The sequence below is a fragment of the Plantibacter sp. genome, assembly GCF_059073635.1.
The window spans coordinates 286,015-343,039 of the sequence record NZ_JCACOF010000009.1; the positions used below are offsets into that span (position 1 = coordinate 286,015).

At 68.8% G+C, this 57,025-nt stretch carries 52 protein-coding genes and 4 pseudogenes (2 of these 56 running past the window's edge); 21 read left to right on the forward strand and 35 right to left on the reverse strand.

Going from position 1 to position 57,025, the window contains the following annotated elements:
* The 3 genes from AC5JOC_RS11335 to mshC all read left to right on the forward strand — a co-directional run.
* Positions 1-1,196, forward strand: the 3' portion of a protein-coding gene (locus tag AC5JOC_RS11335) for a M20/M25/M40 family metallo-hydrolase (protein WP_085510930.1). Its footprint begins 124 nt before the window's first position; only the last 1,196 of its 1,320 coding nucleotides appear in the window; its start codon lies off the left edge, out of view; the stop codon is at positions 1,194-1,196.
* Between the two features lie 114 nt (positions 1,197-1,310).
* Positions 1,311-2,135 (forward strand): undecaprenyl-diphosphate phosphatase, encoded by an 825-nt coding sequence (locus AC5JOC_RS11340; RefSeq protein ID WP_079705981.1) that lies wholly within the window; start codon positions 1,311-1,313, stop codon positions 2,133-2,135.
* Entirely contained in the window at positions 2,132-3,370 is a 1,239-nt protein-coding gene (gene mshC, locus AC5JOC_RS11345) for a cysteine--1-D-myo-inosityl 2-amino-2-deoxy-alpha-D-glucopyranoside ligase (RefSeq protein ID WP_124769378.1), read from the forward strand. The genes AC5JOC_RS11340 and mshC overlap by 4 nt, the downstream gene beginning before the upstream one ends.
* Before the next feature lie 46 nt (positions 3,371-3,416).
* Here mshC and AC5JOC_RS11350 read toward each other — a convergent pair whose 3' ends face one another.
* On the reverse strand, positions 3,417-4,343 hold the full coding sequence (locus AC5JOC_RS11350; protein ID WP_064296958.1) for a PAC2 family protein: 927 nt from the start codon (positions 4,341-4,343) through the stop codon (positions 3,417-3,419).
* Between the two features lie 81 nt (positions 4,344-4,424).
* On the opposite strand from AC5JOC_RS11350, the gene AC5JOC_RS11355 reads away from it, so the two are divergent.
* The 9 genes and pseudogenes from AC5JOC_RS11355 (at position 4,425) to lnt (ending at position 14,589) form a co-directional block, all read left to right on the forward strand.
* The gene (locus tag AC5JOC_RS11355) at positions 4,425-5,129 is read left to right on the forward strand and encodes an HAD family hydrolase (protein WP_494246446.1); all 705 of its coding nucleotides are present in this window, start codon (positions 4,425-4,427) and stop codon (positions 5,127-5,129) included.
* The gene (locus AC5JOC_RS11360; RefSeq protein WP_274499964.1) at positions 5,126-6,190 is read left to right on the forward strand and encodes a tRNA (adenine-N1)-methyltransferase; all 1,065 of its coding nucleotides are present in this window, start codon (positions 5,126-5,128) and stop codon (positions 6,188-6,190) included. The genes AC5JOC_RS11355 and AC5JOC_RS11360 overlap by 4 nt, the downstream gene beginning before the upstream one ends.
* A gap of 71 nt (positions 6,191-6,261) precedes the next feature.
* The gene (locus AC5JOC_RS11365) at positions 6,262-7,218 is read left to right on the forward strand and encodes an FKBP-type peptidyl-prolyl cis-trans isomerase (RefSeq protein ID WP_124769380.1); all 957 of its coding nucleotides are present in this window, start codon (positions 6,262-6,264) and stop codon (positions 7,216-7,218) included.
* A 78-nt stretch (positions 7,219-7,296) separates the two neighbouring features.
* The gene (locus AC5JOC_RS11370) at positions 7,297-8,337 is read left to right on the forward strand and encodes a helix-turn-helix transcriptional regulator (protein ID WP_079705985.1); all 1,041 of its coding nucleotides are present in this window, start codon (positions 7,297-7,299) and stop codon (positions 8,335-8,337) included.
* Entirely contained in the window at positions 8,330-9,340 is a 1,011-nt protein-coding gene (locus AC5JOC_RS11375) for a helix-turn-helix transcriptional regulator (protein WP_079705986.1), read from the forward strand. The genes AC5JOC_RS11370 and AC5JOC_RS11375 overlap by 8 nt, the downstream gene beginning before the upstream one ends.
* Before the next feature lie 81 nt (positions 9,341-9,421).
* The gene (gene tatA, locus AC5JOC_RS11380; RefSeq protein WP_079705987.1) at positions 9,422-9,691 is read left to right on the forward strand and encodes a Sec-independent protein translocase subunit TatA; all 270 of its coding nucleotides are present in this window, start codon (positions 9,422-9,424) and stop codon (positions 9,689-9,691) included.
* Between the two features lie 138 nt (positions 9,692-9,829).
* A complete protein-coding gene (tatC, locus tag AC5JOC_RS11385) occupies positions 9,830-10,591 on the forward strand; it encodes a twin-arginine translocase subunit TatC (protein ID WP_071260381.1) in 762 nt (253 codons plus the stop codon).
* Positions 10,588-13,009: pseudogene (locus AC5JOC_RS11390) on the forward strand (DEAD/DEAH box helicase). The gene tatC and the pseudogene AC5JOC_RS11390 overlap by 4 nt, the downstream one beginning before the upstream one ends.
* Positions 13,006-14,589: an apolipoprotein N-acyltransferase gene (gene lnt, locus AC5JOC_RS11395; protein ID WP_494246447.1), complete on the forward strand. Its 1,584-nt coding sequence runs from the start codon at positions 13,006-13,008 to the stop codon at positions 14,587-14,589. Before AC5JOC_RS11390 ends, lnt begins: the two are co-directional and overlap by 4 nt.
* Before the next feature lie 60 nt (positions 14,590-14,649).
* On the opposite strand, the gene AC5JOC_RS11400 is transcribed toward lnt, so the two are convergent.
* The 4 genes from AC5JOC_RS11400 to AC5JOC_RS11415 form a co-directional block, all read right to left on the reverse strand.
* The gene (locus tag AC5JOC_RS11400; protein ID WP_064296965.1) at positions 14,650-15,012 is read right to left on the reverse strand and encodes an RNA polymerase-binding protein RbpA; all 363 of its coding nucleotides are present in this window, start codon (positions 15,010-15,012) and stop codon (positions 14,650-14,652) included.
* 128 nt (positions 15,013-15,140) lie between these two features.
* Positions 15,141-15,920, reverse strand: a complete 780-nt coding sequence (locus tag AC5JOC_RS11405; protein WP_494246448.1) for a glycerophosphodiester phosphodiesterase family protein — start codon at positions 15,918-15,920, stop codon at positions 15,141-15,143.
* A gap of 7 nt (positions 15,921-15,927) precedes the next feature.
* Positions 15,928-16,947, reverse strand: a complete 1,020-nt coding sequence (locus AC5JOC_RS11410; RefSeq protein WP_085510939.1) for an SPFH domain-containing protein — start codon at positions 16,945-16,947, stop codon at positions 15,928-15,930.
* A gap of 2 nt (positions 16,948-16,949) precedes the next feature.
* Positions 16,950-17,441, reverse strand: a complete 492-nt coding sequence (locus AC5JOC_RS11415; protein ID WP_064296968.1) for an NfeD family protein — start codon at positions 17,439-17,441, stop codon at positions 16,950-16,952.
* A 194-nt stretch (positions 17,442-17,635) separates the two neighbouring features.
* On the opposite strand from AC5JOC_RS11415, the gene AC5JOC_RS11420 reads away from it, so the two are divergent.
* Positions 17,636-18,400: an SDR family oxidoreductase gene (locus AC5JOC_RS11420; protein WP_079705991.1), complete on the forward strand. Its 765-nt coding sequence runs from the start codon at positions 17,636-17,638 to the stop codon at positions 18,398-18,400.
* Positions 18,401-18,473: 73 nt separating this feature from the next.
* Here the strand turns inward: AC5JOC_RS11420 and AC5JOC_RS11425 are convergent, their stop codons facing one another.
* Positions 18,474-19,067, reverse strand: coding sequence for an HdeD family acid-resistance protein (locus AC5JOC_RS11425; protein ID WP_164486949.1), 594 nt, complete (start codon positions 19,065-19,067; stop codon positions 18,474-18,476).
* Between the two features lie 166 nt (positions 19,068-19,233).
* Here AC5JOC_RS11425 and AC5JOC_RS11430 point away from each other — a divergent pair, with 166 nt between their 5' ends.
* Positions 19,234-21,606 carry an ATP-binding cassette domain-containing protein gene (locus tag AC5JOC_RS11430; protein WP_494246449.1) on the forward strand — a complete coding sequence of 791 codons (2,373 nt, stop codon included), beginning with the start codon at positions 19,234-19,236 and terminating at the stop codon, positions 21,604-21,606.
* Positions 21,607-21,717: 111 nt separating this feature from the next.
* On the opposite strand, the gene AC5JOC_RS11435 is transcribed toward AC5JOC_RS11430, so the two are convergent.
* The 4 genes from AC5JOC_RS11435 to AC5JOC_RS11450 all read right to left on the reverse strand — a co-directional run bounded on the left by AC5JOC_RS11435 (position 21,718) and on the right by AC5JOC_RS11450 (position 25,447).
* Positions 21,718-22,422 carry a response regulator transcription factor gene (locus tag AC5JOC_RS11435; protein WP_494246450.1) on the reverse strand — a complete coding sequence of 235 codons (705 nt, stop codon included), beginning with the start codon at positions 22,420-22,422 and terminating at the stop codon, positions 21,718-21,720.
* A complete protein-coding gene (locus AC5JOC_RS11440; RefSeq protein WP_494246451.1) occupies positions 22,419-23,630 on the reverse strand; it encodes a sensor histidine kinase in 1,212 nt (403 codons plus the stop codon). The genes AC5JOC_RS11435 and AC5JOC_RS11440 overlap by 4 nt, the downstream gene beginning before the upstream one ends.
* A gap of 63 nt (positions 23,631-23,693) precedes the next feature.
* Positions 23,694-24,515, reverse strand: coding sequence for an ABC transporter permease (locus AC5JOC_RS11445; protein WP_494246452.1), 822 nt, complete (start codon positions 24,513-24,515; stop codon positions 23,694-23,696).
* Between the two features lie 29 nt (positions 24,516-24,544).
* Positions 24,545-25,447, reverse strand: coding sequence for an ATP-binding cassette domain-containing protein (locus AC5JOC_RS11450; protein WP_494246453.1), 903 nt, complete (start codon positions 25,445-25,447; stop codon positions 24,545-24,547).
* Between the two features lie 264 nt (positions 25,448-25,711).
* Between AC5JOC_RS11450 and AC5JOC_RS11455 the strand changes: the two are divergent.
* Both AC5JOC_RS11455 and AC5JOC_RS11460 read left to right on the forward strand, forming a co-directional pair.
* Positions 25,712-25,879, forward strand: a pseudogene (locus AC5JOC_RS11455) (TetR/AcrR family transcriptional regulator); the annotation flags it as partial.
* 190 nt (positions 25,880-26,069) lie between these two features.
* Complete coding sequence (locus tag AC5JOC_RS11460; RefSeq protein ID WP_494246492.1) at positions 26,070-26,291, forward strand: hypothetical protein; 222 nt, start codon at positions 26,070-26,072, stop codon at positions 26,289-26,291.
* 21 nt (positions 26,292-26,312) lie between these two features.
* On the opposite strand, the gene AC5JOC_RS11465 is transcribed toward AC5JOC_RS11460, so the two are convergent.
* The 5 genes and pseudogenes from AC5JOC_RS11465 to trpD all read right to left on the reverse strand — a co-directional run bounded on the left by AC5JOC_RS11465 (position 26,313) and on the right by trpD (position 30,158).
* On the reverse strand, positions 26,313-26,537 hold the full coding sequence (locus AC5JOC_RS11465) for a hypothetical protein (protein WP_124769389.1): 225 nt from the start codon (positions 26,535-26,537) through the stop codon (positions 26,313-26,315).
* A gap of 84 nt (positions 26,538-26,621) precedes the next feature.
* Positions 26,622-27,332, reverse strand: a complete 711-nt coding sequence (gene dhaM, locus AC5JOC_RS11470; RefSeq protein ID WP_494246454.1) for a dihydroxyacetone kinase phosphoryl donor subunit DhaM — start codon at positions 27,330-27,332, stop codon at positions 26,622-26,624.
* Positions 27,329-27,973, reverse strand: coding sequence for a dihydroxyacetone kinase subunit DhaL (dhaL, locus tag AC5JOC_RS11475; protein WP_137241634.1), 645 nt, complete (start codon positions 27,971-27,973; stop codon positions 27,329-27,331). The genes dhaM and dhaL overlap by 4 nt, the downstream gene beginning before the upstream one ends.
* A 4-nt stretch (positions 27,974-27,977) precedes the next feature.
* Positions 27,978-28,980 (reverse strand): annotated as a pseudogene (gene dhaK / locus AC5JOC_RS11480) (dihydroxyacetone kinase subunit DhaK).
* 116 nt (positions 28,981-29,096) lie between these two features.
* Positions 29,097-30,158 (reverse strand): anthranilate phosphoribosyltransferase, encoded by a 1,062-nt coding sequence (gene trpD, locus AC5JOC_RS11485; protein ID WP_124769392.1) that lies wholly within the window; start codon positions 30,156-30,158, stop codon positions 29,097-29,099.
* A 183-nt stretch (positions 30,159-30,341) separates the two neighbouring features.
* Between trpD and ctaE the strand changes: the two genes are divergently transcribed.
* From ctaE to qcrB, 4 genes are read left to right on the forward strand one after another with little or no spacing between them, the layout of a single operon-like run.
* Positions 30,342-30,971: an aa3-type cytochrome oxidase subunit III gene (ctaE, locus tag AC5JOC_RS11490; RefSeq protein ID WP_428844491.1), complete on the forward strand. Its 630-nt coding sequence runs from the start codon at positions 30,342-30,344 to the stop codon at positions 30,969-30,971.
* An 18-nt stretch (positions 30,972-30,989) separates the two neighbouring features.
* Positions 30,990-31,835, forward strand: a complete 846-nt coding sequence (qcrC, locus tag AC5JOC_RS11495) for a cytochrome bc1 complex diheme cytochrome c subunit (RefSeq protein ID WP_064296976.1) — start codon at positions 30,990-30,992, stop codon at positions 31,833-31,835.
* A gap of 35 nt (positions 31,836-31,870) precedes the next feature.
* Positions 31,871-32,956 carry a cytochrome bc1 complex Rieske iron-sulfur subunit gene (qcrA, locus tag AC5JOC_RS11500; protein ID WP_085510950.1) on the forward strand — a complete coding sequence of 362 codons (1,086 nt, stop codon included), beginning with the start codon at positions 31,871-31,873 and terminating at the stop codon, positions 32,954-32,956.
* On the forward strand, positions 32,953-34,587 hold the full coding sequence (gene qcrB, locus AC5JOC_RS11505; RefSeq protein WP_064296978.1) for a cytochrome bc1 complex cytochrome b subunit: 1,635 nt from the start codon (positions 32,953-32,955) through the stop codon (positions 34,585-34,587). The genes qcrA and qcrB overlap by 4 nt, the downstream gene beginning before the upstream one ends.
* 727 nt (positions 34,588-35,314) lie before the next feature.
* On the opposite strand, the gene AC5JOC_RS11510 is transcribed toward qcrB, so the two are convergent.
* The 6 genes from AC5JOC_RS11510 to AC5JOC_RS11535 all read right to left on the reverse strand — a co-directional run bounded on the left by AC5JOC_RS11510 (position 35,315) and on the right by AC5JOC_RS11535 (position 40,901).
* Positions 35,315-35,767, reverse strand: a complete 453-nt coding sequence (locus tag AC5JOC_RS11510; RefSeq protein ID WP_494246455.1) for a GNAT family N-acetyltransferase — start codon at positions 35,765-35,767, stop codon at positions 35,315-35,317.
* Positions 35,767-36,189: a cytochrome c oxidase subunit 4 gene (locus AC5JOC_RS11515; protein ID WP_064296980.1), complete on the reverse strand. Its 423-nt coding sequence runs from the start codon at positions 36,187-36,189 to the stop codon at positions 35,767-35,769. The genes AC5JOC_RS11510 and AC5JOC_RS11515 overlap by 1 nt, the downstream gene beginning before the upstream one ends.
* A gap of 5 nt (positions 36,190-36,194) precedes the next feature.
* Entirely contained in the window at positions 36,195-37,922 is a 1,728-nt protein-coding gene (ctaD, locus tag AC5JOC_RS11520) for an aa3-type cytochrome oxidase subunit I (RefSeq protein ID WP_064296981.1), read from the reverse strand.
* Complete coding sequence (gene ctaC, locus AC5JOC_RS11525; RefSeq protein WP_079706003.1) at positions 37,919-38,821, reverse strand: aa3-type cytochrome oxidase subunit II; 903 nt, start codon at positions 38,819-38,821, stop codon at positions 37,919-37,921. The genes ctaD and ctaC overlap by 4 nt, the downstream gene beginning before the upstream one ends.
* A gap of 162 nt (positions 38,822-38,983) precedes the next feature.
* Positions 38,984-39,349, reverse strand: coding sequence for an iron-sulfur cluster insertion protein ErpA (erpA, locus tag AC5JOC_RS11530; RefSeq protein ID WP_064296983.1), 366 nt, complete (start codon positions 39,347-39,349; stop codon positions 38,984-38,986).
* Positions 39,350-39,455: 106 nt separating this feature from the next.
* Positions 39,456-40,901, reverse strand: coding sequence for a dipeptidase (locus AC5JOC_RS11535; RefSeq protein ID WP_191941132.1), 1,446 nt, complete (start codon positions 40,899-40,901; stop codon positions 39,456-39,458).
* 43 nt (positions 40,902-40,944) lie between these two features.
* Here AC5JOC_RS11535 and AC5JOC_RS11540 point away from each other — a divergent pair, with 43 nt between their 5' ends.
* Complete coding sequence (locus tag AC5JOC_RS11540; RefSeq protein WP_064296985.1) at positions 40,945-41,544, forward strand: DUF3043 domain-containing protein; 600 nt, start codon at positions 40,945-40,947, stop codon at positions 41,542-41,544.
* A 70-nt stretch (positions 41,545-41,614) separates the two neighbouring features.
* On the opposite strand, the pseudogene AC5JOC_RS11545 reads toward AC5JOC_RS11540, so the two are convergent.
* From AC5JOC_RS11545 to AC5JOC_RS11610, 14 genes and pseudogenes are all read right to left on the reverse strand, one after another.
* Positions 41,615-42,653 (reverse strand): annotated as a pseudogene (locus AC5JOC_RS11545) (quinone-dependent dihydroorotate dehydrogenase).
* 3 nt (positions 42,654-42,656) lie between these two features.
* On the reverse strand, positions 42,657-43,139 hold the full coding sequence (gene nrdR, locus AC5JOC_RS11550) for a transcriptional regulator NrdR (RefSeq protein WP_064296987.1): 483 nt from the start codon (positions 43,137-43,139) through the stop codon (positions 42,657-42,659).
* A complete protein-coding gene (gene hisD / locus AC5JOC_RS11555; RefSeq protein WP_494246456.1) occupies positions 43,139-44,509 on the reverse strand; it encodes a histidinol dehydrogenase in 1,371 nt (456 codons plus the stop codon). Before hisD ends, nrdR begins: the two co-directional genes overlap by 1 nt.
* Positions 44,510-44,570: 61 nt before the next feature.
* Positions 44,571-48,035: a DNA polymerase III subunit alpha gene (dnaE, locus tag AC5JOC_RS11560; protein WP_194718966.1), complete on the reverse strand. Its 3,465-nt coding sequence runs from the start codon at positions 48,033-48,035 to the stop codon at positions 44,571-44,573.
* 191 nt (positions 48,036-48,226) lie between these two features.
* Positions 48,227-49,150, reverse strand: a complete 924-nt coding sequence (locus AC5JOC_RS11565; RefSeq protein ID WP_079706009.1) for an RluA family pseudouridine synthase — start codon at positions 49,148-49,150, stop codon at positions 48,227-48,229.
* Complete coding sequence (lspA, locus tag AC5JOC_RS11570; protein WP_079706010.1) at positions 49,147-49,827, reverse strand: signal peptidase II; 681 nt, start codon at positions 49,825-49,827, stop codon at positions 49,147-49,149. The genes AC5JOC_RS11565 and lspA overlap by 4 nt, the downstream gene beginning before the upstream one ends.
* Positions 49,787-50,428 carry a DivIVA domain-containing protein gene (locus tag AC5JOC_RS11575; RefSeq protein ID WP_079706011.1) on the reverse strand — a complete coding sequence of 214 codons (642 nt, stop codon included), beginning with the start codon at positions 50,426-50,428 and terminating at the stop codon, positions 49,787-49,789. Before AC5JOC_RS11575 ends, lspA begins: the two co-directional genes overlap by 41 nt.
* A gap of 174 nt (positions 50,429-50,602) precedes the next feature.
* Entirely contained in the window at positions 50,603-50,899 is a 297-nt protein-coding gene (locus AC5JOC_RS11580; protein ID WP_064296991.1) for a YggT family protein, read from the reverse strand.
* 7 nt (positions 50,900-50,906) lie between these two features.
* Positions 50,907-51,422, reverse strand: coding sequence for a cell division protein SepF (locus AC5JOC_RS11585; RefSeq protein ID WP_064296992.1), 516 nt, complete (start codon positions 51,420-51,422; stop codon positions 50,907-50,909).
* Positions 51,423-51,466: 44 nt separating this feature from the next.
* A complete protein-coding gene (locus AC5JOC_RS11590) occupies positions 51,467-52,180 on the reverse strand; it encodes a YggS family pyridoxal phosphate-dependent enzyme (RefSeq protein ID WP_494246457.1) in 714 nt (237 codons plus the stop codon).
* On the reverse strand, positions 52,180-53,436 hold the full coding sequence (ftsZ, locus tag AC5JOC_RS11595) for a cell division protein FtsZ (protein ID WP_137241624.1): 1,257 nt from the start codon (positions 53,434-53,436) through the stop codon (positions 52,180-52,182). The genes AC5JOC_RS11590 and ftsZ overlap by 1 nt, the downstream gene beginning before the upstream one ends.
* A 159-nt stretch (positions 53,437-53,595) precedes the next feature.
* Positions 53,596-54,696 (reverse strand): cell division protein FtsQ/DivIB, encoded by a 1,101-nt coding sequence (locus tag AC5JOC_RS11600; RefSeq protein ID WP_494246458.1) that lies wholly within the window; start codon positions 54,694-54,696, stop codon positions 53,596-53,598.
* A gap of 10 nt (positions 54,697-54,706) precedes the next feature.
* The gene (murC, locus tag AC5JOC_RS11605) at positions 54,707-56,119 is read right to left on the reverse strand and encodes a UDP-N-acetylmuramate--L-alanine ligase (protein WP_192004865.1); all 1,413 of its coding nucleotides are present in this window, start codon (positions 56,117-56,119) and stop codon (positions 54,707-54,709) included.
* A 27-nt stretch (positions 56,120-56,146) separates the two neighbouring features.
* A protein-coding gene (locus tag AC5JOC_RS11610) for a UDP-N-acetylglucosamine--N-acetylmuramyl-(pentapeptide) pyrophosphoryl-undecaprenol N-acetylglucosamine transferase (protein ID WP_192004864.1) crosses the window boundary here: on the reverse strand, positions 56,147-57,025 show its 3' portion. The gene runs 219 nt beyond the window's last position; the window shows 879 of its 1,098 coding nt (coding positions 220-1,098); its start codon lies off the right edge, out of view; the stop codon is at positions 56,147-56,149.

Genomic DNA, 57,025 nt, shown 5'->3' on the forward strand with positions numbered 1-57,025 from the left:
CCGAGTACGTCGAGGCGTACCTCCGCGACCTCGGACTGGAGCCGGAGCTGATCGACGCCGCTCCGGGCCGGACCAGCGTGGTCGCACGGGTCGCCGGTGCGAACCCCGAGAAGCCGGCGCTCGTCGTGCACGGGCACCTCGACGTGGTGCCCGCCGATCCTGCGAACTGGTCGGTGGACCCCTTCGGGGGCGAGATCAAGGACGGCCTGCTGTGGGGACGCGGGGCCGTCGACATGAAGAACATGGACGCGATGATCCTCGCGTCGCTCCGCGAGATCCTCGGCAGCGGCCGTCGGCCGGAACGCGACCTCGTGATCGCGATGTTCTCGGACGAGGAGAACGGCGGCGTGTTCGGCTCGCACCACCTCGTGACGGAACGACCGGAGCTCTTCGCCGGCGCGACCGAGGCGATCAGCGAGGTCGGCGGGTACTCGATCACGTTCGGCGGACGCCGCTCCTACCTCCTCCAGACCTCGGAGAAGGCCCTCGTCTGGATCAAACTGGTCGCGACCGGACGAGCGGCCCACGGATCCCGCTACGTGCAGGACAACGCCGTCACCCGCCTCGCGGAAGCGGTCGCGGCCATCGGACGCACCGAGTGGCCCGTCCGACTCACCGACACCACCGAGCAGCTGCTCCGGGAGATCGCCACCATCCTCGGGACCACGCCCGAACGGCTCGGCCCGGACGAGCTCGCCCTCGCGACGGGTACCGCCTCCGGCTTCATCCAGGCCTCGCTCCGCACGACGAGCAACCCGACCCTGCTGCAGGCCGGATACAAGCACAACGTGATCCCCGATCGCGCCGAGGCGCTCGTCGACATCCGCACCCTGCCCGGCGAGGAGGACGCCGTGCTCGCGCGCGTCGCGGAGATCGTCGGTGAGGACATCGAGATCGTCGTCATGCACCGCGACATCGGCCTCGAGACACCGTTCTCGGGTCCGCTCGTCGACGCGGTCGTCGAGACCCTCGGGCGCCATGACCCCGGCGCCCCGGTGCTCCCGTACATGCTCTCCGGCGGTACCGACAACAAGGCGCTCTCGCTCCTCGGCATCACCGGGTACGGCTTCGCTCCGCTGCGCCTGCCGGAACACCTGGACTTCCCCGCGATGTTCCACGGAGTCGACGAGCGCGTGCCGCTCGACGCGCTAGGGTTTGGCAAGCAGGTCCTCACGGACCTCCTCCTCGACTACTGACTTCCCACGGTCCGTCTCCGCGCCCTCCGAGCCGCGAGACGCTCCAGGAGCCGCCCCGCCGACGACTGCCGGATCCGGCCGAACACCAGCCATCCGGCTGCAGAAAGGTGCCCTGTGGACCTCATCAACGCCATCATCCTCGGACTCGTCCAGGGACTCACCGAGTTCCTGCCGATCTCGTCGAGCGCACACCTGCGCATCCTCGGCGAGTTCCTCCCGGGGGCGAAGGACCCTGGCGCGGCGTTCACCGCGATCACCCAGATCGGTACCGAGGCCGCCGTCGTGGTGTTCTTCTGGCGCGACATCGTCCGCATCATCTCCTCCTGGTGCAAGGCCCTCGTCGGCAAGATCCCGAGGGATGACGCCGACGCCCGCATGGGGTGGCTGATCATCATCGGCAGCGTCCCCATCGTCGTGCTCGGCCTGTTGTTCCAGGACGAGATCGAGACGACCTTCCGCTCACTGTGGATCGTCGCGATCATGCTCATCGTGTTCGGCATCCTGCTCGGTGTCGCCGACGCCGTCGGAGCGAAGAAGCGACGCCTGAAGAGCCTGACCTACCGCGACGGCGCGATCTTCGGAGGCGCCCAGGCCCTCGCCCTCATCCCCGGTGTCTCCCGCTCCGGCGGCACGATCACGGCGGGGCTGTTCATGGGCTACGAGCGCCGTGCTGCGGCGCGGTACGCCTTCCTGCTCGCGATCCCCGCGGTGTTCGGCAGCGGCTTCTACCAGGTCTTCAAGAGCATCGGCGAGCCGAGCCCGTACGGACCGGTCGAGACGCTCGTGGCCACGGTCATCGCGTTCGTCGTCGGCCTCGCGGTCATCGCCTTCTTCATGAGCTACATCTCGAAGCGCAGCTTCCTGCCCTTCGTCGTCTACCGCATCGTGCTCGGCGTCGTCCTGCTGGTGCTGCTCGGCACGGGCGTGATCAACGCGTGAGGGCCTGGTCCGCCCCGGTCGTCCCGCAGCTGCCCGGCTCCGGCACGGCCCCGTGTCTCTGGGACACCCCGAGCGCCGGGCTCATCGAGGCCTCCGCCGAACGCACGGCGCGGTTGTACGTCTGCGGCATCACGCCGTACGACGCGACCCACCTCGGCCACGCGTCGAGCTACCTCGCCTACGACACCCTGCAGCGCGTCTGGCTGGACGCCGGCTACGAGGTGCACTACGCCCAGAACGTCACCGATGTGGACGACCCGCTGCTCGAGCGGGCCACCGCGACCGGCGTCGACTGGGTCGAACTCGCAGCGAGCCAGGTCGAACTCTTCCGGAGCGACATGGAACGCCTCAGCATCCTTCCCCCCGAGGACTACGTCGCGGTCACCGAGGTCATCGGACCGATCGCCGACGCCGTCGCGCTACTCATCGAGCGCGGTGTCGCCTACACGGTCGCCACCCCGGACAGTGCCGCCGGAGACGACGTCTACTTCGACGTGCGCGCCGCGGCCGACGACGTCTGGCACCTCGGTGCGGAGAGCGGGCTCGACGAGGCGACGATGGCCGCGTTCTTCGCCGAGCGCGGGGGAGACCCCGACCGCGCCGGGAAACGCGACGCCTTCGATCCACTGCTCTGGCGGGCGGCGCGCGACGGCGAGCCGAGCTGGGAGTCACCCGTCGGCCAAGGACGCCCCGGTTGGCACATCGAGTGCTCGGTCATCGCCCTCCAGCACCTCGGATCCGACTTCACGGTCCAGGGTGGCGGCTCCGACCTCGTCTTCCCGCACCACGACCTGAGTGCCGGGCACGCCGCAGCGCTGTCCGGTCGCCCGCTCGCCAAGGTGTTCAGCCACGCCGGCATGGTCGCCTACGAGGGCACGAAGATGTCGAAGTCCCTCGGCAACCTCGTCCTCGTCTCACGCTTGGCCGCCGACGGAGCAGACCCCTCGGCCATCCGACTCGCGATCCTCGCGAACCACTACCGCAGCGACTGGGAGTGGCACGACGAGCACCTCGTCCTGGCCGATCGTCGGCTCGGGACCTGGCGTTCGGCCTTCGCGACGGACGCCGCGAGTGGAGCGTCCGCCGTCGAGCTGCTGCAGGCGATGCGGGTCCGACTGGCGGACGACCTCGACACCCCGGGTGCCATCGCACTCGTCGACGCCGCAGCGACGACCGGCGTCGACGACGCCGACCTCGCGCGGTCGGCCGTCGACGCGCTCCTCGGCGTGCGCTGAGCAGGACGGCGGCTCACCGGAGTCGCGCGACTGCGAAGGGACCGGGTTACTCGCGGTCCTTCCGCCAGGGCTCGTCGCCCTTGCCCTCGTCCCGACGGAGGTACCGCTCGAACTCCTTGGCGATGGCCTCGCCGCTCGCCTCGGGCGACTCGACGGTGTCGCGCGCCTGCTCCAGCTGCTGGATGTAGGCGGCCATGTCCTCGTCTTCGGCGGCGAGCGTGTCGATCCCGCTCTGCCACTCGCCGGACTCCTCGACGAGGGCTCCGCGGGGGATGACGACGTCGATGAGCTCCTCGAGCTTGTCGATCAGCGCCAGGACGGCTTTCGGGGAGGGCGCGCTGTGCACGTAGTGGGGGACCGAGGCCCAGACCGACAGACTCTGGACGCCCTGCCGCTCGGCGGCGTCGGCCAGCACGCTGAGGATGCCGACCGGCCCTTCGTACGTGCTGCGCTCGAGCTGCAGGGCCTGCCGCAGCTCCGCGTTCTCGCTCGACGCGAAGACCGAGATGGGTCGCGTGTGCGGGACGTCGGCGAGCATCGCACCGAGCATCACCATGCCGGTGATGCGCTGCTCGGTGATCACGGCGAGGATCTCGTCGACGAACGCCTTCCAGCCGCGGGAGGGCTCGGCGCCGAGCAACACGTAGACGTTGTCGCCGCCGCCCTCGCTGACCCGGAGCGCGGCGTCCTCCGCCAGAGGGGTCGCGGGCTTCGCCGCTTCGGGGTCGGGCCCCGAGATCGTGGTACCGGGCCAGGTCAGGGACCGTTTGCCGTCCTCGTCGACGCCGACCGTCGGCCGGTTGAACTGGTAGTCGTAGTAGGGCTCCGGGTCGATCTCGAGCAGCGGGCGGAGGGCGAGCGAGTCGCGAAGCACGCGCACCGCGCCGCTCGCCGCCTCGCCGGCATCGTTCCAACCCTCGAACGCCACGACGAGCAGGCGACCGCCCAGCGGCTCCTTGGTGTCTTCCGTCACGTCTCACTCCTCGGTGCACGGGGACCTTCCGCGACCATCCATCCAGGATAGGCGCTTCACCACCCGGTAGCATGGCACCCCGTGACCACTCTCCTCCCTGCCGCAGTCCTCTGGGACATGGACGGCACCGTCGTCGACACCGAGCCCTACTGGATGGAGGCCGAGACCGAGCTGGTCGCGGCCCACGGTGGCACCTGGACCCATGAGGACGGCCTCCTGCTCGTCGGGAACGGCCTCTGGGACTCCGCCGCCGTCCTCCAGGGCCGCGGCGTCGCGCTGGACGCGGACACGATCGTCGCCCACCTCACGGACCACGTCCGGCGCCTCATCCAGGAACGCGGCGTCCCGTTCCGTCCCGGCGCCCAGGAGCTGCTCCGCGAGCTCCGGGAGGCCGGCGTGCCGACCGCGCTCGTCACCATGTCGATCCGGTCCATGGCCGAGGACATCGCGAGCGGCATCCCGTTCGACGCGTTCGACCTCATCGTCGCCGGCGACGAGGTCGAGCAGCCCAAGCCCCATCCGGACCCCTACCTCAGGGCCGCCGAGGCACTCGGCGTCGACCCGCGCGAGTGCATCGCGATCGAGGACTCCGCCACCGGTCTCGCGTCCGCGCTCGCGGCTGGGACCATCGCCGTGTCGGTCCCGCACATCGTGCCGATCCCCGAGGGCCCGCACCACACCACCTGGGACACCCTCGCCGGGCGCTCCGTCGCCGACCTCGCCGAGCTGCGCTCGACCGCGAGCGGCTCCACCCACCACCCCGAGACAGAGGCAGCACAGCGATGAGCGCGAACCACCAGCCGGCGAACAGCGGCCCCTTCCGCGAGGGCGACCGCGTCCAGCTGACCGGACCGAAGGGGCGGAAGAACACCATCACGCTGGAGGCCGGCAAGGTCTTCCACACGCACCGCGGGATGATCGAGCACACCACGATCATCGGCCTGCCGGACGGCAGCGTCGTCGCCAACACCGAGGGCATCGAGCACCTCGCGCTCCGGCCGCTGCTGGTCGACTTCGTGATGTCGATGCCTCGCGGTGCCGCCATCATCTACCCGAAGGACGCGGCCGAGATCATCGGCCAGGCGGACATCTTCCCCGGCGCGACGGTCGTCGAGGCCGGTGTCGGTTCCGGCGCGCTCTCCCTCTGGCTCCTCCGGGCCATCGGACCGTCGGGCAGGTTGGCCTCCTTCGAGCGTCGGGACGAGTTCGCCGACGTCGCCCGCGGCAACGTCGCGACCTTCTTCGGCTACGACCCGCAGAACTGGTCGGTCACGGTCGGCGACCTCCAGGAGACCCTGCCCGACACGATGCCCGCCGAATCCGTCGACCGCGTGGTGCTCGACATGCTCGCACCGTGGGAGTGCCTCGACGTCGCGTGGGAGGCGCTGAAGCCCGGTGGAGTGATCCTCTGCTACGTCGCCACCGTCACCCAGCTGTCCCGGGTCGCCGAGGCGATCCGCGGGACGGGCGGCTTCACGAACCCGCAGTCGAACGAGACGATGATGCGCGGGTGGCACGTCGAGGGACTCGCCGTGCGACCGGACCACCGGATGATCGGACACACGGGCTTCCTCATCACCGCGCGGAAGCTCGCACCCGGCACGGTCCTGCCCGAGCTGAAGCGACGCGCCTCGAAGAGCGACTTCAGCGCCGAGGACGTCGAGCTGTGGACACCGGGCGCCCTCGGGGAACGCTCCGCGAGCGCGAAGATCCTGCGGAAGCGTGCCAGGAGCGCCGGGGCGAGCGCCGAGCTCTCCCGGGCGCGGGGCCTCGACGGCGAGAGTGCGGGGCCCGACGAGTCGATCGAACCGTCCGCCGCTGAGCCGCCGCTCGGCGACGATCGTTGACCCCGGTTCACGTCGACTAAACTGTGCGACGGCGACCTGCCGTCCCACCCGTACCACCGAAACGAGGATCCGTGCGCACTGCACCAGCTCTCATCGCCGCAGCAGGCCTCCTGCTCGTCTCCCTCACCGGGTGCACCGCGCCGGGCTCGGCCTCGTGCGACACCGCGGCGTCCGCCGGCGACGCGACGAAGCTCATCAGCGTGTCGGGTGACTTCGGCGCCACCCCGAAGGTGGAGCTCCCGAAGCCGCTGTACACGAAGACGACGGAGCGCCAGGTCGTGATCCAGGGCGACGGTCAGCAGGTCTCGGCCGACGGCACCGTCAACCTCAACCTGATGCTCCTCAACGGACGCACGGGCGACGTCCTGCAGCAGACGGACTTCAACGGGCCCGCGAGCACCCTCATCGCCCTGTCCGGAAGCCTCCCCGGCTTCGCGAAGGCGTTCGCCTGCACGACGGTCGGATCCCGTGTCGTCGCGGCGATCTCACCCGAGGACGCGTTCGGCCCGAGCGGTGGCAGCGAGGCGAACGGCATCAAGAAGGACGACGCGATCATCCTCGTCGCCGACATCCAGGGTGCGGCGCTGCCCAAGGCCGACGGTGCCGAGCGCCCGATCCCGTCAGGGTTCCCCTCCGTCGTGACCGCTCCGAGTGGTCAGCCCGGCATCACCATCCCGGCGGCCCCAGCACCGACCGAGACGAAGCACACCCTGTCCCGCGTCGGCGACGGTGCCACGGTCAAGGCCGGCGACCAGGTCATCGTCAACTACACCGGCGTGCTGTGGGATCAGAAGAGCGTCTTCGACAGCAGCTGGGAGAAGGGCCAGCCCCTCGTCTTCCAGGCCGACGGCGGTCAGATGATCAAGGCCTTCAACGACGCGGTCGTCGGCCAGCAGGTCGGCTCGCAGATCATCCTCGTGGTGGCGCCGAAGGACGGCTACGGCGAGCAGGGTTCGGGCAGCGTCCCGGCCGGCGCCACGCTCGTGTTCGTCATCGACGTGCTCGGCACGCAGCGCGCGGCGCAGTAACCGACACGCCTCGGATACGGCCCGTCCCACGCCCGCGTCGCGGGTGGGGGACGGGCCGTCCGTCGGTAGACTGGACCGGTGTCCTCAGCCCGCGAGTCCCCGAAGCCGGTCCCGGTGGAGGAGCGACTCTTCAGCCTCGTGCTCGCGCTCCTCGCCACGCAGACCGGCCTGACGAAGAACGAGATCCTGTCGACCGTCCAGGGGTACCGCCAGCAGTATTCGAGTGGCGGCGGCAACGCCAGCCTCGAGCGACAGTTCGAGCGCGACAAGGACAACATCCGCGAACTCGGCGTCCCGCTCGAGACGATCGAGCAGCCGGGTGAACCCGGCAACAACCAGTCGATGCGCTATCGGATCCCGAAGGGCGCCTACGAGCTCCCCACCGACGTCCGGTTCACCCCGGCGGAGCTGTCACTGCTGTCGCTCGCAGCCACCGTTTGGCGTGAGGGGTCGCTCTCCGGCCAGTCGCAGCGCGCGATGACGAAGTTGCGGTCGCTCGGCATCGAGCCCGACGAACCGATCATCGGATACGCGCCGAGACTCCGCACCCGGGAGGCCTCGTTCGAACCGCTCGACGCGGCGCTCGAACGTCGGTCCGTGGTCGCCTTCCCCTACCTGAAGCCCGGCGAGGCGCGGCCACGCGTCCGCACCGTCGCACCGTTGGCGCTCGTCCAGCACGAGGGTCGCTGGCACCTCTACGCGACCGACCGGACGGTGGACGAGCCCCGGACGTTCCTCCTGTCGCGGATCGTCGGTCCGGTCAAGCCGACGGGGGAGTCGTTCCCCGCCGACGACCGCGACCACGCCGCCGACGCGATCGACGGCCTGCGCCGCGTGTCCTCGTCGCAACGCGCCCTCGTCCGTGTCCGGCCCGGGACCGACGCCGCGGCCCGCCTCGGCAACCGCTACGGCGTCAGCGACACGGAGCGCACGGAACTCACCATCCCGTACCTCGACCACCACATCCTCGCCGACGAGCTCGCCGGGTTCGGCCCGGAGGTCGTCGTCCTCGACCCTCCGGCGCTCGTCGAGGCCGTGGCGTCCAGACTCGAGCTGGTCGTCGCCCGCCACCGCGCGACCGACGACGCACCCCACCCCGAGGAGACCGCCCGTGGCTAAGCGACCGGCGGCGCCCCGCGCCCAGGACAAGCTGATCTTCCTCCTCTCGCTCGTGCCGTACCTCATCGACCGCGAGCGGGTCACGGTCGACGAGGCCGCGCGGCACTTCGGTCTGTCCCCGCGCCAGATCCGAGAAGCGGTCGAGCTCTTGACGGTGTCCGGCGTGCCGGGCGACACCCGGCAGTACCTCGCCGGCGACCTCTTCGACATCGACTGGGGCAGCTTCGAGGAGGACGACGAGATCGTCCTCACCCACCGGGTCGCCCTCGACGACAGTCCTCGCTTCTCAGCCCGCGAGGCCTCGGCCCTCATCGCCGGCCTGCAGTCGCTCCAGCGCCTTCCCGAGTTCGTCGACAGCGACGTCATCGGCGGCGTGATGGCGAAGCTCGCCCGCGGGGCGTCGTCCGCACCGGGCCAGCTCGCGGTCACCGAGTCCTACTCAGCACACGCGGTCGGCATCATCCGGTCGGCTCTGGCCGCCGGCCACAGCGTCGCGTTCGACTACGTCGACGCGAGTGGGGCGACCGAGGCGAGACTGGTGGACCCGCTGCGTCTCGAGTCCCAGGATCAGGACTGGTATCTCTACGGGTGGTGCCACCTGCGCGAGGCGACGCGTCGCTTCCGTCTCGATCGGATGACCGAGCTGCGGGAGACCGACGCCGAGGTCGTGTTCCGCGAAGCGGACGTCGTCGTCCCGACCGCGTTGTTCGAGCCGAGCGACTCCGACCGCAACGTCACCGTGCTCGTCCGACGCTCGGTCCTGCCGCTCATCGACGACTACGTGGTCGCCGTCGACAGCGCGCCAGGCGGCTCCGCAGCCCGCGAGGACAGCGACGCCGAGGTGACCGCGACCCTACGCCTCGCGCACCATCACGGCCTCAAACGACTGGTCGCCGCACACCCCGGGCTCATCACCGTGCTCGGCCCGGCGGACGCGCGCGACGCGGTCGCCGATTGGGCGGCCGCCGGTCTCGCGCAGTACCGCACGACATCCGCGAGCTGACTCCCGAGACTCCCGGCAGCAGAGCGGGAGATGCAGGGTAGAGTGAGTGGACCTCGACCTCGAAGATCAGGAACGAAGACTATGTTCGGCAACGCATTCACCGGGTGGCACCTCGTCATCATCCTCCTCATCGTCCTGCTGCTGTTCGGAGCACCGAAGCTCCCGGGTCTCGCCCGCAGCGTCGGCCAGTCGATGCGGATCTTCAAGAGCGAGGTCAAGAGCATGCGCGACGACGAGCCCGCCTCGCCCGACGCGACGGGCACGGTTCCGCCCGCGAGTACGACGCCCGCCGACCCGACTCCGGCCGCGACGGCCCCGCAGAAGCCGACCGACCCGCCGGTCAAGCCGTAACCCTGAGGACCACCCGAGCCCGATGACGCCAGCACCTGGCCCCCGACGAGTGCGCCTCGAACACGCTGCTCAGGAACGGACGATGTCGCCGTGGCCCTGACCGAGAAGCGTCCCAAGAAACAGAACCGCGAAGGGCGGATGTCGCTCGGCGAGCACCTCGTCGAGTTGCGGAAGCGGCTGTTCTACTCCGCCATCGGCATCATCGTCGGCATGGTCGCGGGTTTCATCGCCTCCGAGTGGATCATCGAGGCGATGAGCGCCCCCATCCTCGTCATCGCCGACGATCGCGGGCAGGCGTTCCTGAACTTCACCAACGTCACGAGCGCGTTCGACCTGCGGATGAAGATCGCCCTCACCGCCGGCGTCGTCCTGTCCAGCCCGGTGTGGCTCTACCAGATCTGGGCGTTCCTCGTGCCCGGCCTGACGCGCAAGGAGCTGAAGTACGCGATCGGGTTCTTCGCGACCGCCGTGCCGCTGTTCCTCGCGGGCTGCTACGCGGGCTGGTTCGTGTTGCCGCACATCGTCGAGCTCATGCTCGGCTTCACCCCGACGGCGGCGGCCAACTTCCTCGACGCCACCACCTATTACGACTTCGTCCTGAAGCTGGTGCTCGCGGTCGGTGTCGCCTTCGTCCTGCCCGTGTTCCTCGTCCTGTTGAACTTCGTCGGCGTGCTCTCCGCAGCGGCGATCATCAAGGCGTGGCGGGTCGCGATCCTCGTCATCGTGCTCTTCACGGCCATCGCCACGCCCGCCGCCGACATCGTGTCGATGTTCGTCCTGGCGATCCCGATGGTCCTGTTGTACTTCGCGGCCTACGGCGTCGCCGTCCTCCACGACCGCAGTGCGGCCAAGCGGCAGCGACGCATCGACGCCGAACTCGGTAGCGCGGGGCTCGCATGAGCGACACCGCTTCCCCTGCCGAGCGGTATCGGGCAGCAGCGGTCCGGAACGCGACACCGAGGCTCCAGGAGTTCCGCGCGAGGCAGCGTTTCGACCTCGACGCGTTCCAACTCGAGGCGTGCGAGCGGATCGAGAACGGCAGCAGTGTCCTCGTCGCAGCACCGACGGGGGCCGGCAAGACCATCGTCGCCGAGTTCGCGATCGCCCTCGCCATGCACGGCGACCGCGGCAAGGTCTTCTACACCACGCCGATGAAGGCGCTCAGCAACCAGAAGTTCCAGGAGCTCACCGCCGAGTACGGGTCCGAGCACGTCGGCCTGCTCACGGGCGACACGAACGTGAACGGCAACGCCCGCATCGTCGTCATGACGACCGAGGTCCTCCGCAACATGCTGTACGCGGACTCCGACGCGCTGACCGATCTCGCCTTCGTCATCATGGACGAGGTGCACTACCTGGCGGACCGGTTCCGCGGAGCGGTGTGGGAGGAGGTCATCATCCACCTCCCGCAGGCCGTCCGGATGGTGTCGCTGAGCGCGACCGTGTCGAACGCCGAGGAGTTCGGTGACTGGCTGCAGGCCGTCCGCGGCGACACCGCCGTGATCGTGTCCGAGGAGCGCCCGGTGCCCCTCACCCAGCACGTGCTGATGCGGAACAAACTCATCGACCTGTTCGCCGCGCCGAGCCTCGCCGACACCCACCAGGTCAACCCGGAGCTCGTCCGCATGGCGCAGTTCGGTGGCCGTGCGCCGAACAGCCGTCAGTACAAGGACATCAGCCGCTACAACCAGCGCCGAGCCCCGCATCGGGCCGAGAAGCTCGACCGTGGGCATTTCGTCCAGATGCTCGACGACCACCACCTGCTCCCGGCGATCTTCTTCGTCTTCAGCCGTGTCGGGTGCGACCAGGCCGTCAAGCAGGTCCTCCGTTCCGGCATCAGGCTGACCGAGGCGCACGAACGCGACGAGATCCGCCAGATCGTCGACGAGCACTGCCGGACCCTGCTCGACGAGGACCTCGCCGTCCTCGGCTACTGGGAGTGGCTCGACGGTCTGGAGCGGGGCGTCGCCGCCCACCACGCCGGTCTCCTGCCGGCGTTCAAGGAGGTCGTCGAGGAGCTCTTCCGGCGGAAGCTCGTGAAGGTCGTCTTCGCGACCGAGACCCTCGCGCTCGGCATCAACATGCCGGCCAGGACGGTCGTCCTCGAGAAGCTCGAGAAGTTCAACGGTGAGGCACGCGTCCCGATCACCCCGGGGGAGTACACCCAGATCACCGGGCGTGCCGGACGCCGCGGCATCGACGTCGAGGGCCACGCCGTGATCCAGTGGACCGAGGGGCTGCACCCGCAGTCCGTCGCCTCGCTGGCCTCCCGACGCACCTACCCGCTCAACTCCAGCTTCCGCCCGACCTACAACATGGCGGTCAACCTGATCGACCAGTTCGGCCGTCAACGCACCCGTCAGATCCTCGAGTCGTCCTTCGCACAGTTCCAGGCGGACCGAGCCGTCGTCGGGATCGCCCGGAAGGTGCGCGAGCAGGAGTCGTCGCTCGCCGGCTACGAGAAGTCCATGGTCGTGCCACCTCGGGAACTTCGTCGAGTACGCGGGCATCCGCCGCGAGCTCACGGACCTCGAACGCAAGGGCGAACCGAACGGCTCGCGCGCGTCGAAGGACCGTCGCCAACGCAAGCTCGCCGAACTCCGCAAGCGGATGCGGGCTCACGCCTGCCACGTCTGCCCGCACCGCGAGGACCACGCTCGCTGGGCGGAACGATGGTTCAAGCTCAAGAAGCAGACCGACCAGCTGCGACAGCAGATCCAGACGCGGACGGGCGCGGTCGCGCGCGTGTTCGACCGGGTCGTCGACGTCCTGCTCGAGTACGAGTACCTGGCACGCGACGAGCACGGCGCGGTCGTCGTCGCGGCTCCCGGACGCACCTTGAAGCGCATCTACGGAGAACGGGACCTCCTCGTGGCGGAATGCCTGCGAACCGGTGCCTGGAACGACCTCGATGCCGCATCCCTCGCGGCGATGGCCGCCGCGATCGTGTACGAACCACGGCGTGAGGAGCAGAACACCCCGGAGCGCTTCCTGCCCCGCGGCCCGTTCCGCTCCGCGCTCGAACGGACGCAGGACCTCTGGAGTCGGCTCGACGACAGCGAACGGGAGCACCGCCTCCCGGGGAGCAACCCGATCTCGACCGGCCTCTCCCTCGCGATGCACCAGTGGGCCAAGGGTGCGAACCTCGACACGGTGCTCATCGAGGCGGAACTCGCCGCCGGCGACTTCGTGCGGTGGTGCAAGCAGACCATCGACCTGCTCGATCAGCTCCGCGTCGTCGACGGACCGGTGGGCCGTCATTCGCGTGAGGCGCTGGACTCGATCCGACGCGGCATCGTCGCGTACAGCTCGCTGTGAGGTCCCTGCACCGTCGGAGCGACCGGCTCCGACCGATCGACGCGCTGGTCGACCGTCGTCCGCCGCTCCCGCTCTGGCTCGCGGCCGTCGTGGCCATCGCCGCCGGCCCGGTCCTCGACGCCGGCTTCCCGGACCGCGGGGTCTGGCCCCTGACGTTCGTCGGCATCGCCCTCGTCCTCCTCACCCTCATGGGGCGCAGCGTCGGCGGTGCGCTCCTCGTCGGCTTCCTGGCGGGGGAGTCGTTCTACCTGATCCACATCGAGTGGGCGACCGCCTACCTGGGTCCCGTCCCGTGGGCGGCACTGTCGACGCTCGAGGCCATCTTCTTCGCGCTCGGAGCCGTGCTCATCACCCTGGCGTACCGCTGGGTGCCGCGCGCCTTCCCCGGGATCGGGGGACGCGTCTGGTTGACCGCCGCGGTCGTCGCCGCCCTGTGGACCGCGCGCGAGACGCTCGTGAGCACCTGGCCCTACGGCGGATTCCCGTGGGCGAGGATGGCGCTCAGCCAGTCCGAGAGCCCGTTCGCACCGCTCGTCGCCTGGGTCGGGTTCTCGGGGCTGTCGTTCCTCATGGTGCTGCTCGTGGCACTCGCCCTGCAGCTCGCGGCGACCGCGGAGCTCCCGACGGTCAGCCGGGTCGGGACCGCGGTCCTCGCGGTCATCGCGGTGCTCGTCGTGCCGGCATGGCCGACGGCGACGACCGGGAGCATGCGGGTGGCTGCCATCCAGGGCAACGGCCCCGCCGGCTACTTCGATGCCGCAGCACCCGGCACCGTCATGCAGACGCAGATCGACGAGACGCTGCAGGTGCTCGACGCGGACGTCGACGTCGTGGTCTGGCCCGAGGGCAGCGCAGACCTCGACCCGCAGCGGGTTCCCCAGTCGGCTGCGGCCCTCGACGCGTTGAGCCGTCGCATGGACGCACCGTTCGTCGTCGGTGCGATCTCCCAACGCGGCGACCGCTACTACAACTCGTCACTCCTCTGGGACGCCTCGGACGGCGTCCGCGACGTCTACGACAAGAAGCACCCGGTCCCGTTCGGTGAATACGTCCCGGACCGGAAGTTCTGGGAGCCGTTCGCACCCGACCTCATCGGCCTCATCCAGCGCGAGTACACCCCGGGTACGAAGGACAACGTCTTCGACATCGACGGCGTGCTCGCAGGGATCAGCATCTGCTTCGACATCGCCGACGACCAGCTCACCCGCGACGCGGTGGCGGGCGGCGCGCGGATCGTGTTCGCCCAGACCAACAACGCGGACTTCGGGCAGACGGACGAGAACCAGCAACAGCTGGCGATCGCACGGCTCCGGGCGATCGAGTCGGCTCGGTCCGTGGTGAACATCTCCACGGTGGGGACCAGCCAGATCATCGGGCCCGACGGCTCGACGATCGACAGCATCCCGGCTTTCCGTCCCGGGTCGATGGTCTCCGAGGTGCCGCTGACGGACACGGTCACGCCGTCGATGGCATTCGGTCACCAGCTCGAGATGTTCATCGGTGGCATGGGACTCGCCTCGCTGGTCCTCGCCGGGTTCGCCGCCAGGCCCCGGCGCGTCTCGAACCGTCCCCGGACATGACGATCGGCTGATCCGATACCGGATCAGCCGATCGAGGGGAGGCCTGTCAAGCGCTCGGTGTCACGCGCTCTTCTGCTGGCCGCGACGGGCGCGGAGATACGAGAGCCGCTCTTCGAGCAGCTCCTCGAGCTCATCGCGCGAGCGGCGCTCGAGCAGCATGTCCCAGTGGCTGCGGGGCGTCTTCACGTCACCGCGGTCGACGACGACGGGCTTCGAGTCGACGAGGAGGACGGCCTCCGCACCGCAGTGGCGGCACTCCCACAGTTCGGGGACTTCCGCATCGGCGGCGAAGGTCATGGTGGTCTCGCGCTCGCAACTCTGACACCGGTAGATGTGGTTGCTCCGCGCCGAGAATATGACGCCCTCTTCCGTTTGTAGACTCTGGGCGCCCAGGCGCATTCCGCGCAAACTGCGATCTGCCATTGTGTGGTCTCCTCTCGCTCGGCATCCACAGTTATAAACCCACAAGCTGGGTAAACTGTTCCGTTCACCCATCCGGCTCTCAGCTCCTGCCCAGCTGCAGACGACGCCAGCTGCGGCGAGCCGACCCGTCAGCGCGAGCGGACCAGCTCGAGCGCGAGATCACAACGGTCGGTGACGAGGCCGTCGACGCCGAGATCCAGCAGGCGTCGCATGTCGGCGGGGTCGTTGACCGTCCACACGTGCACCTCGACGCCGAGGGCGTGCATCTGTGCGAGGAGACGCTTCGTCACGACGGGCACGCCGCGGAACCGTTCGGGCACCTGGAGCGCCTGGACACCGTCGAGCGACCGGCGGAGTGCTCCGCGGAGCCCGAGGGCGGCTGCGGGGAGGACGCGGAGCAGGATCCGGGCCGACGCGGATGAGGCCACGGAGTCGGCACCGGCCTCCAGCCCCACGGCCCGCACGATCGCGGAACGTCTGCCCTCGTCGAAGGAGGTGACGAGCACCCGATCGGCGGCACCGGCGCCGACGATCGCGGCAGCCGCCGGTGCAGCCGCTGCCGCGGCCTTGATGTCGAGGTTGAAGCGTGCCCCGGGGAACTCGGCCAGCGCCTCCGACAACGTCGGGATGCGATCGCCGCCGAGGTCGATCCGCTGGAGTTCCGCGAGTTCGAGGTCGGCGATCGGTCTCGGATCGCCCGTGATGCGGCGCAGGGACGGGTCGTGGAAGAGGACGGCGTGTCCGTCGCGCGTGCAGTGCGCATCGGTCTCGACGTACTCGGCGCCGGCAGCCAGGGCACGGCGGAAGGACGACAGCGTGTTCTCGGGGACCCCCGGCCCGGCCAGCCCTCGATGGGCGAGGACCCGAGGACGGGCCGGACGGAAGTAGGGGAGGACCGCTGTCGTCACCGCGTGCTCAGCCCTCGGGCTGGACGGGGGTCGTCGGCGCCGGTGGCGTCTGGGGCGACGAGGCCGGCGCGGTGGTGAAGGAGGGCGCCTGCGCAGCTGCGGCCGCCGCCCGTGCCGTGGCCGCAGGGTCGCGGGTGTTCCCCGGCCCGAAGGCGGAGCCGATGCCCTTGAGCGCCTCGGTCAGTTCGCTCGGGATGACCCAGAGCTTGTTCGCCTGGCCTTCCGCGAGCTTCGGGAGCATCTGCAGGTACTGGTAGCCCAGGAGCTTCTCGTCGGGGTCGCCGTCGTGGATGGCCTTGAACACCGTCTGGATGGCGGACGCCTCACCCTGAGCACGGAGCACGGCTGCCTGGGCATCACCCTCGGCGCGGAGGATCTCGGCCTGCCGCGCACCCTCGGCCGTCAGGATCGCCGACTGCTTGGTTCCCTCAGCGGTGAGGATGAGGGCACGACGGTCGCGCTCGGCCCGCATCTGCTTCTCCATGGAGTCCTGGATGGAGAGCGGCGGGTCGATCGCCTTGAGCTCGACGCGTCCGACGCGGATGCCCCACTTACCGGTCGCCTCGTCGAGCACGATGCGGAGCTTGCTGTTGATCTCGTCGCGGCTCGTCAGCGCCTCCTCGAGGTTCAGCCCACCGACGACGTTTCGGAGCGTCGTCGTGGTCAGCTGCTCGACGGCTCCCAGGTAGTTCGCGATCTCGTACGTCGCGGCTCGCGCGTCGGTCACCTGGAAGTAGACGACCGTGTCGATCGAGACGACGAGGTTGTCCTCGGTGATCACCGGCTGCGGCGGGAAGGAGACGACGGTCTCGCGCAGATCGATGAGCGGCCGCAACCGGTCGATGAACGGGATGAGCAGGTTCAGACCCGGCAAGAGGGTCTTGTGGTACTTGCCGAGCCGCTCGACCACACCGGCGCTCGCCTGCGGGATGATGCGGATGGATCGGAACAGCACCACCAGCACGAAGATGACGACGATGGCCGCGATCACCCAGCCGATGATCGCTCCTGATGAGATGTCGTTCACGACTACTCCTTCTGCTCGCCCAGCGGTGCCGGGTGGGTTGGGACGGGGACGACGACGGCGGTGGCACCGTCGACGACGGACAGGACGATGCGCGTGCCGGGCTCGAGGGACGACGCGGGGGAGTCGTGCGGGGTCCTGGCGGTCCAGACCTCGCCGTTGCCGAGCTTCACCTGGCCACCGTGCGGGGTCACCGTCGAGAGCACGAGCCCCGGCATGCCGAGGAGCGCGTCGACGTTGCTCTTCGCCGGGTCCGCGCCGCGTTGCAGCGCTCGGAGCAGCGGCGGCCTGACGGCCAACAGGAGCAGGAGGGCGGCAGCGGCTGCGATGAGCAGCTGGAGCCACCACGGAGCGCCGAGGAGGCCGGAGAGCAGCCCGACGGTGCCGCCGAGCGCGAGCATGAGGAAGGTGAACTCGAGCGACAGGATCTCGATGATGACGAACACGAGGATCAGGACCAACCAGGCGATCCAGGCGTACTCGGTGATGACGTCCATGGTGCGGATTCCTCCCGGATCGGCTCTCGCGTCTGCCGCCTCGCAGTCCGGGGGAGCGCGAGACGGTGCGCCGGTCGGGTTCAACGCTATCAGCTGGGTGGACCGCCGAACCGGATCCGTCTGCCGGTTGTTGGTAAGGTCGTTGGCTGGAACCAGCCGCCGATGAGCGGCCCCAGATCTGAAGGAGCCCTCACGTGACGAACCCCCTGGCCGCCGGATCACTCTCCGGGAAGAACGTCCTCGTGACGGGCTCGTCCCGCGGCATCGGTGCCGACACCATCCGGTACTTCGCCGGTGCCGGCGCCAACGTCGTGATCAACTACCGGAACAAGGAGGCTCGCGCCGTCAAGCTCGCCGACGAAGTGCGAGCCCTCGGTGTGCAAGCCCTGGTGGTCGGAGCCGACCTCACCGACCCCACCTCGGTCGCCGCCATGTTCGCGACCACGAAGGCCGAACTCGGCGACCTCGACGTCCTGGTGCTGAACGCCTCCGGAGGGATGGAGAGCGGCATGGCCGAGGACTACGCCATGCAGCTCAACCGGGACGCACAGGTGAGCGTCGTCGAACACGCCCTCCCGCTGCTCCGCCCCGGCTCGCGGATCGTGTTCGTCACGAGCCACCAGGCGCACTTCATCCGGACCACGCCGACGATGCCCGAGTACGTCCCGGTCGCGACGTCCAAGCGCGCGGGCGAGGACGCGCTCCGCGCCAAGCAGGACCAGTTCGACGCGGCCGGTGTCGAGTTCGTGGTCGTCTCAGGCGACATGATCGAGGGGACCATCACCGCGACCCTCCTCGAACGCGCCAACCCCGGTGCGATCAGCTCCCGCAAGGAGTCGGCCGGTCGTCTCTACAACGTGGGCGAGTTCGCGGCCGAGGTCGCCTCGGCCGCCGTGGACCCGATCCCCGAGGACCACACCCGCTACGTGGGGGACACGAGCGACTTCATCGCCGAGTAGTCGACGATCCTGACACGACGACGAACGCCCGGTCCTTCGAGGGACCGGGCGTTCGTCGTCCTGCCACCCGGTGTCAGCCGGCGAGACCGGCCCGCTTCACCTGCTTGCCGAAGGTGATCGCCTGGATGATCTCGACGACGCCGGCCGCGATGAGGAAGAACGCGGTGACGAGCAGGAGGGTCACGGCGGCGAGCAGCGGGTTCGCGAGGACGAACACGCCTGCGACGACGCTGATGACGCCGTAGAGGATCGTGATCCACCGCGACACGTCGGGTGCCGAGTCGAACAGCGAGGCCACGCCCTCGACGATCCAGGAGACACCGATCACGAAGACGAGCGCGCCGATGCCGAGCAGCGGATCGATGAAGATGTAGACGCCGGCGGCCAGCAGCAGCACACCGAACACGATCGTGAGGACCCGCCAGAGTCCGCCGTGCTCCCGAGCGACGACGCCACGCGTGATGCGGGCGATCCCGGCGACCAGGAAGTAGACGGCGAAGATCCACGCGACGGCGACCAGCGAGGCCTTCGGCGCGACCAGCAGGAAGACACCCAAGAGGATCGTGAGGATCCCACCGACGGCGAAGGCCCATCGGACACCGGAGATCTGGCTCGCGGTCAGCTTGGCGGAGTTCAGCGTGTAGGTGGTGGTGGATGATTCGGACATGGTCGGCTCCTGACGGTGGACAGTGCGGCGCTCCCGAGCAGACCGGGTGCGTTCCACCAGTGTGACGCATTCACACAGGTGTTTCACAGCATGACCTTTCATGTCGCGCGGGTCCAGTGCCGATCGAGGCGAGACGCCGACGATGACGACGGATACGCTGATCGCCATGAGCGAGACGCCGATGCACACCAGGGCCGCCGACAGCCACGACGTCATCCGGGTCAGGGGTGCCCGCGAGCACAATCTGCGCGACGTCGACGTCGACCTCCCGAAGCGCCGCCTCACCGTGTTCACCGGTGTGTCCGGCTCGGGGAAGAGCTCACTCGTCTTCGGGACGATCGCCGCCGAGTCGCAGCGGATGATCAACGAGACCTACAGCGCGTTCGTCCAGGGCTTCATGCCGTCGCAGGCGCGGCCCGACGTCGACGTGCTCGAGGGACTCACCACGGCGATCATCGTCGACCAGGAGCGGATGGGCGCGAACTCACGTTCGACGGTGGGCACGGCGACGGACGCGAACACCATGCTGCGCATCCTCTTCAGTCGGATCGGAGACCCGTCCATCGGGTCTCCGCAGGCCTTCTCCTTCAACGTCGCCTCGATCAGCGGCGCCGGAGCGGTGACCATCGAGCGCGGGGGACAGAGCACGAAGGAACGGCGGAGCTTCTCGATCACCGGCGGCATGTGCCCTCGGTGCGAGGGGATGGGGACCGTGAACGACATCGACCGTTCCCAGCTCTACGACGCCACGAAGTCGCTCAACCAGGGTGCACTCACGATCCCCGGCTACACACCCGACGGCTGGGGCGTGCGGATCTTCACCGGATCCGGATTCCTCGACGCGGACAAGCCCATCCAGGACTACACGGAGCGGGAGCTCCACGACTTCCTCCACAAGGAGCCGGTGAAGGTCAAGGTCGGCGACATCAACATGACCTACGAGGGCCTGATCCCGAAGGTGCAGAAGTCGTTCCTCTCGAAGGACCGTGAGGCGATGCAGCCGCACATCCGCGCATTCGTCGACCGCGCCGTCACCTTCACCACGTGTCCGGCGTGTGAGGGGACCCGCCTGAGCGAGGGCGCACGGAGTTCGCGCATCGCCGGTCGGAACATCGCCGAACTGTGCGCGATGCAGATCAGCGACCTCGCGGCGTGGACCCGGGCGCTCGACGCACCGTCGGTGCGCCCACTCCTGACGGTCCTCCAGGAGACGCTGGACTCCTTCGTCGCCATCGGTTTGGGGTACCTGTCCCTCGACCGCACGACGGGCACCCTCTCTGGTGGGGAGGCGCAGCGGACGAAGATGATCCGCCATCTGGGGTCGTCGCTCACCGACGTGACCTACGTGTTCGACGAGCCGACCGTCGGACTGCACCCGCATGACATCCAGCGGATGAACGAACTGCTCCTGCGGCTCCGCGACAAGGGGAACACCGTCCTCGTGGTGGAGCACAAGCCGGAGACGATCACGATCGCCGACCACGTCGTCGACCTCGGCCCCGGAGCCGGGACCGGCGGGGGACAGGTGACGTTCCAGGGGAGTGTGGACGGCCTCCGAGCGAGCGACACCCTCACCGGGCGCCACTTCGACGACCGCGCCGCGCTCAAGCCGGCGCTGCGTCGACCGACCGGTGTCATCGAGATCCGCGGCGCCGACCGGCACAACCTGCAGGCCGTCGACGTCGACGTGCCGCTCGGCGTCCTCGTGGTCGTCACGGGTGTCGCCGGCTCGGGCAAGAGCTCCCTCATCCACGGCTCGGTCGCCGGGCGTGCCGGTGTGGTGACGGTCGACCAGAGCCCGATCCGCGGCTCGCGTCGCAGCAACCCGGCGACGTACACGGGTCTGCTCGAGCCCATCCGCAAGGCGTTCGCAAAGGCCAACGGGGTCAAGCCGGCGCTGTTCAGCTCGAACTCGGCGGGTGCCTGCCCGAACTGCAACGGCGCCGGGGTCGTCTTCACCGATCTCGGCGTCATGGCGAGCGTCTCGACCGTCTGCGAGGTGTGCGAGGGTCGCCGGTTCGATGCTTCCGTTCTGGAATATCAGTTGGGGGAGCGGGACATCAGCGAGGTGCTCGCGATGTCGGTGACGGAAGCCGAGGCCTTCTTCGCCGACGGGCCGGCCCGGACGCCAGCCGCGCACCTCATCCTGGCGCGACTCGCCGACGTCGGGCTCGGCTATCTCAGCCTCGGACAGCCGTTGACGACCCTGTCAGGAGGCGAACGACAGCGACTCAAACTGGCGACGCAGATGGCCGACTCGGGCGAGGTCTACATCCTGGACGAGCCGACGACGGGCCTGCACCTCGCCGACGTGGAGAACCTGCTCGGGCTCCTGGACCGGTTGGTGGACTCCGGCAAGTCGGTCATCGTCATCGAGCATCATCAGGCGGTCATGGCGCATGCGGACTGGATCATCGACCTCGGACCCGGCGCAGGTCACGACGGCGGACGTCTGGTGTTCACCGGGACGCCCGCAGCGCTCGTCGCCGATCGCTCGACGCTGACCGGAGAACATCTCGCTCGGTACATCGGCTCCTGACGCGCCCCGGTCGTCGCCGCGATCCTCAGGTCGGTGATGCAGGCGGACGTGACCCGATCGGACCCCGCTCGCGGCGGGCTGGAAAGAGCTGATAATGCACATTATGTCAACTCATCTGAATCTGCCCCGCCCCGCGGCTCGGGTTCGGAGGTCCTGTCCCAGGATCACCGCGTGGACCCGGTCGCGGAGGTGCAACTTGGCGAAGATCCGGTTGACGTGCGTCTTGACCGTGGACGGCGACAGGTGGAGTGCGTCGGAGATCTCACGATTCGACAGCCCGGCGACGATGCATCCGAACACGTCGAGCTCGCGCGGGCTGAGCGGGTCCAGCGGGTGGGCTGTCCCACCTGCTCCCCCGTGCTCGCGCGACCGTCCACCGGAGGCATAGTGCTCGATGAGTCGCTTCGTGATCCTGGGTTCGACGACGGCATCACCGGCATGGATCGTCCGAACAGCCTCCTGCAACCGGTCTGGTGGGGTGCTCTTCAGCAGGAAGGCGCTGGCGCCGGCGTCGAGGCCCCCGAACGCGTACTCGTCGATGTCGAAGGTGGTGAGGATGAGGACGCGTGTGGCCGGGTGGACCGTGGTGATGATCCTGGTCGCTTCGACGCCTCCCATCCCGGGCATCCGCACATCCATGAGGACGACGTCCGGTCGCAGTTCCCGTGCACGCCGAATCGCCTCCTCACCCGTCGCCGCCTCCCCTACGACCTCGATGTCCGGCGCGGAGTCCAGGGTCAGCGCGCTGCCCACCCGGACGAGTTCCTGGTCGTCCACCACCAGCACGCTGATGATCGAGGGACTGGTCGTGCTCACGTCGCTGCTCCTCGGTCGATGTGCAGCGTCGCGCTCGTCGACCAGCCCCCGCCCGCGCAGGGCCCTGCTTCGCTCGTGCCGCCGTACGCCGCGGCTCGAGCGGCGATACCCGGAAGCCCCTGCCCACTCCCCTGGCTCGGAGCTCGAGTTCGGTGGGTGTCGATGCGGCCGTCGTCGGTGACCCGCACCGCGACGGTGCCGGGCGCCACGTCGATGCCGACCTCGACCCGCGTGGGGTCGACGGCGTACCGCAACACGTTGGTGAGCGACTCCTGGACGATCCGGTACACCGTCGTCACCAGAGCGGGCTGCTCCGGCATGGCCCCGCCGGAGCGGGTGAGCGTGACGGGCATGCCGGTGCTGCGGAAGACCTCGACGACCTCCTCCACGTCGGAGACGTTGTGTCCCGACCGGTGCAGACGCTGATCCAGCACCGCATCCCCCTCTCGGAGTACCTGCAGGACGCGGTTCATCTCGCCCAGCGCGCTGCGCCCGACGCCACCCAGCTGCGCGAGCGCTCGGGCCGACCGCTCGGGGTGCCGTTCCCAGCCGCTGGACGCCCCGTCCGCGAGGGAGATCATCGTCGACAGCGAGTGGGCGACGACATCGTGCATCTCCGCGGCGATCCGCTGCCGCTCCACCACCCGCGCCGTGGTGAGTCGTTGGTTCACGAGTTGGGTGAGGGCCGCTCGGCGCTGCGTCACACCGCGGGCGGCGACACCTGCGGCAAGAGCGAGCAGCGCCAGCGGTTCCAGCAACGACGGGGCCTGGGACGACCCCGTCATGAGCAGACGGACGAGCAGTCCCGCCGCAGGGAGCCCCACGAGGACCGCATAGCCCGACAGCGCGGTTCTGGTGGGCAGCATGGCGGCTACCGTATACAGCGCGACGGCGGCGGGCAGCGTCACCGGTGCGACGGGGGCGGGCAGGAGCACACCCGCCGTGTTCGCGAGCGCGACGGCGACGAGGATCGCCCGCGGATACCGACGCCGCCACAACAGGAGCACGCTCGAGAGGATCACCAACGGCAACCCCGGCCAGAGCGGTTGCGCACCCGGCAGGACCAGCCCGAGCGCCTGGACCAGGAGACAGGTCACAGCGACCAGTGCGTCGACCACACGCTGGTGGGCGCTGAACCAGCGCAGCACGCGTGTGCCGAGGACACGGTCGACCTCCGCGGCGTCCACGACCGGCTGGATCGCACTCATACCCTTGCCACCTCCACGCTGAGCTCGGCTCCCATTCTCCCTCGCGCCCCTCGTGAGCACCGTTCAGGCGTCGCGGCGCAGGAACGTGATCGCTGCGACGACGAACGACGCCAGCGTCCAGATCAGCAGAACGGCATACCCGGTCCACGGTCCCATCGGGTCCGTACCGGTCGGGGCGAGGAGCAGGGAGCCGGCCTGGATCGGGAAGAAGCGGGTGATCTCGGTGCCGTATTCGGAGAACATCTGCGGGATCACCGGCACGATGAGGAGGAGCACGATCGTCGCGAGCACCGCGGCGACGACGTTGCGGATGATGGTGCCGAGTGCGATTCCGAGGATGCTGAGGGCCGCCAGGTAGAGCCCGGATCCGAGCACCAACCGCGCCAGCTCGGGTGTCTCCAGCACATAGCCGTATCCGCCCCCGGCCAGGATGATGGGCGCGAGGGCGAACCCGACGGCTGAGCTGACGACACCGATGAGGAACGAGACACCCGCGATGATCGAGGCCTTCGCGACGAGCACCGCCGTCCGACGCGGAACCGCGAGCAGTGTCGTGCCGATCTGCGCGGACCGGTACTCGTTCGTGATCATCAGGACGGCGAGCACCGCGAGGACGATCCCGACGTAACCGGTCTTGTCGACGATCATCTCGGGGTAGGCGTCGTAGTTCGCCTGCGGTGACCCGCGGTCGCGGAAGACGTACGCCCAGGGCATCGCGATCCCGTTCGCGGTCAGCAGCAGGAACGCGAATCCTGCGAGGACGTGGTTCGAGGCGAGTCCACGGAACTTGATCCATTCGGAGACGATCGTGCCGCCGAGGCTGACCTCGCCTGCGGGGAAGCGCCGCACGACGGGTGCCGCGGCCATGTCGGTGGTGGTGCTCATGAGGATGGTCCTTTCGAGGGGGCGCGACGTCAGGCGGAGACGAATTCCTGCGCGTCGCGGGTCAGTCGGTTGTAGGCCTCTTCGAGGGTCTGGCGCAGGGGCGTCAGCTCGGTGATCAGCACTCCCGCCTCGTTTGCGGCACGGGCGATCTGCTCCGCGGAGAGGCCCTCCACGTCCAGCACGCCCGGCTCGCTCGACGCGACGGTCGCCCCCGCTGAGGTGATCCGGCGAGTGAGTGCAGGCGCATCGAGGGTGCGAACGCGGACACGACCGTCTCCCTGCTCGGTGAGCGAACCGATGGGTGCGTCCGCGATGATCTCGCCGCGACCGATGATGATCACGTGGTCCGCGATGAGCGCGAGCTCGTTCAGGAGGTGCGAGGACAGGAACACCGTCCGCCCCTCGGCCGCCAGCCGGGCCAGGAGCTCCCGGACCCAGGTCACGCCCTCGGGGTCCAGGCCGTTGACCGGCTCGTCGAGGATGAGCGTGCCCGGATCGCCCAGCAGTGCCGCGGCGATCCCCAAGCGCTGACCCATCCCGAGGGAGAACCCGCCGACCTTCTTCCTGGCGACCGCGCTGAGACCCGTCGCCTCGAGCACCTCGTCGACGCGCGAGCGCGGGATGCGGTGCGTCGCCGCGATCGAGGTGAGGTGGTTCAGCGCCGACCGCGAGCGGTGCGCCGCCCTCGCGTCCAGCAGAGCACCGACCTCGCGCAGCGGCGCGGCCAACGCTCGGTACTCAGAGCCGTCGATACGTGCACGACCAGCGGTGGGACGGTCGAGCCCGACGATCGAACGCATCGTCGTGGACTTGCCGGCGCCGTTCGGCCCCAGGAACCCGGTGACCTTGCCCGATTGGACACTGAAACTCACATCGCGCACCGCGTACGTGCCTCGGTAGGTCTTGGTCAGCCCCTCCACGTCGATCGTCATGGCGTCTTCCTCCTGCTCGTAGCGGTCACCTCGTGCCATCGACGCTACGGACGCGTGTGCGTCGGCGACTGCCAACCAGGGGTTGATCATCGTCGTCGGACTCCGCGGCGACCTGACTCGCCGAGCGTCCGGCCGCGAGGGAGCACCGCCTTGCGCTCCGAGCTGCGCGACATGATCGCATCGGCGGGGAAGTCAGCTCTGACCTGGACCGAATTGATAGAGTGCGTGCTCTAGAGTAGGTGCACTAGGAATACGGGAGCAGTCATGCCGAGAATCGTCGACCCACAGCGGTTCACCGCGCGCCAGACCGCGATCCTCGCTGCGGCCTACCGCTGTTTCGCCACCGAGGGGTATGAGACCACGTCGACGGCTGATATCTGCCGAGCGGCGGACATCTCCTCGGGGACCCTGTTCCACTACTTCCCCACCAAGCTCGACATCCTGGTCACGCTGCTGCGCGTGAGCGCCGCCTGGACCGAGGAGCAACTGCACCTCGCCACGCGCGCCGGGCCTGGGCGCCCTGCGTTGACCACCTATCTCGGCGCACTCGACCGCCAACGGGCCGCCGACCAGACGGTCGGTTTCGCTCGCGCGGTCCAGGGCATGGCGCATCTCCACGACCGTGGCGGCCGTCCTCGACGTCGAGCGGGACATGGTCGACCGCTTCCTCCTCGACCACATCACCGAGGCGGTTCGCACCAGCGCAGCCCGCTCCGACGCCACGCCGGAGCAGCTCGTCCGATGGGTGCGCTGGCTCGTCGACGGCAGCGCACTGCACGAGACGCCGGCGTCGAGCACAACGGGTGTCAGCGTCGCCGTCCGGTCGCTGCTCCTCCTCGGTTGACGGCGCAGACCACCGCGGTCGTCAGGCCGACGGAGCAGGTCGATCGGGGTCCTGGTCCCAGAGCGGCATCCCGAACTCGTTGACCGGGATGGCGGACTGCGCCGGGTCCGGAAGCCGCTCCCCCGTCGGGCAGGTCATGAAGTGATCGTGCCCGGAGGAACGGTCGAAGGTGTGCTCGGCGAGCGGATGGCCACAGACCGTGCACTGGCGGTCTTCGGTGTCCGACGTCTTCGTCTGCTCGTTCATGCGGGTCATGCTACGCCGACCGCCGGCGTCGACCACCCCGTTGCGCACGGGGCGCCGACCTGCTTCCGCCCCGAGCGCGACCCGTCAGACCTCTCCGAAGCCGGATTCGATGAGCGACGCCAGTGCCCCGATGGCATCCTCCGCGTCCGGACCGTCCGCCTGCAGCTCCACGACCGCCCCTTTGACGAGGCCCAGTGACATGATCCCGAGCAGGCTCTTGGCGTCCTTCCCGTTCACGACCACCTTGGCCGCGAACGTGCTCGCCAGCTTCACGAACTCCGCAGCGGGTCGAGCGTGGAGCCCGTCCTTGTTCCGCAGGGTCACGGAGGCTGCGGCGTGGGGCGCTGTCGGGTCGTCGGACCCACCCGCCCGAGTCGCCTCGTCGGCGCCGTGCTGGGCAGGGTCACCGCCGGCTGCAGACCGCGCGGCGTCCACGACCTCGTCGAGCGACGCGCCGGTCTGCGCGGCCACGGCTGCGGCGACCCCGCCTTCGACGAGCGGGGCGTCGACGATGCGTACCCGGCCTCGGACGTCGTCGTCGAGGAAGTCGAGTGCCGTCTCAGCGGTCAGGATCGCCGATCCCAGATCGCACAGCACCACCACCCCGGCCCCGGAGTCCACGGCGGCGATCCCGGCGGAGACCAGCTCGAAGCTCGTGCCGATCCCTCCCTCATCGGTACCGCCGGCTGCGGCGAGGGCCGCGTCGGGCGCCATCTGCCGCGCCAGGGCGATGAGCCCCTCCGCGATCAGCGCGCTGTGCGAGACGAAGACGAGGCCGACGGCTCCCCCGCTCATGCAGCACCCTCCCCAGCGGCGGCAGCCGCCGCTTGCAGGAGATAGGAGGTGGACTGCGCCCCAGGGTCGCGGTGCCCGATGGCCCGTTCTCCGAGGTAGCTGGCGCGCCCCTTGCGGGCGACGAGCGGTTCGGTCGCGGCGGCGCCACCCCACGCGGCGTCCGCGGCTGCGGCCAGCACCCGTGCCGGCGACTCCCCCGCCGCCGCCGCCGCGGATGCAGCGTCCACGGCGGGTGTCCACGCGTCGACCATGGTCTTGTCGCCGACCTCGGCCTTGCCACGGAGCACGATCCCGTCGCGTGCCGCCGTCAGCAGGGCGACGACGGCATCGGCGTCGAGGTCCTCCTGGCCGGCCACGGCGATCGACGCCTTGAGCAGCGCGGTGCCGTACAGCGGGCCGCTCGCGCCTCCGACGGTCGAGATGAGCGTCGTCGCGGCGAGCTTGAGGATGTCGGCGGGCGTCGCATCAGCAGGCTGCTCGTCGAGCTTCGGCAGGATCGCGGAGAACCCGCGGTCGAGGTTCTCGCCATGGTCGCCGTCCCCGATGTCGCGGTCGAGCGTGATCAGCTCCACCCGATGCTCTGCGACGACCGCCGCACTCCCCCGCATCCAGGCGATCGCCCAGGCTCCGTCCAATCCCATCCGTCTACCGTCCCCACCGGAGCGCCGCGGTCTGCACCGGGGCGTCCCACAATTCGATCAGTTCGTCGTCGAGTTTCAGGAGGGTGATCGACACACCCTGCATCTCGAGGCTGGTCGTGTAGTTCCCCACGAGCGACCGTGCCACCTCGATCCCGCGCTCCGCGAGCGCCTCGGCCACGCGGCGGAAGACGATGAAGAGCTCGACCTGCGGCGTCCCGCCCATCCCGTTCACGAGGACGAGGGCCCGCTCGCCCGGGCGCGTACGGAAGGTCCTCGAGGATGGCGGCGAGCAGCCGGTCGACGATCCGGTCGGCGGGCTCCAGCGGGATGCGTTCACGGCCGGGCTCACCGTGGATCCCGATGCCGATCTCGATCTCGTCGTCGGCCAGGGTGAAACTCGGCTCGCCCGCGTGCGGGACGACGCACGGGGTGAGTGCCACGCCCATCGTGCGGGTGCGCTCGTTGACCTTCGTCGCGAGGTCGGCGACCTCGTCGAGTCCTCCCCCGGCCTCGGCACGTGCGCCGGCGAGCTTCTCCACGAGGACGGTGCCGGCGACACCCCGTCGCCCCGCCGTGTAGAGCGAGTCCTTCACCGCGACGTCGTCGTCGACGATGACCGAGCGCACCTCGATGCCCTCGGCCAGCGCGAGGTCGGCCGCGGTCTCGAAGTTGAGGACGTCGCCCGTGTAGTTCTTGACGATGTGCAGGACGCCGGCACCACCGTCCACCGCCTTCGTGGCGGCGAGGATGGGGTCCGGAGTGGGCGAGGTGAACACCGGGCCGGGTACGGCGGCGTCGAGCATCCCGAATCCGACGAACCCGCCGTGGAGGGGCTCGTGCCCGCTGCCGCCGCCGCTCACGATCCCCACCTTCCCGGCGACCGGGGCATCGGCTCGGGCGATGAACACCGGGTCGAGCGACACGGTGACGAGGTCGGAGTGCGCGGCGCCGAATCCGGCCACCGCCTCGACGACGACGTCTTTGGGATCATTGATGAGCTTCTTCATTGAATCCTCCTGCAAGATCGGTTCGGGTCCGCCGACCGGGTATGCCGGCATCGGGTCTCAACCTACGCGCTGCGGCCCACCGCCGGTAGGGCCGGAAGACCCGGCCACGGCGCGGATCAGCGCGAGCCGAGCGTGCGGGTGGCGTCCACCCAGGCGTCGAGGGTCGCGGTCGCCGCACCCGAGTCGATGACGGCCGCGGCGGACACGAGTGCGGCGGCGAACCGCTCGAGGATCGGCCGCTGGGCCTGCGTCGGATCCTCCGACAGTTCGAACGCCACGATCCCGGCCGCGGCGTTCAGCAGGACGATGTCGCGGACCGGACCCTCCTCGCCGGCGAGCGTGGCGCGCACGACACCGGCATTGTGCTGGGCGTCACCGCCGATGAGATCGTCGATCGACGCACGGCGGATGCCGAGCTCCCGGGGATCCAGGTCGTGCTCGGTGACGGCTCCGCGGGTGACCTCCCAGAGGTGGCTGTGCCCTGTCGTCGTCAGTTCGTCGAGTCCGTCGTCGCCCCGGAAGACGAGGGCGGTCGCTCCGCGCGTCTGGAAGACGCCCACGAACAGCGGGATGCGGTCGGCGTGCGCGACGCCGACCGCCGACGCCTCCGGCCGGGCCGGGTTGACGAGCGGGCCCAGGAAGTTGAAGACCGTCGGCACGCCGAGCTCCGCACGGACCGGTCCAGCGTGGCCGAAACCGGGGTGGAACGCCGCCGCGTACGCGAAGGTGATGCCCGTCGACGCCAGCACCTCCCCCACCAGGTCCGTCGGCAGGGCGAGGTCGACGCCCAGCGCCGAGAGCACGTCGCTCGATCCCGAGGCGGAACTCGCCGCACGGTTGCCGTGCTTGATGACGGGGATGCCCGTCGCCGCGGCGACGATGGAGGCGGTCGTCGAGATGTTGACCGTGCCGAAGCGGTCGCCGCCGGTGCCGACGATGTCGAGGGCCCGGGACGGGGCGACGAGCGGCTTCGCGTGGTCGAGGATCGCGTCGCGGAACCCGACGATCTCGTCGACCGTCTCCCCCTTACGGCGCAACGCGATGAGGAAGCCGGCGAGCTGGGCGTCCGTCACCTGGCCGGTCATGATCCGCTCCATGGCCCACGTCGACTCCGACACACTGAGATCGGTTCCGGCGAGCAGGTCGCCGATGAGCGTCGGCCAGGTCGTGAGAGGCATGTCGACGATCTTACAAGCGCGACTCGCCGACGCCCCGAGCGGCCTGTGGAGCCGAAGATCACATGAATCCCGCAGCAGAACCGAAGATTCCGGTCAGGAAATAAGGCTAGCCTTACTGAACCGAGCGTGCTCGCCGCCCCCGAAATGCGAAAAACCGCTCCGGCTTTCGGCCATAATGGAGGGGTGACGAGCACCTCAATCAACCTTGCGCCGAGCGCGCCCCGGATCAACCGACCGAACACGGTCGCGGTTGGAACGATCGTCTGGCTGGGCAGCGAGGTCATGTTCTTCGCCGGCCTCTTCGCGATCTACTTCACGCTGCGATCGATGGCCCCCGAGCTGTGGGCGGCCGAGGCCGGTCGCCTGAACGTCCCGTACTCGACGATCAACACGATCATCCTCGTGTCCTCGTCGTTCACGTGCCAGTTCGGCGTCTTCGCAGCGGAGCGCATGCAGCCCCGCATGACGGGCTGGAGCCCGCGCAAGTGGGGCATGGTCGAGTGGTTCTTCCTCACCTACGCCCTGGGCGCCGTGTTCGTCTCCGGCCAGATCCTCGAGTACGCGACGCTCGTCAGCGAGGGCATCTCCCTCAGCTCGAACGCGTACGGCTCGGCGTTCTACCTCACGACCGGCTTCCACGGCCTGCACGTGACCGGTGGCCTCATCGCCTTCCTCCTCGTGATCGGCCGTGCCTACGCCGTCAAACGATTCGGCCACAAGGAGGCGACGAGCGCCATCGTCGTCTCGTACTACTGGCACTTCGTCGACGTCGTGTGGATCGGCCTCTACTTCGTCATCTACATCCTGCGCTGACCCGGAATGACTGACTCCATGAAGACTGACCCCACCCAGACGACGACCACCAAGGCGTCCAAGAAGGCCGCCCGCGCCACGCGCAAGAGCGGCCGCCGCAGCCCGTTCGCCTCGGCGGCGCTGCTCGCGATCGGCCTCCTCGTGACCGGTGGCGCCTACGCAGCCGTCAGCGTCAGCACGGCCAGCGCAGAGCCCGTCGCCGCCGCCAAGTCGCAGGCCTCCGTCGACGAGGGCGAGAAGCTCTTCTCCGCGAACTGCGCCACCTGCCACGGCCTCGACATGCAGGGCACGACCGCCGGACCGAGCCTCCTCGGCGTCGGTGCCGCCGCCGTCGACTTCCAGGTCGGCACCGGCCGGATGCCGCTGCAGAACCAGGGCCCGCAGGCCCCGGAGAAGCCCGTGCAGTTCACCGAGGAGCAGATCTCCTCCCTCGCGGCCTACGTCGCCTCGGTCGCACCCGGCCCGGAGATCCCCGAGGAGCAGTACCTCGACGGTGAGGGTGACGCCTCGAACGGCGCACAGCTCTTCCGCATCAACTGCGCGATGTGCCACAACGTCGCAGCCGCCGGTGGCGCCCTGACCGAGGGCAAGTACGCTCCCTCGCTCGTCGGCGTCAGCGCCGCCCACATCTACGAGGCCATGATCACCGGCCCGCAGAACATGCCCGTCTTCAACGACATGAACCTCTCCCCCGAGGACAAGCGCGACATCATCACCGCGCTCAAGTTCATGGAGAAGAACCCGTCACCGGGCGGCAACGACCTCGGCTCGCTCGGCCCCGTCTCCGAGGGCCTGTTCCTCTGGATCTTCGGCCTCGGCTCGATCGTGGCCCTCACCGTCTGGATCACCGCGAAGTCGAACTGACCGACGCGGATCGACAACACGTAAGAAGGAGCACCATGGCTCACGACAACTCGAGCGGCTCGGGTCACCCAGCCGCCGACTCGTCTGCCGATCCGTCCGCCCACGGGCAGGAGCTGCAGGTCGCGACCGGTACCGGGGTCATCTCCCGCGACGCCGTCGTCGACCCCGGCCTGCCTCCGCACCGGAAGCGCGTCACGGACCTCGACCCCAAGAAGGACAAGCGGGCCGAGCGCGCCGTCTACACCCTCTTCTACCTGTCGATCGCCGGCAGCGTCTGGGCGGTCGCCGCCTACATGGCGTTCCCGATCGAGCCCGAGGACATCGCCTCGGTCCGCCTGAACAACCTGTTCATCGGTCTCGGCATGGCGTTGGCCCTGCTCGCGATCGGTATCGGCGCCGTGCACTGGGGCAAGGCCCTCATGCACGACGAAGAAGGCATCGACTACCGTCACAAGGTCGGCGGCAACCAGGCCAGCCGCGATCGCGCGGTGGAGATCATGCACCAGGCGAACGTCGAGTCCGGCATCGGACGACGCGCGCTCATCCGCAACAGCCTCATCGGCTCGCTCATCGTCTTCCCGCTCCCGGGCATCGCGCTGTTCCGCGGTCTCGCGCCGTACGACGAAGACCCCGTCGAGCTCATGCAGCACACGATGTGGAAGGAAGGCACGCGCCTCGCCCGTGACCCTTCCGGTACGCCCATCAAGGCGTCCGACGTGACCCTCGGCAGTGCGTTCCACGTGATCCCCGAGAACCTCCACGAGGCCGATCACGTCCTCAACGAGAAGGCGAAGGCGATCGTGCTGCTCATGCGGCTGAAGCCCGAAGACCTCGTCGAGGAGGAGTCCAAGAAGGACTGGTCCTACGACGGCATCGTCGCCTACTCCAAGGTGTGCACGCACGTCGGTTGCCCGGTCGCGCTCTACGAGCAGCAGACGCACCACCTCCTCTGCCCCTGCCACCAGTCGCAGTTCGATGTCACGAACCACTGCGCGGTCATCTTCGGACCGGCCGCCCGGCCGCTTCCGCAGCTGCCGATCACCGTCGACGACGAGGGCTACCTCGTCGCGCGGAGCGACTTCCACGAACCTGTCGGCCCGAGCTTCTGGGAGCGTCATTGAGCACCTCGACCGCAACACGCGCCCCTGAGCAGGCCAAGGCCGCTCCGGCGAAGAGCTCCGGTGGATTCACCGGCGCCGCAGCGAACTACCTCGAAGAGCGGACGTCCATCTCGGTCGCCGTCAAGGAGTTCGGCCGCAAGATCTTCCCCGACCACTGGTCGTTCCTCCTCGGCGAGGTCGCGCTCTACAGCTTCGTCATCATCCTGCTGTCGGGCTCCTTCCTCACCTTCTTCTTCCAGGCATCGATGGCGGAGGTCCACTACGACGGGTCCTTCGTCCCGCTGAAGAACATCGAGATGTCCGTCGCCATGGCGTCGACGCTCGACATCTCCTTCGACATCCGCGGCGGCCTCCTGATGCGTCAGGTGCACCACTGGGCGGCCCTGCTGTTCGTGGCGTCCATCGGCCTGCACATGCTGCGCATCTTCTTCACCGGTGCGTTCCGCAAGCCGCGTGAGCTGAACTGGGTGATCGGTTTCGTCCTGTTCATCCTGGCCATGGCCGAGGGCTTCACCGGGTACTCGCTGCCCGACGACCTGCTCTCCGGTAACGGTCTGCGGATCATCGACGGCATGGTCAAGGGTCTGCCCATCATCGGCACGTGGACGACCTTCCTGCTCTTCGGCGGGGAGTTCCCGGGCACCGACATCGTCGGCCGCCTCTACACGCTCCACATCCTGCTCCTGCCGGCGCTGGTGCTGCTCTTCATCGCCCTGCACCTGGTGTTCGTCGTCGTGCACAAGCACACGCAGTTCCCGGGCGCCGGTCGCACCGAGCAGAACGTGGTCGGATTCCCCGTCCTCCCCGTCTACGCGGCGAAGGCCGGTGGCTTCTTCTTCATCGTCTTCGGTGTCGTGATGCTCATCGCCTCGCTGTTCACGATCAACCCGATCTGGAACTACGGACCGTACGACCCCTCCCCGGTCTCGGCGGGTACGCAGCCTGACTGGTACATCGGGTTCGCCGACGGCGCGCTCCGACTGGTTCCGCCGCACCTCGAGTTCGTCCTCTGGGATCACACGTTCTCGTTCAACATCATCCTTCCCGTCCTCGTCCTGGGTCTGTTCATCGTCACGGTGTTCATCTACCCGTTCGTCGAGGCGTGGATCACGGGTGACAAGCGCGAGCACCACATCCTCGACCGTCCGCGCAACGCGCCGACCCGCACCGCCATCGGTGCTGCCGGTGTCACCTTCTACGCCGCCCTCTGGGCTGCTGCGAGCTCGGACATCATCGCCACGCACTTCAAGGTGACGATGGAGGGCGTGATCCACACGCTGCAGGCGATCCTCATCCTCGGACCGTTCATCGCCTACTTCATCGCGAAGCGCACCTGCCTGGCGCTGCAGAAGAAGGATCGCGAGATCCTCCTCCACGGCTACGAGACCGGGCGCATCGTCCGCCTCCCCGGTGGCGAGTTCATCGAGGTCCACGAGCCCGTCGACGAGTACGAGCGCTGGCGCCTCGCGAGCTACGACGACCACAAGCCGTTGATGATCCGTCCGAACGCCAAGGGCAAGATCACCGGTGTCCAGAAGGCTCGCGCCGCGATGTCCCGCTGGTTCTTCGAGGATCGGATCGCTCCGGTCACGAACACGGAGATCGAACGTTCCCACGGCGACCACCACTAGGCGGATCCTCTTGGAAAGCCCCGCAGTCCTCACGGACTGCGGGGCTTTCGTCGTTGGGGGCGGGGATCGCCGAACTGCGCCGCGGCAAGACGCGTGCGACAGCGGACGTCCGTGCAGTCCCGCTCCCCCGTTCTCCGGGCGCCGAAGGCCGCTGCGGATGAGGTGAGCCCTTCGACACGCTGCAGGGACCCGCGTTCGCTCACCGCGGTTCACCGGCATTCCTGCTGCGACAGCACACGATGTGAGCCGATCGACCGGCCCCGGGGGCGACGTTCCCGACCCAGGGTGATCGTGGCCGTACTGAGGAGACACCGGACTACGGCTGCCCTTCGACGGGCTCAGGGACCGGAATGCCTGCGCCAGATCTCTTCGTACGCACCCTGAGTCCTCTGTGGGCGGCGCGCGCCCCCGACAGGCTCAGGGCCAGGTTCGCACTCTGCGCCCGGGGCTCTTCGATACGCACGCTGAGTCCTCTGCGGCGGCGGTGTGCGCCCCTCGACAGCCTCAGAGACCGGGGACCGCTCCCCTGGTCTATCAGACGTGCGCAGGGGTCACCGGAGTACGGCTGCCACTGTGAGCAGCCTGGCCGGCCGGAAGGGTGACGGTCACGACCTTCGGGGTGGTCCCCGCACCATGCCGGCTGCTTGTTCTCCACGTCCAGGCGCGCACTGGAACACGAAAGAGCCCCCGAGCATGGCTCGGGGGCTCTTCGATGACAGCTTGGGGATCAGCCCAGCGGGAGGATCTTCTTGTAGAACTCCGCCGTCACGTTGTAGCCGAGACGACGGTAGAAGTCGCCGGCTCGAGAGGTGGACATCGTCAGCTGGCGCGCACCGCGCTCGACGGCGTAGTGCTCGTTCGCCTCGACCAGGGCCGAACCGATGCCGGCGCCGCGGGCGGTCTCGTCGACGACGAGCTCCTGCAGGTGGGCGGTCAGGCCGGCCGCGTGCAGCAGCCGGGACACCGTCATCAGGGTGTATCCGACGACACGATCCGCTTCGTCGACCGCGACGTACAGCACGTTGGTCTCGTCTTCACGAGGGCGCATGACGTTGTTGTACGCAGCCATGAAGTCGTCCGCAGCAGGCGGGATGGACCCGGTGATCAGCTGGCCGGCCAGCGCGAAGACGGCTGAACGGTCGTCGGGCTGACCACGACGGATGCTGAACGAGGCGACCATCAGCGTGCGAAGTATCCGCGGTAGTACTCGTAGTTCCAACCGACGACCGCGATGACGACCAGCGGGATGCCGATGATCGCGATCCAGAACCCGACCGCCAGACCGAGCACGAGCAGACCGCACGCACCGGCGAGGATGATGGGCCACCAGCTCCACGGGCTGAAGTGCCCGATCTCCGGGTCGCCGTCGTCGATGTTGGCCGTCAGCGTGTCCTCGGGGAGCTCGGCGCCCTGGCTCTTGTGCACCCGGCTGAGGTAGAAGCCGAGGAAGGCGCTCAGGATCGCGGCGAGAGCCAGGGTGACCGTGCCGACCCACTCGACCCGACCGTGCAGCGGATCGACGAGCGACCACACCGTGTAGACCGCGCAGAGGAGGGCGCAGAACACCGTCAGGATCGTGAAGAGGATGATATTGGCGCGCATGGCGGCTACTTCACCTTTCCGGCGTCGATGTCGAGCGTGGGTGCGTCAGGCGCGTCCTTCGCGGGACCGACGCCGACCGGGATACCGACCTCGGGGTGGTGGAGGTCGAAGGCCGGGCGCTCCGAGCGGATGCGCGGGATGGAGACGAAGTTGTGACGCGGCGGGGGCGAGCTGGTCGCCCACTCGAGCGATCCCCCGTAACCCCACGGGTCGTCCTCGGTGACGCGAGGAGCCTTCCGGATCGTGATGTACACGTTCAGGAAGAAGGGCAGCAGCGAGATGGCGAGGATGAACGAGCCCACGGTCGACAGCTGGTTCATCCAGGTGAAGCCGTCCTCGGGCGAGTACGTCGCGTAGCGGCGCGGGAACCCGATGACGCCCAGCCAGTGCTGGATGAGGAACGTCGTGTGGAAGCCGATGAAGAGCAGCCAGAAGTGCCAGTAGCCGAGCTTCTCGTTGAGCATCTTGCCCGTCCACTTCGGCCACCAGAAGTAGAAGCCGGCGAACATGGCGAACACGACCGTGCCGAACACGACGTAGTGGAAGTGCGCCACGACGAAGTAGGAGTCGGAGACGTGGAAGTCGAGCGGCGGCGAGGCGAGGATGACACCGGTGAGTCCACCGAAGACGAAGGTGATCAGGAAGCCGATCGACCAGAGCATCGGGGTCTCGAAGGTGACCGAACCGCGCCACATCGTGCCCAGCCAGTTGAAGATCTTCACGCCGGTCGGAACCGCGATGAGCATCGTCATGAGGGCGAAGAACGGCAGGAGCACCGATCCGGTGACGTACATGTGGTGCGCCCACACGGTCACGGAGAGCGCAGCGATCGCGATCGTCGCGTAGATCAGGGTCTTGTAGCCGAAGATCGGCTTGCGGCTGAACACCGGGAAGATCTCGGACACGATGCCGAAGAACGGCAGCGCGATGATGTAGACCTCGGGGTGCCCGAAGAACCAGAACAGGTGCTGCCACAGGATGACACCGCCGTTGGCCGCGTCGTAGATGTGGGCGTCGAACACGCGGTCCGCTGCGAGGCCGAAGAGGGCCGCTGCGAGCACCGGGAACGCCATCAGGACGAGGATGGACGTCACGAGGACGTTCCACGTGAAGATCGGCATGCGGAACATCGTCATGCCAGGGGCGCGCATCGTGATGATCGTGGTGATGAAGTTGACACCACCGAGGATGGTGCCGAAGCCGCTGAGCGCCAGGCCGAGGACCCAGAGATTGCCTCCGAGCCCTGGCGAGAACGTCGTACTCGACAGTGGCGCATAGGCGAACCAGCCGAAGGCGGCGGCACCCTGCGGGGTGAGGAAGCCACCGACGGCGATGAGGCTACCGAAGGCGTAGAGCCAGAACGCGAAGGCGTTCAGTCGCGGGAAGGCGACGTCCGGTGCGCCGATCTGCAGCGGCATGAGCGCGTTCGCGAACCCGGCGAAGAGCGGCGTCGCGAACATGAGGAGCATGATCGTGCCGTGCATCGTGAAGAGCTGGTTGTACTGCTCCTTGGTCTCCACGATCGTGCCGCCGGGCTCGAAGAGCTGGGCGCGGATGATGAGCGCCATCACGCCGCCGAGGCAGAAGAAGATGAACGAGGCGATCAGGTACATGTACCCGATGGTCTTGTGGTCGGTGGAGGTGATCCACTTGACCAGGATGTTGCCCTTGCGCTCGACCGAGGTGCGTCCGACGACGCTCGCCTGGCCTGCGGGAAGCGTGGTGGAGGTCATTCCCCGTCTCCGTGCTCTTCGAGACCTGCCGGCGCCTTGGTGCCGGGGAGGTTGCTGTTGCGATCGTATTCCGTGCCGTAGTCGCCGATGTTGCCCGACTCGGCCAGGTCTTCGAGGTGCTTGTCGTACTCGGCCTGCGAGACGACCTTCACGTTGAAGAGCATGAGCGAGTGGTACTCGCCACAGAGCTCGGCGCACTTGCCGGCGTACGTGCCCTCGCGCTCAGGGGTGAAGGACATGTAGTTCGTCTTGCCCGGGATCATGTCCTTCTTGTAGAGGAAGTCGATGACCCAGAAGGAGTGGATGACGTCGCGCGACTGCAGCGCGATCTTCACCGTCTTGCCGACGGGCAGGTAGAGCGTGGGGAGTGCGTCCTGGTCGATGACGCCACCGGGCTTCTCATCGGCCTGCACGCCTGCGGTCCAGACGTCCTGGCCGTTGACGGCCTCGTCGTACACGAAGTCCCACGCCCACTGCTTGGCGAAGACCTCGATGGCCACGTCGGGATCCTCGTACTGGGTCTCGATCGCGTTCTGGTCGCGCGCCGTGAAGGCGAAGAAGCCGAGGACCAGGATGAGCGGGACGATCGTGTAGAAGATCTCGATCGGCATGTTGTACCGCAGCTGGACCGGGAGACCGGTCTGCCCCTTGCGGCGTCGGTACACGATGACGGCCCAGATGATGAGCCCCCACGTGATGACACCGACTGCGAGCAGCACCAGCCATGCCGTCACCCACAGGCCCGCGATGCGGTCCGTGTGGTTCGTGACGGGAGATTCGCCCTCGACGAATCCCGGCAGGTAACCATGCAGTTCCGCCTGCGTACAACCCGCCAGGACTATGGCGAGTGTGGCTGCGACCGGAATGGCAGCCCATCTGAGACGACGAGTCGAGCGCACCTCTGAAACCTTTCGAATACACACCTGTGGATCGCCCCCCAGTCTAGTGGGGATGGGCGGTGAACGCCGGACCATTCGCGTCCGCGGTGCGGGATCGTGACCGGAATGACGAAGGGGAAACCACCCGCGACCGGGTAATTTCCCCTTCAGGAAGAATCTGGCTCAGTGGAAGCTGTCGCCGCAGGCGCAGCTGCCCTCGGCATTGGGGTTGTCGATGGTGAACCCCTGCTTCTGGATGGTGTCCTCGAAGTCGATCTTGGCGCCGTCGAGGTAGGGGACGCTCATCTTGTCGACGATGACCTCGACGCCGTCGAAGTCGACCGTGGCGTCGCCGTCGAGCATGCGCTCGTCGAAGTACAGCTGGTAGATGAGGCCCGAGCACCCACCCGGCTGGACGGCCACGCGGAGACGGAGGTCGTCGCGACCCTCCTGCTCGAGGAGGCTCTTGACCTTCTGCGCCGCCGTGTCGGACAGGCCGACGCCGTGAGCCGCGTCGATCTTGGTCTCGGTCAGGATGGTGTCGCTCATGATGCTCCTCGCGAGGTCTGGCGGCGCCGGGTCGACGCCTGTGTGAGATTCTACCGCCTGCCGCGCCGGACGCACCCCGTGGTTCCGGCGGCGCGTCCGGCGCCGACTACGCGTCGGAGGACGGGCGGGGTGCGGCCGCCAGGCGAGCGAGGAGCACCGCCTCCGTGAGGATCGCCTTCTGGAAGACGCCGAGGTGCAGCGACTCGTTCGGGCTGTGGGCGCGCGAGTGCGGGTCCTCGACACCGGTGACGAGGATCTGGGCGTCCGGGAAGACCCGGACGAGGTCGGCGATGAACGGGATCGATCCGCCGACACCCGTCTCCACGGGCTCGACCTCCCAGGCGTCGGCCATGGCGCGCTTCGCCTCGGCGACGGCCCAACCGCTCGTGTCAACGAGGAACGGGCTCCCCTGGTCGACCTCGTCGATCGTCAGCTGTGCGCCGAACGGGCTGTTGGCGAGGAGGTGGGCCTCGAGTGCACGGTAGGCCTCGGCCGGATCCTGCCCGGGGGCGATCCGCGCACTGATGCGCACCGACACCTCCGGGATGAGCGTGTTCGAGGCGTTGGCCACCGACGGTGCGTCGATGCCCGTGACGGTGATCGCGGGCTGCGACCAGATCCGGCTGAGGATGGAGCCGCGTCCGATGGGCGAGACCCCCTCGGACAGACCTGACTCGGCGCGGAGCTGCGCCTCGTCGAACTCCGGGGTGACGGCGTCGTGCGAGGTGAGTCCGTCGACCGCCACCGAACCGTCGGCGTCCCACAGGGTCGCGAGCAGGGTGACCGTGGCCAGCATCGCGTCCGGCACCGCTCCCCCGAGCATCCCGGAGTGGGAGGCGTGGTCGAGGGTCTTCACGCGCAGCCGGAACGTGACGTTGCCGCGCAGACCGATCGTCAGCGCCGGCGTCCGCTCGTCCCAGTTGTCGCTGTCGGCGACGACGATCACGTCCGCAGCGAGGGTGTCGCGGTGCTCCTCCAGGAAGGAACCGAAGGACCGCGAGCCGAACTCCTCCTCGCCCTCGATGAACAGCACGATACCGAGGTCGAGGTCGGAGCCGAGGACCTCGGTGACGGCTCGGATCGCGGCGATGTGGGACATGACGCCGGCCTTGTCGTCAGCCGCGCCCCGTCCGTAGATGCGGCCGTCGCGGACGGTCGGTTCGAACGGCGGCGAGTCCCACTTGTCGTCGCTTCCGGGGGGCTGGACGTCGTGGTGCGCGTAGAGCAGCACGGTCGGTCGGCCGTTCCGTGGTTCGCGGCGGGCCAGCACGGCGGGCTGTCCGAGCTCCGCTCCGCCGTCGATGGCGGACCGGCGCACCGAGACCTCGTCGAAGACACCGAGACCGCGGGCGAGCGCCGCGACCGCTTCGGCACTCCGCGCCACCTCGGCCGCGTCGAACGCCGACCACGACACCGAGGGGATGCGGACGAGCGCCGACAGATCGGCGATCGACGACGGCAACGCACCGGCGACGGATTCGCGCAGCCGATCGAGGACTTCCTGGTCGTTGCGTGGGTCTTGGGTCGATTCCGTCGTGGTACCTGTCGTCATGCGAGTAATCTTAAGGGAATCCCCGAATCAAGGACGTTCCATCGTGGCCAAACAGCAGAGCACCCCGGCATCAGAGCCGATCGTCGAGACCGCAGCGCAGACGGCTGAGCGCCTCGCCCGCGGCGCCAAGGAGGCGAAGGGTCGACCGACCCCGTCCCGGGCGGAACGCGAGGCGCAGAACAAGCGTCCGCTCGTCCCCTCCGACCGCAAGGAGGCGTCGAAGGCGGCGAAGGCGCAGCAGGCCGAAGCACGGCGGCGGGCGCAGGCCGGCATGGCCGCCGGCGACGACAAGTTCCTCCCGGCACGCGAGCGCGGTCCGCAGAAGAAGTTCGTCCGCGACTACGTCGACGCCCGGTTCAACATCGGCGAGTTCATGATCCCGGTGATGTTCCTCGTGATCATCCTCACCTTCATGCCGGTGCCCGAGATCCAGGTCTACGGCATGCTCACCCTCTGGGTGTTCTTCATCATCGCGATCGCCGACTGCTTCTTCCTCGGCTTCCGCGTCCGGAAAGCGCTGCGGGCGAAGTTCGGGCAGGACGAGCGTGGCGTGCGCTGGTACGCCGCCATGCGCGCGCTGCAGCTGCGCCCGCTCCGTCTGCCGAAGCCGCAGGTCAAGCGCGGCCAGTTCCCCAACAAGTAGTCCCACGAACGACGAACGCCCGCCGGTCCCAGACCGGCGGGCGTTCGTCGTCGATGGCGCGTGATGCCGATCAGCGGCCGGTTCGAGCCAGTCGGTCGAGCCCGCGGTTGATGTGCCTCGCCCAGAGCGGCCCGCGGTAGAGGAACGCCGTGTAGCCCTGCACGAGGGTTGCTCCTGCAGTCCAGGCGCTCCCGGACGTCTTCGGCGGTGTCGACGCCTCCGACCGAGATGACGCACAACTCCGGGGGCACGATGGCCCGGATGCGCCGCAGGACGACGAGCGAGCGGGCGGCCAGCGGTGCACCGGACAGCCCACCGGCTCCGGCCGCCTCGACGATGGCGGGATCGGTGGCCAGGCCGTCGCGAGAGATGGTCGTGTTCGTCGCGATGACGCCGTCCAGGCCGAGTTCCACGACCAGCTCTGCGATGCGGTCGACCTCCGCATCGCTGAGGTCGGGTGCGATCTTGACGAGCAACGGCGTCGAACCGGCGGCGGCACGGACGGCCTCGAGCAGCGGCGCGAGCTGGTCGAGCTCCTGGAGGCCGCGGAGCCCCGGGGTGTTCGGCGAGCTGACGTTGACCACGAGGTAGTCGGCCACGGGCGCGAGGAGCGTCGCGCTCCGGACGTAGTCGGCCGTGGCGTCGGCGACGTCCACGACACGGCTCTTGCCGATGTTCACGCCGAGGACGGGTCGGCGGCTCACCCGCGCGGTCCGTTCGAGCCGACGCCTGGCCTGGTCGGCTCCCCCGTTGTTGAAGCCCATGCGGTTGACGACCGCCCGATCGGCGATGAGTCGGAACAATCGGGGCTTGGGATTGCCCGGCTGCGGGATCGCCGTGATCGTGCCCACCTCGACATGGCCGAACCCGAGGAGTCCGAGGCCGAGGACGCCCTTGCCGTCCTTGTCGAAGCCGGCGGCGACACCGAACGGGGTCTCGAACCGCAGCCCCAGCGTCTCCACCGACTGGTCGAGTCGCGGCGCCGTCCAGCGCCTGATGACGGGGCCGAGGCCGGTGGCGGGAAGCGAACGGATGACGTCGAAGGCCAGGTGGTGTGCGCGTTCGGGATCGAGCTTGGACAGCACCTGGGCGAAGAGGAAGCGGTACACGGCTCAGAGCTCCTCGGACGGCACGGGGGCGGCACCGGAAGCGTGCTCGACGCGGAGCAGCGCGATCGCGGACTCGAAGTCGTCGAGCGATTCGAAGGCCTGGTAGACACTGGCGAAGCGGAGGTACGCGACCTCGTCCAACTCACGCAACGGCGCGAGGATCGCCAGACCGATGTCGTTCGCGTCGATCTGCGACGCGCCGGTGGCGCGGATGGACTCCTCCACCCGCTGAGCCAGGACGGCGAGGTCGGAGTCCGTCACCGGGCGGCCCTGGCAGGCCTTGCGGACACCGCTCACGACCTTCTCCCGGCTGAAGGGCTCCACCACGCCGGAGCGCTTGATCACGCCGAGACTCGAGGTCTCCATGGTGCTGAAGCGCCTCCCGCACTCGGGGCACTGCCGGCGTCGGCGGATGGCGAGTCCGTCGTCGCTGGTGCGCGAGTCGATCACACGGGAATCCGGGTGGCGGCAGAACGGGCAGTACATCAGCGGGCTCCCTCGGGGGTGGTGGGGGCGGTGGTGTCGTCCGCCGCACGGATCTCGGCATCGACGAGCCCGAAGCGGGCCGTCACCGCCTCGCCGTGCGCCGGCAGGTCCTCCGAGCCTGAGAGGGCGACGATGTGGGCCGAGACCTGACGGAGCGCCGGTTCGTCGTACCGGACGACCTGCTGCGGCCGGAGGAAGGTGAAGGCTCCGAGGCCCGAGGAGAACCGCGCCTGGCCGCCCGTCGGGAGGACGTGGTTCGACCCGGCCAGGTAGTCGCCGAGGCTCACCGGGGTGTGGTCGCCGAGGAAGATCGCGCCGGCGTTGGTGATGGCGCCGAGGAGCGACTCCGGGTCGCGGGTCTGCACCTCGAGGTGCTCCGGCCCGTACGCGTTGCTGAACGCCACGGCCGCCTCGAGGTCGTCGACGAGCACGATCGCCGACTGCGGCCCGCCCAGGGCCTCGACGACGCGCGCTCCGTGACGGGTGCCTGCGGCGTACCGCTGCAGCCACTCCTCCACCGCGGTGGCGAGCGCCGCACTGTCGGTGACGAGCAGCGATGCCGCCGCCTCGTCGTGTTCCGCCTGGCTCACGAGGTCGGCTGCGACGAGCCGGGCATCGGCCCCGGCGTCCGCGATGACCAGGATCTCGGTGGTCCCGGCTTCGGCGTCGATCCCCACCTGCCCCTTCACGAGGCGCTTGGCGGCCGCCACGAAGATGTTGCCCGGGCCGGTCACGACGTCGACCGGGTCGAGGGCGAGGTCGGGTACTCCGTAGGCGAACGCACCGATCGCTCCGGCGCCGCCCATGGCGTAGACCTCGGTCACCCCGAGCAGCCCGGCGGCGCCGAGGATCGTCGGGTGGACGCGGCCGCCGAACTCGCGCTGCGGGGGCGAAGCGAGCGCCACGGAGCCGACGCCGGCCTCCTGGGCCGGTACGACGTTCATGACGACACTCGAGGGGTAGACGGCCTTCCCGCCCGGGACGTAGAGGCCGACACGGCCGACCGGGGCCCAGCGCTGCACGACGGTCGCGCCGTCGGCGAGCTCGGTCGTGCGCTCCGGCGGGACCTGCGCTCTCGTGGCGGTCCGGACCCGGTCGATGGCCTCCACGAGCGCGGCGCGCACGGCCGGCTCGAGCGCCGTGACGGCCGCGTCGATCTCGGCCTGTGGGACGCGGATCCGCTCGGGGCGTCCCCCGTCGAACCGGTCTGCCTGCGCCGAGAGCGCCTCGGAACCGTCCGCTCGGACGTCGTCGATCAGCGCCTGAGCGGCATGCGCTGCCGCGGTGATGTCGACGACGGGACGGGGCAGCATGTCCAGGAGCTCGGTGCGGCTCGGCCGCACTCCCCTGAGGTCAATGGTGGTGATCATGGCCGTCACAGCCTATCGTCCGCAGCGGTCCGTCCCGGCTGCCGCCCGCGTCCGGGCGGGGTCAGCCGAGACAGTTCGGGCCGAGCAGGGACTTCAGCTCGCCGAAGAGTCCGGACGAGAGGCTGACGCGATGGGGCAGCTCGAACACCCGCGCGATCTCGCCTCGGATGAGCTTCAATCGGACCTCGGTCGACCCAGCGTGCCGCGTCAGCACGTCGCTGAGCGTGGTCACCGTCTCGGTCGTCGCCCGGGCGTCCGCCATCGACAGCTGGAGCATGCGGTCGGCACCGGCCTCGGGCAGTTCGGGCGAGAAGATGCTGTACGCGTGGAGGTTCATCCCGTCGTCTCGGACACTGACCCGTCCGCGGACCACCACGATCGAGTCGCCGACGAGTTCGGAGGCGAACTCCTGGTACGCCTTGCCCATGAACATGGCGGTCATCTCGCCGCCGAAGTCCTCGACCTGGATCATGCCGTACTGGTTGCCGGAGGCCTTGGCGATCCGGTGCTGGACACTCGTGACGAGCCCCGAGATCACGACGGTCTCGCCGTCCATGCCCTCGGAGGTCATGAGGTCGGTGATGGTCGTCGTGGCGTGCTTCGCCAACTCGATCTCGAGTCCGGCCAGCGGGTGGTCCGAGACGTACAGCCCCAGCATCTCCCGTTCGAAGTTGAGTTTGTCGCGCTTGCTCCAGTCAGGACGCGCGGGGACGCTCGCGAGCGGCACCTCGCCGACCTCGGCGAACAGGCTGTCGAAGTCGAAGCCGATGCTCCCGGACGCCTCGGCACGCTTGTCCTTCACGACCGAGTCGACGGCGTCCTCGTGGATCTCGTAGAGCGCACGTCTGCTGTCGCCCATGGAGTCGAACGCGCCGGCCTTGATGAGCGACTCGATGGTCCGCTTGTTCGCCACCGGCAGCGGCACCTTGCGGAGGAAGTCGTGGAAGGAGGTGAACCGGCCCTCGCGCTCGCGTGCCTGCCGGATGAGCTCCACGACGTTCGAACCGACGTTGCGGACGGCACCCAGACCGAACCGGATGTCCTCCCCGACTGCGGCGAAGAACCCGATGGACTCGTTGACGTCGGGCGGCAGGACCTGGATCCCCATGCGGCGGCACTCGTTGAGGTAGAGCGCCATCTTGTCCTTGGAGTCGCCGACACTCGTCAGCAGACCGGCCATGTACTCGGCCGGGTAGTGCGCCTTGAGGTACGCCGTCCAGTAGGAGATGACCCCGTAAGCGGCGGAGTGCGCTTTGTTGAACGCGTAGTCCGAGAACGGGAGGAGGATCTCCCACAGCTTGTTGACGGCCTCCATCGAGAAGCCGTTCGCGACCATGCCGCCGGAGAAGCCCTCGAACTGCTTGTCCAGTTCGGACTTCTTCTTCTTGCCCATCGCACGACGGAGGATGTCGGCCTGCCCGAGGGAGAAGCCGGCGACCTTCTGCGCGATCGCCATCACCTGCTCCTGGTAGATGATGAGGCCGTAGCTCGTCGACAGGATCTCGGAGAGCGGCTCCTCGAGCTGCGGGTGGATCGGGGTGATCTCCTGCAGGCCGTTCTTCCGCAGCGCGTAGTTCGTGTGCGAGTTCGCGCCCATCGGCCCGGGCCGGTACAGGGCGATCAGCGCCGAGATGTCCTCGAAGTTGTCGGGCTTCATGAGGCGCAGCAGCGCGCGCATCGGTCCGCCGTCGAGCTGGAACACCCCGAGGGTGTCGCCTCGGGACAGGAGTTCGTACGCACCGCGGTCGTCGAGTTCGAGGTCTTCGAGGACGAGTTCGATGTCGCGGTTGCTCTTGATGTTGTCGAGGGCGTCGTTGATGATCGTCAGGTTGCGCAACCCGAGGAAGTCCATCTTGATCAATCCGAGGGACTCGCACGCCGGGTAGTCGAACTGCGTGACGATCTGGCCGTCCTGCTCGCGCTTCATGATCGGGATGATGTCGATGAGCGGGTCGCTCGACATGATCACGCCGGCCGCGTGGACGCCCCACTGGCGCTTCAGGTTCTCGATGCCGAGCGCGGTCTCGAAGACGGTCCGCGCCTCCGGGTCGGTGTCGAGGATGCCACGGAGGTCGACCGCCTCCTTGTACCGCGGGTGCTTGGTGTCGAGGATGCCCTCGAGCGGGATGTCCTTGCCCATGACCGCCGGCGGCATGGCCTTCGTCAGCTTGTCGCCCATGCCGAACGGGAAGCCGAGGACGCGCGACGAGTCCTTGAGCGCCTGCTTGGCCTTGATGGTGCCGTAGGTGACGATCTGCGCGACGCGCTCGTCGCCGTACTTCTCGGTGACGTACTTGATGACCTCGCCGCGGCGGCGGTCGTCGAAGTCGACGTCGAAGTCGGGCATCGACACGCGGTCGGGGTTGAGGAACCGCTCGAAGATGAGCCCGTGGCGGAGTGGGTCGAGGTCGGTGATCTGCATCGCGTACGCCGCCATGGAACCCGCACCGGAACCACGACCGGGACCGACGCGGATGCCGTTGCGCTTCGACCACTGGATGAAGTCGGCGACGACGAGGAAGTACCCGGGGAAACCCATCTGCACGATGACGCGCGTCTCGTAGTTCGCCCGTTCCCGGACGTCGGCGGGGATCCCGTTCGGGTACCGCAGGTTCAGCCCGGTCTCGACCTCCTTGATGAACCAGCTCTCCTCGTTCTCGCCCTCCGGCACGGGGAACCGCGGCATGTAGTTGGCCGAGGTGTCGAAGGCGACGTCGCACCGCTCGGCGATCGCGAGGGTGTTGTCGCACGCCTCGGGGTACTCGCGGAACAGTCGGCGCATCTCGTCCGCGGACTTCAGGTAGAACTCGTCGGCGTCGAACTTGAACCGGTTCGGGTCGTTGAGGGTGGAGCCGGACTGCACGCAGAGGAGGGCGGCGTGGGCTTTGGCGTCCGCGGCGTGCGTGTAGTGGAGGTCGTTCGTCGCGAGGAGCGGGAGACCGAGGTCTTTGGACAGCCTGATGAGGTCGGCCATGATCCGGCGCTCGATCCCGAGCCCGTGGTCCATGATCTCGCAGAAGTAGTTCTCCGCGCCGAAGATGTCGCGGAAGTCCGCCGCGGCCTTGACCGCCTCGTCGTACTGGCCGAGACGGAGTCGCGTCTGCACCTCGCCGCTCGGGCAGCCGGTCGTCGCGATGAGGCCGGCGCTGTACTGGCTCAGGATCTCGCGGTCCATGCGCGGCTTGAAGTAGTACCCCTCGATCGACGCCTTCGACGAGAGCCGGAAGAGGTTGTGCATCCCCTCGGTGGTCTCCGAGAGCAAGGTCATGTGTGTGTAGGCGCCGGCGCCGGAGACGTCGTCTCCCCCGCCGTCGCCCCACTTGATCCGCGTCCGGTCGCCGCGCGCGGTCCCCGGGGTGATGTACGCCTCGGTGCCGATGATCGGCTTGATACCGGCATCGGTCGCCGTGCGCCAGAAGTCGAAGGCGCCGAACATGTTGCCGTGGTCGGTCACGGCGACGGCGGGCATCCCCTGCTCGACCGCGGCCTGGATGAGCGGCTTCACGCGGGCTGCTCCGTCGAGCATCGAGTACTCGCTGTGGACGTGCAGATGGACGAACGAATCGGTGGACGTGGGCACGGACGGCGCCTCCGGGGATCGTGCTGTGGGGTTCGGCGCGGACGCCGAGGTGGTCTGTGATCCAGCCTAACCGTCACCGCCGACGGTCGGCTCCGGCGATGCCGTCAGGGACACCGACGGGATGGGCGGGCGTCGGCTCAGTCGAGCTCGAGCACGGACAGCGCGTGCTGGAGGTCGGCCGGGTAGGCCGCCTCGAACCGAACGAACTCCCCCGTGGCCGGGTGGGCGAACCCCAGCTTCGTGGCGTGGAGCCACTGGCGGGTGAGTCCCAACCGCGCCGACAGCGCCGCGTCGGCCCCGTACATCGCGTCGCCGACGCAGGGGTGCCGCTGGGCCGCCATGTGCACGCGGATCTGGTGGGTGCGGCCGGTCTCCAGGTGCACCTCGAGCAGCGAGGCGTACGGGAACGCCTCGAGCGTCTCGTAGTGCGTGATCGACGGCTTGCCGTCGGCGGTCACGGCGAACCGCCAGTCGTGACGCGGATGGCGGCCGATCGGTCCGTCGATGGTGCCGGCGAGTGGATCGGGATGCCCCTGCACCACAGCGCGGTAGATCTTCTCGACCTCGCGGTCGTGGAAGGCCCGCTTGAGCCAGGTGTAGGCCCGCTCGGTCTTCGCGACGACCATGAGGCCGCTCGTCCCGGCGTCCAGCCGATGGACGATGCCCGCGCGCTCGGCGGCTCCCGAGGTCGAGATGCGGAAGCCCGCCGCCGCGAGGGCGCCGAGCACCGTCGGTCCCTCCCAACCGACCGAGGGATGCGCCGCGACGCCCGCAGGCTTGTCGACGACGACGATCTCGTCGTCGTCGTGGACGATGCCGAGGTCGGGGACGGCGATCGGGACGATCACGGCCTCCCGTCGAGGCGTCCATTCGATCTCGAGCCAAGCGCCGCCGAGCAGGCGATCGGACTTGTCGACCGACTTCCCGTTCATGGTGACGCCGCCGGCCAAGGCCACCTCGGCCGCGTAGCTGCGCGAGAAGCCCAGGAGCTTGGCGAGTCCGGCGTCGACGCGCTCGCCGTCGAGTCCGTCGGGGACGTACAGGCTGCGGGACTCGTTCACGGACGACCTGCGTCCGGGCTCGCGTCGCCAGGCTCCGCAGGATCGAGGACGGCCGCGTCGGCTTCAGCCTCGCGGTCCTCCGCTTCCTGGGCGGCCCGTTCACTCGCTCGCGTCGTGCGCGTGCCGTCGAGGTTGACACCGAAGAGCGTCAGGAGGATGAACAGCGCCATGCTGACCACGATGCAGATGTCGGCCACGTTGTAGATCGCGGGGAGCATCCAGGGCGTCGAGATGAAGTCGACGACGTGGCCGAGGCCGAAGGACGGCTCTCGGAAGAGGCGGTCGGTCAGGTTGCCGAGCACGCCTCCGAGGAGCAGGCCGAAGACGATCGCCCAGGCGCGCGAACGGATGCGGCGCGCGAACCAGACGATGACGACGACGACCACCGCGGCGAGGATCGAGAAGATCCAGGTGTAGCCGGCACCCAGCGAGAAGGCGGCACCCGAATTCTTGACGAAGTACAGGACCAGCGCCTGTCCGAAGACGGGGACGGACTCACCGACCGTCAGGTTGGTGGTGACGAGGAACTTCGTGAACTGATCGGCCGAATAGGCCACGACGGCAACCAGCGCCAGGACTGCAAGAGTCCTGGCGCTGGCCTTCGACGGTGATGCGGGAGACAACCGGGTGTCTGCGCTAGACCGCTGCGCTGTCGGCGGTGACGCCGGACTTCGCATCGGGTGCGGAGCTCGACGACGAGGCGTCGAGGTCCTTCAGCTGACCCTCGATGTAGCCGCGGAGCTGCGAGCGGTACTCGCGCTCGAAGTTGCGCAGCTCGTCGATCTTGTGCTCCAGCACGGAGCGCTCCTGCTCGAGGATCTGCATCTGTGCGCGCTGCTTGGCCTCGGCCTCGGCGACGACACGTGCCGCGGTCGCGTGACCTTCGGCGATGAGTGCGTCGCGACGCTGAGCGCCCTCTGCGACGTGCTCGTCGTGCAGGCGGCGGGCCAGCTGCAGGAGGTTGTTGGAGCTCTCAGCCGTGTTGTCGGTCGACTCGGCGGCAGGAGCCGCTGCGGGTGCGACGACCGGAGCCGGTGCGGGAGCGGGCTCAGCCTTGGCGAGCGCGGCGGGAGCGGAGGAGCCGCCCTTCTGCAGCTCGGCGACCTTGGCCTCGGCCGCGGTCAGCTTCTGCTGGACCTCGTCCTTCTCCTGGATGAGGCGACGCAGTTCGACGACGACCTCGTCGAGGAAGTCGTCCACCTCGTCCTGGTCGTAGCCTTCGCGGAACTTGGTCTGCTGAAACCGCTTCTGGACCACGTCTTCGGGAGTGAGCGCCATAGCGAACCACCTTCACTGTCGAATCGAAAATCTGTGTACAACGCCCCCACGCTAGCAAAGTCTGACCCAGTGGGTGAGACATGTTGTCAGCGTCGGAGCTTCCCGTCAGGTGACGGGCGTTCTATCGTAGCCGCACAATCGTCGTGAACCCTGCGCGGGCGCCGACGTCGGCGGCTACAGGAGCTGGACGAGCGTCATCGCGATGATGCAACACAGCATCGTGAGCGTCCAACCGAAGTCGAGCGCGACGGGACCGACCGCGACGCGCGGCAGGACACGGCGGAAGAACCGGATCGGCGGGTCGGTGACCGTGAAACTGAGCTCGGCGAGGACCAGGCCGACGCCCGACGGTCGCCACTGCGGGCGGAGTACCCGAGCCAGGTCGAGGATGAACCGCGCCCAGAGGACGAAGAAGTACAGGAGCAGCGCGAGATAGAGGATCGTGCCGATCACGGAGATGAGAGAAGCCACCCCTCGATTATGACTGAGCGAAGAAGGTCGCCTCGGTCGCTTCCGGTGCGCCCTGCCCGTTGTCGCCGGAAACGGCGACGTGCTCGGGCGAGAGCAGGAAGACCTTGCTCGTCACTCGCTCGATCTTCCCGTAGAGGCCCTGCGAGAGGCCACTGGCGAAGTCGATGAGGCGTCGGGCGTCGCCGTCGCTCATCTGGGAGAGGTTGATGATGACCGGGACACCGTCGCGGAAGCTCTCGGCGATGATCTGAGCGTCGCGGTACTGCTTGGGGTGCACCGTGAGGATCTCGTTGAGGTCGGAGCTCGGGGCGACCGGCTGACGGACCGGGACCGGCTTGCGCAGCGGGGTCACGGGAGCGGCCTTCTCGACGCGCTCGACCCGCTCTGCGCGCTCGGGACGTTCTGCCCGGCGAGGCTCGGCCTGCTGCGTGGGCTCGGCCTGGGCAGCGTGCTGCTGCTCGTACTCGAGATCATCGTCGGCGAGCCCGAGGTACACCATGGTCTTCTTCAGTGGGTTCGACATCGTTTCCTCCGTGATCTGCGGTCCTTGCACCTTCGAGATTAACGTCACACCGGACGATTCCCGGTGATTGCCGTGCCGATGCGTAGGTGTGTCGCGCCCGCTTCGATCGCCTCGACGTAGTCGTGGCTCATCCCGATCGACAGGCCGTCGGCCTGCGGAGCGAGGGATCGCACCCGCGCGGACGCCGCGACGACGCGCGCGAACGCGTCGGCCGGTGGCTCGTCGAGCGGCGCGACGGCCATCACGCCTCGCAGGAGGACGCCTTCGGCTTCGAGCGTCTCCGTGGCGAGCGCTTCCAGCGCCTCGTCGCCGACCACACCGCCGCGACCCGGGTCGTCGGTCAGGTTCACCTGGAGGAACACCTCGAGGAGGCGGTCCGGTGATGACAGCGCGCGCAGGAGTTCGGGCCGGTCCACCGAGTGCACGGCGTCGACGTATCGGCGCACCTGCTTGGCCTTGTTCGTCTGCAACTGGCCGATGAAGTGCCACCGCAACCCGAGTCCGGCGGCCGCCTCGGCCTTGTCGCGGGCCTCCGGGTGTCGGTTCTCCCCCACGTCGGTGACCCCCGCGGCCGCGAGCTGCTGCACGAGTGCGACCGGATGGAACTTCGTCACGACGATGAGCGTCGGCTCGTCGGCGCGACCGGCTGCACGAGCGGCGTCTGCGACGCGGCCGCGGATCGCGGCGAGGCGATCGAGCAGAGCCGGATCGGGCTCCGAAGAGCCCGATCCGGCCGGGGTGATCGTGTCGCCGCCCACTACTTCAGGAAGTCGGGGATGTCCAGCTCGCCCTCGTCGTCGAACGAGGGGTCGACGACGGCGGTCTCGACGACCGCATCGGGCTGACGGTGCGTCGCACCGGAGAAGGGCGAGGACGCGTTCTGCCTGGAGCCCCAGTCGCCGCCGGAGGCGACCGGTGCCGCAGCAGGCGCCGAGCGGTGCTCGGACGACTCGGAGGCCGTGTTGGCCGAGGTGCTGATCGGAGCACTGGGCGCCTCGTCCGAGGTGCTCATGACGCCGCCCGAGATGACCGCGTCGGCCGGCGAGGCCGCCGTCCTGGTGAGGGGCTCGCCACCGTCGAATCCGGCGGCGATGACCGTCACGCGCACCTCGTCGCCGAGGGTGTCGTCGACGACCGCACCGAAGATGATGTTCGCCTCGGGGTGCACGGCCTCCTGGACGAGCTTGGCGGCGTCGTTGATCTCGAAGATGCCGAGGTTCGAGCCACCCTGGATGGACAGCAGGACACCGTGGGCGCCCTCGATGCTCGCTTCGAGGAGCGGGGAGGCGACGGCGAGTTCGGCCGCCTTGATGGCACGATCCGCGCCACGCGAGGAGCCGATACCCATCAGGGCGGAGCCGGCTCCCTGCATGACCGACTTGACGTCGGCGAAGTCGAGGTTGATGAGGCCGGGGGTGGTGATGAGGTCGGTGATGCCCTGGACGCCGGCGAGGAGCACCTGGTCGGCGGTCGCGAACGCCTCGAGCATGCTGATGCCGCGGTCGCTGATCTCCAGCAGGCGGTCGTTCGGCACGACGATGAGCGTGTCGACCTCCTCCTTCAGGCGGGCGACGCCGAGCTCGGCCTGGGCCTGACGGCGACGACCCTCGAAGCCGAAGGGCTTCGTGACGACACCGATGGTCAGCGCACCGATCGACTTCGCGATCCGTGCCACGACGGGTGCGCCACCGGTTCCGGTACCGCCACCCTCACCGGCGGTGACGAACACCATGTCGGCGCCGGCGATGGCCTCTTCGATCTCCTCGGCGTGATCCTCCGCCGCACGGCGTCCGACCTCGGGGTCGGCGCCGGCGCCGAGGCCGCGGGTGATCTCGCGGCCGACGTCGAGCTTGACGTCGGCATCGCTCATCAGCAGCGCTTGCGCGTCCGTGTTGATGGCGATGAATTCCACGCCTCGGAGGCCGAGCTCGATCATGCGGTTGACCGCGTTCACGCCGCCGCCGCCGATACCGACGACCTTGATGACGGCGAGGTAGTTCTGGTTTGTAGTCACTTCAGGCCTCCGTGAGAACTCTCAACCTCTAGTTAAGGTTTAAAGTTATGCTGCGTATGCATTTTCTGTCCTGAGCACGACGTTAGGGCCCAGCCCCGACCGTGTCGGGACGCTTCCGGGCGTGTCGGCACATCGACGGGAATATCCCGGCGCGCTTCCTCAGCGGACGATCGCGGCGGACGGCGACGACACGTCGTACTGGTTCACCTGGGACGGGTCGGTGGCCGCCATCGTGGTCGCGAGGATCCGCGCTTTCAGGACCGAGTCCTCCGCACTCCCCCACACGACTTCGGCGGGCGAGTCCACGAGCGTGAGGGTGACGTCGTCCGCGGTCGACGCCGAGACGGACGCCACGCGGGCGCGGAGATCGGCCGGGAGCGCGCGGATCACCGCCGCCGCGGCGACGAAGCCCTTCGAGGTCGGGCCGCCGGTGACCATGAGCGTGGGATACCCGGCGATCGGTTGGTCGCTGCGCTCGATGGTGACCCCGGCGGCGTCGACGAGGGTGTACACCGATCCTGATTGCAGCACGCCCACCGGCTCGCGTTCGACGATCCGCACGACGAGCGTGCTCGGGGGCTGGGATTCGAGGGAGTAGCTCGCGATGAGCGGGTATCCGACGAGCACCGCCTTGACGGCGCCCGCGTCGACCAGCGCGAGTGGGCGACCCAGCTGGTCGCTGAGCGCCTCGGTGATCTCGGCCTGGTTGACCCGGCTCGCACCGACGACCTCGATGGACCGGACGGCCAGCAGCGGCGAATAGGCTCCGGCGAGCGAGACGACGATCAGGACGCCGAGGATCGCGGCCGCGATCACCCAGGGACGGTGGCGACCGCGCTTGCGGGCCGTGAACCGACGGATCTCCTGGCGTTCGTGACGACGTCGCAGCTTGGCGGCCTCACGCGGGGTGAGGAACGCCTCATCCTCCGGTTCGTCCGGGCGCTCCAGGGTCGCCGTCGCCGAGGCGGAGGACGTCGCCGCCGGTTTCGCACCGACCTTCGACGATGGTGCCGGCGTCGATGAGGCTGACGCCGACTTCGACTTCGACTTGGACCTCGAGCCCGACGGCTGGGACGGTGCGCCGGCACCCGACCGCTTCGGCCGGAGCCGCGCGGCGTCCAGCTCGATGACGTCCGTCTCCTGCTCGGCGACGGGCTCAGCAGGCGCGCCGGCGCGGTCGACCGGCGCGGACGCCGACGGTCGCGTCTGACGCTCGGGGCGCGGACCGGCCGCGGGGTCGAAGCCGTCCGGGCGCTTCACCGGACGCCCATCAGACGGACTCGCGACCGGCGATGGCCTCGAGGAGCTGCGGCACGATCCGGTAGACGTCGCCGCATCCGAGCGTGATGACGAAGTCGCCGGGTCGCACGACCGTCGCCGTGTAGTCCGCGGCGCGCTGCCAGTCGTCGATGTACGCGACGCGGTCCGCGTCGGAGAACCGGGTCGACACCGTGGCACCGGTCACACCGGGCTCGGGGTCCTCGCGCGCGCCGTAGACCTCGAGCACGACCGTGTGGTCGGCGTACCGTTCGAGGGCGTCGGCGAACTCCTGGGCGAACAGGCGGGTCCGGCTGTACAGGTGCGGCTGGTGGACCGCGATGATGCGACCGTCGCCGACCACCGTGCGCGCGGCGGCGAGAGCGGCGGCGACCTCGGTGGGGTGGTGCGCGTAGTCGTCGTAGACACTGACACCGTCGACGACCCCGTGCAGCTCGAATCGACGCTGCGTTCCGCCGAAGGCGCTGATGCCTCGGAGCGCGTCCGCCGGGTCGAACCCGACACCGACGAGGACGGCGAAGGCGCCGGCGGCGTTGATGGCGTTGTGGCGCCCGGGCACGCGGAGGGTAGCCGCGTAGCTGGTGCCCTCGTAGCTGAGCTGGAACGAGACCGGCCCGGTGGAGCCGACGTCGTGCAGTCGGACGTCCGCGTCGGCGGCCTCTCCGAAGGTCAGCACGCGCTTGCCGTCGGCGGCCGCGCGGAGCGCCGGGGTGATCCGGACCGCGCCGGCGTCGTCCGAGGAGATGACGACGAGTTCGCGAGCCTGCTGGGCGAAGGTCACGAACGCCTGCTCGAACGCTTCGAGCGAGCCGTAGTGGTCCAAGTGGTCGGGGTCGATGTTCGTGATGAGCGCGACGGCCGTGTCGTAGAGCAGGAACGAACCGTCGGACTCGTCCGCCTCGACGACGAACAGTTCTCCGGCGCCGCGGGCCGAGCTCAGCCCGAGGGACTCGATCACGCCACCGTTGACGAAGCTGGGATCGGCACCGAGTTCCAGCAGCGCCGTGATGATCATGCCGGTCGACGTCGTCTTCCCGTGGGCCCCCGCGACGGAGATGAGTCGCGTCCCGGAGGTCAGCCACGCGAGCGCCTGCGACCGGTGCAGGATCGTCAGGCCCCGTTCCTTCGCGAGCAGGTACTCGGGATTGTCCGCCCACAGCGCCCCGGTCACGACGAGGGTGTCCGCGTCGCCGACGTTCTGTGCATCGTGGCCGATGGCGACGGGGACGCCGAGCTCGCGCAGGGCGTCGATGTTCTTCGACTCGCGCACGTCCGAGCCGGTCACGCGCGATCCGGCGCTCACGAACAACCGTGCGATGCCGCTCATCCCGCTGCCGCCGATGCCGACGAAGTGCACGACGCCGAGGTCGGCGGGGATCTCGACGGTGGGGTCTGGCTTGATCACGGTGTCACGCTTTCTGGGAAGACTGGATCACCGGCCGCGCACGCGCTGCACCGATGGTTGGAGCGCCTCATCGATGAGGGCGATGACGCGAGCCGTGCCGTCGGAGACACCGACGCTCTTGGATTGGGCGGCCAGGTCGTCGACCCGGTGCCGATCGCTCAGCAACGGGACGAGGTGCTCACGCACCCAGGCCGGCACGAACTGCGCGTCATCTACCATAACCGCTCCCCCGGCACGCACGACGTCGGCGGCGTTGAAGCGCTGCTCACCGTTGCCGACCGGGTAGGGCACGTAGACGGCCGGGAGCCCGACCGCGCACAGCTCGCTGACCGTGGCGCTGCCGGCACGCGACACCGCGAAGTCGGCTGCGGCGATGGCGAGCTCCATCCTGGAGCAGTACTCGAGGAGGTGGTAATGGTCGACACCGGGATCCGAGATCTCGCTCTTCGCACCCGTGATGTGGAGCACCTGCCAGCCGGCCGCGACGACGTCTTCGGCACTCTGGCTCATCGTCGCGTTGATCCGTCTCGCGCCGAGCGAACCGCCGGTGACGAGCAGTAGCGGTCGGTCCGACACGAGGCCGAACTCGGCGAGGGCCGCCGGCCGGAGCGTCTCGCGGTCCAGCTCCTCGATCTCGCGACGCAGCGGCATGCCGACGAAGCGTGCGTTGCGGATGGGCGTGTGGTGGAAGGCGACACCGACGTAGGGCGTGTACCTCGCGCCGAGCCGGTTCGCGAGGCCCGGACGCGCGTTCGCCTCGTGGATGACCAGCGGGACGCCGGCGCGCCTGGCCGCCGTGTAGGCCGGTGCGGCCGCGTAGCCGCCGAAACCGATCACGACGTCGACCCGGTGCTCCCGGATCATCGCGACCACGGCTGCGACCGTCCGGCGGAGGCGACCGGGGAA

What these genes read in the sequence shown, in the direction of transcription:
- dhaL (WP_137241634.1), bottom strand. Translation starts at nt 27,973, where the DNA reads ATGGGATTGGACGGAGCCTGGGCGATCGCCTGGATGCGGGGGAGTGCG.
- AC5JOC_RS11430 (WP_494246449.1), top strand. Translation starts at nt 19,234, where the DNA reads ATGAGCGAGACGCCGATGCACACCAGGGCCGCCGACAGCCACGACGTC.
- qcrA (WP_085510950.1), top strand. Translation starts at nt 31,871, where the DNA reads ATGGCTCACGACAACTCGAGCGGCTCGGGTCACCCAGCCGCCGACTCG.
- tatA (WP_079705987.1), top strand. Translation starts at nt 9,422, where the DNA reads ATGTTCGGCAACGCATTCACCGGGTGGCACCTCGTCATCATCCTCCTC.
- tatC (WP_071260381.1), top strand. Translation starts at nt 9,830, where the DNA reads ATGTCGCTCGGCGAGCACCTCGTCGAGTTGCGGAAGCGGCTGTTCTAC.
- dnaE (WP_194718966.1), bottom strand. Translation starts at nt 48,035, where the DNA reads ATGCTCGACGGAGCAGCCCGCGTGAAGCCGCTCATCCAGGCCGCGGTC.
- AC5JOC_RS11415 (WP_064296968.1), bottom strand. Translation starts at nt 17,441, where the DNA reads ATGGACGTCATCACCGAGTACGCCTGGATCGCCTGGTTGGTCCTGATC.
- lspA (WP_079706010.1), bottom strand. Translation starts at nt 49,827, where the DNA reads ATGCGAAGTCCGGCGTCACCGCCGACAGCGCAGCGGTCTAGCGCAGAC.
- hisD (WP_494246456.1), bottom strand. Translation starts at nt 44,509, where the DNA reads ATGATCACCACCATTGACCTCAGGGGAGTGCGGCCGAGCCGCACCGAG.
- AC5JOC_RS11465 (WP_124769389.1), bottom strand. Translation starts at nt 26,537, where the DNA reads ATGAACGAGCAGACGAAGACGTCGGACACCGAAGACCGCCAGTGCACG.
- nrdR (WP_064296987.1), bottom strand. Translation starts at nt 43,139, where the DNA reads ATGTACTGCCCGTTCTGCCGCCACCCGGATTCCCGTGTGATCGACTCG.
- dhaM (WP_494246454.1), bottom strand. Translation starts at nt 27,332, where the DNA reads ATGAGCGGGGGAGCCGTCGGCCTCGTCTTCGTCTCGCACAGCGCGCTG.
- AC5JOC_RS11535 (WP_191941132.1), bottom strand. Translation starts at nt 40,901, where the DNA reads ATGACGACAGGTACCACGACGGAATCGACCCAAGACCCACGCAACGAC.
- AC5JOC_RS11515 (WP_064296980.1), bottom strand. Translation starts at nt 36,189, where the DNA reads ATGCGCGCCAATATCATCCTCTTCACGATCCTGACGGTGTTCTGCGCC.
- AC5JOC_RS11585 (WP_064296992.1), bottom strand. Translation starts at nt 51,422, where the DNA reads ATGTCGAACCCACTGAAGAAGACCATGGTGTACCTCGGGCTCGCCGAC.
- qcrC (WP_064296976.1), top strand. Translation starts at nt 30,990, where the DNA reads ATGAAGACTGACCCCACCCAGACGACGACCACCAAGGCGTCCAAGAAG.
- AC5JOC_RS11425 (WP_164486949.1), bottom strand. Translation starts at nt 19,067, where the DNA reads ATGTCCGAATCATCCACCACCACCTACACGCTGAACTCCGCCAAGCTG.
- ctaD (WP_064296981.1), bottom strand. Translation starts at nt 37,922, where the DNA reads ATGACCTCCACCACGCTTCCCGCAGGCCAGGCGAGCGTCGTCGGACGC.
- AC5JOC_RS11510 (WP_494246455.1), bottom strand. Translation starts at nt 35,767, where the DNA reads ATGGTCGCCTCGTTCAGCATCCGTCGTGGTCAGCCCGACGACCGTTCA.
- AC5JOC_RS11450 (WP_494246453.1), bottom strand. Translation starts at nt 25,447, where the DNA reads ATGACGATCGACGTGGAGGGGCTGACCAAGACCTACCGAGGCACGTAC.
- trpD (WP_124769392.1), bottom strand. Translation starts at nt 30,158, where the DNA reads ATGCCTCTCACGACCTGGCCGACGCTCATCGGCGACCTGCTCGCCGGA.
- AC5JOC_RS11400 (WP_064296965.1), bottom strand. Translation starts at nt 15,012, where the DNA reads ATGGCAGATCGCAGTTTGCGCGGAATGCGCCTGGGCGCCCAGAGTCTA.
- AC5JOC_RS11440 (WP_494246451.1), bottom strand. Translation starts at nt 23,630, where the DNA reads ATGAGTGCGATCCAGCCGGTCGTGGACGCCGCGGAGGTCGACCGTGTC.
- erpA (WP_064296983.1), bottom strand. Translation starts at nt 39,349, where the DNA reads ATGAGCGACACCATCCTGACCGAGACCAAGATCGACGCGGCTCACGGC.
- AC5JOC_RS11445 (WP_494246452.1), bottom strand. Translation starts at nt 24,515, where the DNA reads ATGAGCACCACCACCGACATGGCCGCGGCACCCGTCGTGCGGCGCTTC.
- AC5JOC_RS11575 (WP_079706011.1), bottom strand. Translation starts at nt 50,428, where the DNA reads ATGGCGCTCACTCCCGAAGACGTGGTCCAGAAGCGGTTTCAGCAGACC.
- AC5JOC_RS11360 (WP_274499964.1), top strand. Translation starts at nt 5,126, where the DNA reads ATGAGCGCGAACCACCAGCCGGCGAACAGCGGCCCCTTCCGCGAGGGC.